Source organism: Cytobacillus oceanisediminis (genome assembly GCF_007830235.1).
Taxonomy (GTDB): Bacteria; Bacillota; Bacilli; order Bacillales; family Cytobacillaceae; genus Cytobacillus; species Cytobacillus oceanisediminis.
Genome location: NZ_VLKI01000001.1, coordinates 728,495 through 778,501, shown reverse-complemented (window position 1 = coordinate 778,501; position 50,007 = coordinate 728,495). Strand labels below are relative to the sequence as shown.

Annotated in this window: 54 protein-coding genes, 3 pseudogenes and 1 other annotated feature (1 of these 58 running past the window's edge); of the genes and pseudogenes, 43 read left to right on the top strand and 14 right to left on the bottom strand. The window is 40.8% G+C overall.

Features of this window, described 5'->3' with window-relative positions:
• Positions 1-164: 164 nt before the first annotated feature.
• The 3 genes from IQ19_RS03850 to IQ19_RS03840 all read right to left on the bottom strand — a co-directional run bounded on the left by IQ19_RS03850 (position 165) and on the right by IQ19_RS03840 (position 2,343).
• Positions 165-779, bottom strand: a complete 615-nt coding sequence (locus IQ19_RS03850) for a class I SAM-dependent methyltransferase (RefSeq protein WP_144539969.1) — start codon at positions 777-779, stop codon at positions 165-167.
• 103 nt (positions 780-882) lie between these two features.
• Complete coding sequence (locus tag IQ19_RS03845; RefSeq protein WP_144539967.1) at positions 883-1,680, bottom strand: DUF169 domain-containing protein; 798 nt, start codon at positions 1,678-1,680, stop codon at positions 883-885.
• Between the two features lie 81 nt (positions 1,681-1,761).
• The gene (locus tag IQ19_RS03840; protein WP_144539965.1) at positions 1,762-2,343 is read right to left on the bottom strand and encodes a biotin transporter BioY; all 582 of its coding nucleotides are present in this window, start codon (positions 2,341-2,343) and stop codon (positions 1,762-1,764) included.
• A gap of 51 nt (positions 2,344-2,394) precedes the next feature.
• On the opposite strand from IQ19_RS03840, the gene bioD reads away from it, so the two are divergent.
• From bioD to IQ19_RS03790, 10 genes are all read left to right on the top strand, one after another.
• Positions 2,395-3,192, top strand: coding sequence for a dethiobiotin synthase (gene bioD / locus IQ19_RS03835; protein ID WP_158638733.1), 798 nt, complete (start codon positions 2,395-2,397; stop codon positions 3,190-3,192).
• Positions 3,167-4,525 carry an adenosylmethionine--8-amino-7-oxononanoate transaminase gene (bioA, locus tag IQ19_RS03830; RefSeq protein WP_144540109.1) on the top strand — a complete coding sequence of 453 codons (1,359 nt, stop codon included), beginning with the start codon at positions 3,167-3,169 and terminating at the stop codon, positions 4,523-4,525. Before bioD ends, bioA begins: the two co-directional genes overlap by 26 nt.
• Positions 4,526-4,657: 132 nt before the next feature.
• Positions 4,658-5,074 carry an SRPBCC family protein gene (locus IQ19_RS03825; protein WP_144540107.1) on the top strand — a complete coding sequence of 139 codons (417 nt, stop codon included), beginning with the start codon at positions 4,658-4,660 and terminating at the stop codon, positions 5,072-5,074.
• A complete protein-coding gene (locus IQ19_RS03820; RefSeq protein WP_144539961.1) occupies positions 5,074-5,436 on the top strand; it encodes an ArsR/SmtB family transcription factor in 363 nt (120 codons plus the stop codon). The genes IQ19_RS03825 and IQ19_RS03820 overlap by 1 nt, the downstream gene beginning before the upstream one ends.
• Before the next feature lie 227 nt (positions 5,437-5,663).
• Entirely contained in the window at positions 5,664-7,034 is a 1,371-nt protein-coding gene (locus tag IQ19_RS03815) for an MATE family efflux transporter (RefSeq protein WP_144539959.1), read from the top strand.
• A gap of 143 nt (positions 7,035-7,177) precedes the next feature.
• Positions 7,178-8,236 carry a coiled-coil domain-containing protein gene (locus IQ19_RS03810; RefSeq protein ID WP_144539957.1) on the top strand — a complete coding sequence of 353 codons (1,059 nt, stop codon included), beginning with the start codon at positions 7,178-7,180 and terminating at the stop codon, positions 8,234-8,236.
• A gap of 68 nt (positions 8,237-8,304) precedes the next feature.
• On the top strand, positions 8,305-8,991 hold the full coding sequence (locus IQ19_RS03805) for a response regulator transcription factor (protein ID WP_144539955.1): 687 nt from the start codon (positions 8,305-8,307) through the stop codon (positions 8,989-8,991).
• Entirely contained in the window at positions 8,975-10,396 is a 1,422-nt protein-coding gene (locus IQ19_RS03800; RefSeq protein WP_144539953.1) for a sensor histidine kinase, read from the top strand. The genes IQ19_RS03805 and IQ19_RS03800 overlap by 17 nt, the downstream gene beginning before the upstream one ends.
• Positions 10,397-10,700: 304 nt before the next feature.
• Positions 10,701-11,363 carry a haloacid dehalogenase type II gene (locus IQ19_RS03795; protein WP_144539951.1) on the top strand — a complete coding sequence of 221 codons (663 nt, stop codon included), beginning with the start codon at positions 10,701-10,703 and terminating at the stop codon, positions 11,361-11,363.
• Positions 11,364-11,565: 202 nt separating this feature from the next.
• Positions 11,566-12,603 carry an STAS domain-containing protein gene (locus tag IQ19_RS03790; RefSeq protein WP_144539949.1) on the top strand — a complete coding sequence of 346 codons (1,038 nt, stop codon included), beginning with the start codon at positions 11,566-11,568 and terminating at the stop codon, positions 12,601-12,603.
• A gap of 16 nt (positions 12,604-12,619) precedes the next feature.
• Here the strand turns inward: IQ19_RS03790 and IQ19_RS03785 are convergent, their stop codons facing one another.
• On the bottom strand, positions 12,620-12,865 hold the full coding sequence (locus IQ19_RS03785) for a hypothetical protein (protein ID WP_144539947.1): 246 nt from the start codon (positions 12,863-12,865) through the stop codon (positions 12,620-12,622).
• Positions 12,866-13,027: 162 nt separating this feature from the next.
• Here IQ19_RS03785 and IQ19_RS03780 point away from each other — a divergent pair, with 162 nt between their 5' ends.
• From IQ19_RS03780 to IQ19_RS03755, 6 genes are all read left to right on the top strand, one after another.
• On the top strand, positions 13,028-13,414 hold the full coding sequence (locus IQ19_RS03780; RefSeq protein WP_144539945.1) for a VOC family protein: 387 nt from the start codon (positions 13,028-13,030) through the stop codon (positions 13,412-13,414).
• Between the two features lie 21 nt (positions 13,415-13,435).
• Positions 13,436-14,272, top strand: a complete 837-nt coding sequence (locus IQ19_RS03775; protein WP_144539943.1) for an alpha/beta fold hydrolase — start codon at positions 13,436-13,438, stop codon at positions 14,270-14,272.
• Between the two features lie 14 nt (positions 14,273-14,286).
• Positions 14,287-14,739, top strand: a complete 453-nt coding sequence (locus IQ19_RS03770) for a GNAT family N-acetyltransferase (RefSeq protein WP_144539941.1) — start codon at positions 14,287-14,289, stop codon at positions 14,737-14,739.
• Between the two features lie 14 nt (positions 14,740-14,753).
• Positions 14,754-15,272 (top strand): GNAT family N-acetyltransferase, encoded by a 519-nt coding sequence (locus tag IQ19_RS03765; protein WP_242020885.1) that lies wholly within the window; start codon positions 14,754-14,756, stop codon positions 15,270-15,272.
• Between the two features lie 254 nt (positions 15,273-15,526).
• On the top strand, positions 15,527-16,204 hold the full coding sequence (locus IQ19_RS03760) for an NAD(P)H-dependent oxidoreductase (RefSeq protein WP_144539939.1): 678 nt from the start codon (positions 15,527-15,529) through the stop codon (positions 16,202-16,204).
• Positions 16,205-16,634: 430 nt separating this feature from the next.
• Positions 16,635-18,002 carry a S8 family peptidase gene (locus tag IQ19_RS03755; protein ID WP_144539937.1) on the top strand — a complete coding sequence of 456 codons (1,368 nt, stop codon included), beginning with the start codon at positions 16,635-16,637 and terminating at the stop codon, positions 18,000-18,002.
• Between the two features lie 389 nt (positions 18,003-18,391).
• On the opposite strand, the gene brnQ is transcribed toward IQ19_RS03755, so the two are convergent.
• Both brnQ and IQ19_RS03740 read right to left on the bottom strand, forming a co-directional pair.
• On the bottom strand, positions 18,392-19,729 hold the full coding sequence (gene brnQ, locus IQ19_RS03745) for a branched-chain amino acid transport system II carrier protein (protein ID WP_144539935.1): 1,338 nt from the start codon (positions 19,727-19,729) through the stop codon (positions 18,392-18,394).
• Positions 19,730-19,969: 240 nt separating this feature from the next.
• Positions 19,970-20,214: a binding site (T-box leader), on the bottom strand.
• 190 nt (positions 20,215-20,404) lie between these two features.
• The gene (locus IQ19_RS03740) at positions 20,405-20,767 is read right to left on the bottom strand and encodes a cyclic-phosphate processing receiver domain-containing protein (protein WP_338422628.1); all 363 of its coding nucleotides are present in this window, start codon (positions 20,765-20,767) and stop codon (positions 20,405-20,407) included.
• A 195-nt stretch (positions 20,768-20,962) separates the two neighbouring features.
• On the opposite strand from IQ19_RS03740, the gene IQ19_RS03735 reads away from it, so the two are divergent.
• The 3 genes from IQ19_RS03735 to corA are packed head-to-tail and all read left to right on the top strand — an operon-like array spanning position 20,963 to position 22,696.
• Positions 20,963-21,382, top strand: coding sequence for a MarR family winged helix-turn-helix transcriptional regulator (locus IQ19_RS03735; RefSeq protein WP_144539931.1), 420 nt, complete (start codon positions 20,963-20,965; stop codon positions 21,380-21,382).
• On the top strand, positions 21,370-21,717 hold the full coding sequence (locus IQ19_RS03730; protein WP_144539929.1) for a DUF3147 family protein: 348 nt from the start codon (positions 21,370-21,372) through the stop codon (positions 21,715-21,717). Before IQ19_RS03735 ends, IQ19_RS03730 begins: the two co-directional genes overlap by 13 nt.
• 22 nt (positions 21,718-21,739) lie before the next feature.
• The gene (gene corA, locus IQ19_RS03725; RefSeq protein ID WP_144539926.1) at positions 21,740-22,696 is read left to right on the top strand and encodes a magnesium/cobalt transporter CorA; all 957 of its coding nucleotides are present in this window, start codon (positions 21,740-21,742) and stop codon (positions 22,694-22,696) included.
• A gap of 310 nt (positions 22,697-23,006) precedes the next feature.
• On the opposite strand, the gene IQ19_RS03720 is transcribed toward corA, so the two are convergent.
• Positions 23,007-23,945 carry a magnesium transporter CorA family protein gene (locus IQ19_RS03720; protein ID WP_144539924.1) on the bottom strand — a complete coding sequence of 313 codons (939 nt, stop codon included), beginning with the start codon at positions 23,943-23,945 and terminating at the stop codon, positions 23,007-23,009.
• A gap of 484 nt (positions 23,946-24,429) precedes the next feature.
• On the opposite strand from IQ19_RS03720, the gene IQ19_RS03715 reads away from it, so the two are divergent.
• From IQ19_RS03715 to IQ19_RS03710, 3 genes are read left to right on the top strand one after another with little or no spacing between them, the layout of a single operon-like run.
• On the top strand, positions 24,430-24,936 hold the full coding sequence (locus IQ19_RS03715; protein ID WP_199749374.1) for a GNAT family N-acetyltransferase: 507 nt from the start codon (positions 24,430-24,432) through the stop codon (positions 24,934-24,936).
• Between the two features lie 12 nt (positions 24,937-24,948).
• Positions 24,949-25,125: a hypothetical protein gene (locus IQ19_RS27670; protein WP_158638732.1), complete on the top strand. Its 177-nt coding sequence runs from the start codon at positions 24,949-24,951 to the stop codon at positions 25,123-25,125.
• A gap of 18 nt (positions 25,126-25,143) precedes the next feature.
• Positions 25,144-25,641, top strand: a complete 498-nt coding sequence (locus tag IQ19_RS03710; RefSeq protein WP_144539922.1) for a GNAT family N-acetyltransferase — start codon at positions 25,144-25,146, stop codon at positions 25,639-25,641.
• Positions 25,642-25,874: 233 nt separating this feature from the next.
• On the opposite strand, the gene modB is transcribed toward IQ19_RS03710, so the two are convergent.
• Together modB and modA are read right to left on the bottom strand one after the other, a co-directional pair.
• Positions 25,875-26,528, bottom strand: a complete 654-nt coding sequence (gene modB, locus IQ19_RS03705; RefSeq protein WP_144539920.1) for a molybdate ABC transporter permease subunit — start codon at positions 26,526-26,528, stop codon at positions 25,875-25,877.
• Positions 26,528-27,283 (bottom strand): molybdate ABC transporter substrate-binding protein, encoded by a 756-nt coding sequence (gene modA / locus IQ19_RS03700; RefSeq protein ID WP_158638731.1) that lies wholly within the window; start codon positions 27,281-27,283, stop codon positions 26,528-26,530. The genes modB and modA overlap by 1 nt, the downstream gene beginning before the upstream one ends.
• 305 nt (positions 27,284-27,588) lie before the next feature.
• On the opposite strand from modA, the gene IQ19_RS03695 reads away from it, so the two are divergent.
• Together IQ19_RS03695 and IQ19_RS03690 are read left to right on the top strand one after the other, a co-directional pair.
• The gene (locus IQ19_RS03695) at positions 27,589-28,008 is read left to right on the top strand and encodes a flavoprotein (protein WP_242020883.1); all 420 of its coding nucleotides are present in this window, start codon (positions 27,589-27,591) and stop codon (positions 28,006-28,008) included.
• Positions 28,009-28,088: 80 nt separating this feature from the next.
• Complete coding sequence (locus tag IQ19_RS03690; protein ID WP_199749365.1) at positions 28,089-28,709, top strand: HAD-IA family hydrolase; 621 nt, start codon at positions 28,089-28,091, stop codon at positions 28,707-28,709.
• Between the two features lie 330 nt (positions 28,710-29,039).
• On the opposite strand, the gene IQ19_RS03685 is transcribed toward IQ19_RS03690, so the two are convergent.
• On the bottom strand, positions 29,040-30,239 hold the full coding sequence (locus IQ19_RS03685; protein WP_144539916.1) for an iron-containing alcohol dehydrogenase: 1,200 nt from the start codon (positions 30,237-30,239) through the stop codon (positions 29,040-29,042).
• Positions 30,240-30,444: 205 nt separating this feature from the next.
• On the opposite strand from IQ19_RS03685, the gene IQ19_RS03680 reads away from it, so the two are divergent.
• The 10 genes and pseudogenes from IQ19_RS03680 (at position 30,445) to zupT (ending at position 38,194) form a co-directional block, all read left to right on the top strand.
• Positions 30,445-30,882 carry a MarR family winged helix-turn-helix transcriptional regulator gene (locus IQ19_RS03680; protein WP_144539914.1) on the top strand — a complete coding sequence of 146 codons (438 nt, stop codon included), beginning with the start codon at positions 30,445-30,447 and terminating at the stop codon, positions 30,880-30,882.
• Between the two features lie 107 nt (positions 30,883-30,989).
• Positions 30,990-31,117: pseudogene (locus tag IQ19_RS29250) on the top strand (VOC family protein); the annotation flags it as partial.
• Positions 31,118-31,131: 14 nt separating this feature from the next.
• Positions 31,132-31,293: pseudogene (locus IQ19_RS28385) on the top strand (ring-cleaving dioxygenase); the annotation flags it as partial.
• A 19-nt stretch (positions 31,294-31,312) separates the two neighbouring features.
• Positions 31,313-31,915, top strand: a complete 603-nt coding sequence (locus tag IQ19_RS03670) for an alpha/beta hydrolase (protein ID WP_144539912.1) — start codon at positions 31,313-31,315, stop codon at positions 31,913-31,915.
• 111 nt (positions 31,916-32,026) lie between these two features.
• Positions 32,027-32,638, top strand: a complete 612-nt coding sequence (gene wrbA / locus IQ19_RS03665; RefSeq protein ID WP_144539911.1) for an NAD(P)H:quinone oxidoreductase — start codon at positions 32,027-32,029, stop codon at positions 32,636-32,638.
• 71 nt (positions 32,639-32,709) lie between these two features.
• Positions 32,710-33,557: pseudogene (locus tag IQ19_RS03660) on the top strand (pirin family protein).
• 360 nt (positions 33,558-33,917) lie between these two features.
• Positions 33,918-34,340 carry a DUF1801 domain-containing protein gene (locus IQ19_RS03655; RefSeq protein ID WP_144539909.1) on the top strand — a complete coding sequence of 141 codons (423 nt, stop codon included), beginning with the start codon at positions 33,918-33,920 and terminating at the stop codon, positions 34,338-34,340.
• A 112-nt stretch (positions 34,341-34,452) separates the two neighbouring features.
• Positions 34,453-36,273: an oligoendopeptidase F gene (gene pepF / locus IQ19_RS03650; RefSeq protein ID WP_144539907.1), complete on the top strand. Its 1,821-nt coding sequence runs from the start codon at positions 34,453-34,455 to the stop codon at positions 36,271-36,273.
• Positions 36,274-36,610: 337 nt separating this feature from the next.
• Complete coding sequence (locus IQ19_RS03645) at positions 36,611-37,036, top strand: glycosyltransferase family protein (RefSeq protein WP_144539905.1); 426 nt, start codon at positions 36,611-36,613, stop codon at positions 37,034-37,036.
• Positions 37,037-37,384: 348 nt separating this feature from the next.
• The gene (gene zupT / locus IQ19_RS03640; protein ID WP_144539903.1) at positions 37,385-38,194 is read left to right on the top strand and encodes a zinc transporter ZupT; all 810 of its coding nucleotides are present in this window, start codon (positions 37,385-37,387) and stop codon (positions 38,192-38,194) included.
• Positions 38,195-38,253: 59 nt separating this feature from the next.
• Here the strand turns inward: zupT and IQ19_RS03635 are convergent, their stop codons facing one another.
• The gene (locus IQ19_RS03635; RefSeq protein WP_144540097.1) at positions 38,254-39,114 is read right to left on the bottom strand and encodes a YitT family protein; all 861 of its coding nucleotides are present in this window, start codon (positions 39,112-39,114) and stop codon (positions 38,254-38,256) included.
• A 170-nt stretch (positions 39,115-39,284) separates the two neighbouring features.
• Here IQ19_RS03635 and IQ19_RS03630 point away from each other — a divergent pair, with 170 nt between their 5' ends.
• Complete coding sequence (locus tag IQ19_RS03630; RefSeq protein WP_144539901.1) at positions 39,285-39,776, top strand: NUDIX domain-containing protein; 492 nt, start codon at positions 39,285-39,287, stop codon at positions 39,774-39,776.
• Between the two features lie 34 nt (positions 39,777-39,810).
• Positions 39,811-40,164, top strand: a complete 354-nt coding sequence (locus tag IQ19_RS03625) for a GNAT family N-acetyltransferase (RefSeq protein ID WP_144539899.1) — start codon at positions 39,811-39,813, stop codon at positions 40,162-40,164.
• A 107-nt stretch (positions 40,165-40,271) separates the two neighbouring features.
• Here the strand turns inward: IQ19_RS03625 and IQ19_RS03620 are convergent, their stop codons facing one another.
• A complete protein-coding gene (locus tag IQ19_RS03620) occupies positions 40,272-41,291 on the bottom strand; it encodes a DUF3231 family protein (RefSeq protein WP_144539897.1) in 1,020 nt (339 codons plus the stop codon).
• A gap of 409 nt (positions 41,292-41,700) precedes the next feature.
• Here IQ19_RS03620 and IQ19_RS03615 point away from each other — a divergent pair, with 409 nt between their 5' ends.
• On the top strand, positions 41,701-42,108 hold the full coding sequence (locus IQ19_RS03615) for an NUDIX hydrolase (RefSeq protein WP_144539895.1): 408 nt from the start codon (positions 41,701-41,703) through the stop codon (positions 42,106-42,108).
• A 145-nt stretch (positions 42,109-42,253) separates the two neighbouring features.
• Here IQ19_RS03615 and madM read toward each other — a convergent pair whose 3' ends face one another.
• Both madM and madL read right to left on the bottom strand, forming a co-directional pair.
• The gene (madM, locus tag IQ19_RS03610; protein ID WP_199749364.1) at positions 42,254-43,018 is read right to left on the bottom strand and encodes a malonate transporter subunit MadM; all 765 of its coding nucleotides are present in this window, start codon (positions 43,016-43,018) and stop codon (positions 42,254-42,256) included.
• Positions 42,999-43,412: a malonate transporter subunit MadL gene (gene madL / locus IQ19_RS03605; RefSeq protein WP_144539891.1), complete on the bottom strand. Its 414-nt coding sequence runs from the start codon at positions 43,410-43,412 to the stop codon at positions 42,999-43,001. Before madL ends, madM begins: the two co-directional genes overlap by 20 nt.
• A gap of 279 nt (positions 43,413-43,691) precedes the next feature.
• Here madL and IQ19_RS03600 point away from each other — a divergent pair, with 279 nt between their 5' ends.
• From IQ19_RS03600 to IQ19_RS03575, 6 genes are all read left to right on the top strand, one after another.
• Positions 43,692-44,342 carry a GntR family transcriptional regulator gene (locus IQ19_RS03600; protein WP_144539889.1) on the top strand — a complete coding sequence of 217 codons (651 nt, stop codon included), beginning with the start codon at positions 43,692-43,694 and terminating at the stop codon, positions 44,340-44,342.
• 12 nt (positions 44,343-44,354) lie between these two features.
• Positions 44,355-45,281, top strand: coding sequence for a malonate decarboxylase subunit epsilon (gene mdcH, locus IQ19_RS03595; RefSeq protein ID WP_144539887.1), 927 nt, complete (start codon positions 44,355-44,357; stop codon positions 45,279-45,281).
• Between the two features lie 34 nt (positions 45,282-45,315).
• A complete protein-coding gene (gene mdcA / locus IQ19_RS03590; protein WP_199749363.1) occupies positions 45,316-46,962 on the top strand; it encodes a malonate decarboxylase subunit alpha in 1,647 nt (548 codons plus the stop codon).
• Between the two features lie 20 nt (positions 46,963-46,982).
• Positions 46,983-47,852, top strand: a complete 870-nt coding sequence (locus IQ19_RS03585; RefSeq protein ID WP_144539883.1) for a triphosphoribosyl-dephospho-CoA synthase — start codon at positions 46,983-46,985, stop codon at positions 47,850-47,852.
• Positions 47,853-48,118: 266 nt separating this feature from the next.
• On the top strand, positions 48,119-48,430 hold the full coding sequence (locus IQ19_RS03580; RefSeq protein ID WP_144539881.1) for a malonate decarboxylase subunit delta: 312 nt from the start codon (positions 48,119-48,121) through the stop codon (positions 48,428-48,430).
• Positions 48,408-50,007, top strand: the 5' portion of a protein-coding gene (locus IQ19_RS03575; protein WP_144539879.1) for a biotin-independent malonate decarboxylase subunit beta. Its footprint extends 95 nt past the window's final position; only the first 1,600 of its 1,695 coding nucleotides appear in the window; the start codon lies at positions 48,408-48,410; its stop codon lies beyond the right edge, outside the window. Before IQ19_RS03580 ends, IQ19_RS03575 begins: the two co-directional genes overlap by 23 nt.

The window sequence follows — 50,007 nt, the reverse complement described above, 5'->3', positions numbered from 1 at the left end:
GAAGAAAGGTAGTTAATAAGCCAGATTACGACGAAAATGGCCTAACTAAGAGAAAAAAGGTAGTTAAATGGAAAAAATTAGTTAATAAGAAGGATTATCAAAGATAATAAGATAACAAATAAACAACGGTCGTTAACAAGCCAGATTAACGACCAAATTGCCTATCAAAGAGAAGGATGGTCGATTGCTTTGTTATTCTCACTCTCTATCACCAAAAACAATCCCTTATAATAAGAAGTCACGTTTGTAACCTGCAGTCCGGATTCCTGGATGGTGTGCAGTGTGTCACGGTTTAGATGGCATCCATCGCATACTCGTTTCCAAAGAGGATTTAAGGCTTCCTGGGCAAATGCGAGTGTGGGATGTTCCATTTTCACATGTTCAAAGAATAGTAATTTCGTCTGAGGTTTGCTTACCCTACTGAGTTCCTGCAGTGCTTTTACAGGGTCGGGAATCGTACAGAAAACAAGCGTGGAAACAACCGTGTCAAAGGTATCATCAGGAAAATCCAGGCTTTCAGCTGATTGCTGATGGACCTGAATCGGAACTGCAGCAGCTGCCTTGCGGGCATGGGACTGTTCAATCATTCCTTGATTTGGTTCAATGGCGTCCACATGTTCTGCGTTTTTATATAATGGGAAGTTGATGCCGGTGCCCGCACCAATTTCCAATACACGACCGGCAGCGTGGGAGAGTAACTCTTTTCGTATTTGCTGGAATTTCCGTTTTTCAAGCGGCCGCATGGCAAGGTCATATATGGATGGAAAGAAGTTGCTCATTATATTCATCTCTTTTCACAATTAGGTTCTTTCCTCTATTTTACCTTTTTGCAAAAATGAAACAAGCTGGTACCTCAGTTATAGAAGTTCCAGCTTCAAGGAATTATAGTTTGTTTTCGAACATGTCGTTCAGCTTTTCATAGGTATCCGGATACTTTGCCTCATACTGAAGGTAGGTTGGAACAGGGTAGCGGACGCCACCTTTGTGGGTTTGCTTTAACCCTTCAATGAACTCATCTGCCATGGAAAAAGGAATCGTGAAGGCCATTTCGTGATCATGAGTCTGGCCGAAAACACGATCACCGTAGCATGGCAGGATGACTTGCGGCTTATCGGTCTTAATTGTTTTAATGACGATATCCGCACAATCAGCCCGGGCTGTAAAGGTGGATGTGATTTCCCCGCCCGTATGAAAGAGGGCTCCGGCAACCATCCTCATTACCTGTGCAGAATTCCCATAGACAACGATCACTTCTGGTTTAAAGGCTGCCCTTCCCAGTGGAGCCATCAAAACTGTTCCTGCTTCTTCTCTCGTAAACTTTGGAACAGCCGCTTCCGTTAACGCTCCTATATCACATGTCTTTGTGTACATGCCATCTGTCAGGCTTCCCTTTGTATAATAGTCCAGTTCCTCTTCAAAACCGAATGCAATTTTGGCAATCGGGCAGGATAAATCCTCTCCTCCCATGGCAAGAGCCCAACCGTATCGCCTTGCCATCGTCACACCCTGGCAAATGCTGAACGTTTTGCCAAAATCTTTAGCAGGGCGCTTTACGCGGTCAGGCAGAATTTCCTCTTTTTTCATTACCCTAATAGCAAGTGGAAAGGTGTCAGGCCGTACATATGTATGAATCGCAGTTTCCAGCTCCGAGAGTTTTTGTGTATGGGCAGTTTGCTGCATCGTTAAACCTCCTTATAAACTTGTAAATATAATATTCTGTAAATTATATGGTTTAACCTGCCTATTTAGGAGTAAAATCTATCAGATATCTGCTCTCAGTGTAAAAGACTTTTTCAAGGATCTCTGTAATTTTGGCAATAAAGCAAACGATACAAATGTTACGGCTAAATCCAGAGGGAGATATGCAGCCATCCAGCCCCAAGCCATACTATAGCTGAATCCTTCAGGGGCATCTGCCCATAGCTTAAGAGAAAGGTACATCCAGTTCGTTCCGATAAAATAGTTGCATAGTATACTTAAAAAACCTGCAAATATGTAGTGATTTCTTGTTGCTTTCCTTTGCTCAGCAACTAATTTTCCTGTTACAAAAGCTACAAGAACAAAAGATAGAATGAATCCAAAAGTCGGGCTTAATATCTGGGCAGGGCCGCCTTTTAATTGTGCAAAAACAGGAGCCCCTATTAAACCAACAAACATGTAAACAAGCATGGCCATTGAGCCTATTCGGCTTCCGAGAATACCTCCAGCTAAAATGGCAAACAGAAGCTGCAGTGTAATTGGCACACTTCCTATTATTAAAAAAGGTGACAGATTTGCACCAATTCCCATTAGGGCGGCAAATAAACCGCAAAGCACCAAATCCTGTGTTTTTAATCCTTTCATATTTAACCTCCTTATTTTTGTTAACTTAATATTATTTTGGTTAACATTTATTTGAATTATATATTCTCATATGTTAACCTCTTTGTAAATAAAGTTTACATTAGGGGAGGTATTTTTATTAAAGGTTTATTTATAACCGGTACTGATACGGATGTTGGCAAGACTGTGGCTTCCACACTCTTGACGGGCTACCTAAAACAAAAAGGAGTAAAAATTGCATCCTACAAACCCGTTCAAAGCGGTGCAGATACTTTACATGGAAAACTTGCAGCGCCTGATGTTGAATTTTACAAGCTTGCAAATCCTGAGCTAAATGACAAAGAAGCTTATACATATCTATTTAAAAAGGCTTGTTCTCCGCATTTGGCAGCCCGGGAAGAAGGAATAAGGATTGAGCAGGAGAAGATCATTGACCATTATAAACAACTGGAAGCAAAATCCGATTTAGTCTTGATTGAAGGAGCTGGAGGAGTAATTGTCCCTTTAACGGATGCGGGTTACTCTATGCTTGACTTAATGAAGGAATTAGCAGTTCCGGCTGTTGTGGTTGCGCGGACTGGAGTCGGCACTATCAATCATACAGTCCTTACGGTTGATAAGTTAAAACAAGAGGGTGTACCGGTTGCCGGTGTTGTTATGAATCGATTACATATAGGAGATCCAGCTGTCGAGCTGGACAATCAATGGATGATTGAAAAGCTTACTAAAGTTCCTGTTATTGGCGTAATTCCTTATATGGATAACCCAGCTGAGGCAATCAAAAATCCTTCATTGCTGGAAAAAGTATTTTCTAAGTTTGATATATTGGAGGAGATCGCAATTGATAAACAATCAAGCTCTTTTAGATAGCAGCAAAAATCATTTATGGCTTCCTTTTACTCAAATGACTGATTATGAGCGCGACCCGTTAATTATTGAAAGCGGTGAGGGCATAATTCTAAAGGATATAAACGGGAAGGAATATTTGGATGGCTATTCCTCCCTTTGGTTGAATGTACATGGCCACCGGAAAAAAGAATTGGATGAAGCAATTAAAAAGCAACTAGAATTAATTGCCCACTCCACGCTTTTAGGAGCGGCCAATGTACCGGCTATTCAGCTTGCGGAAAAACTAATAGAAATTACGCCTGAAAAAATAAGGAGGGTGTTCTACTCTGATTCCGGGGCAACGTCTGTTGAAATTGCGGTTAAAATGGCGTATCAATATTGGCAAAATCTAGGGAAGGAGAGGAAAAAGAAGTTTGTGACCTTGTCCAACAATTACCATGGAGATACGATTGGCGCAATTAGCATTGGCAATGTGGATCTTTTTCACCGTGTATATGGCTCGCTAATGTTTGAATCTATAAAAGCGCCTTTTCCGCTTGTATATCGTAATCCATTGAAAGATGAACAAGAAATAAGGGATTGTGCACTGTCAGAATTAAGAACAATTTTTCATGACCATCATGATGAAATTGCAGCTATTACAGTAGAACCGCTTATGCAGGGAGCGGGCGGGATGAATGTGATGCCCAAAGGCTATCTCAAAGGAGTAGAAGAGCTTTGCCGGGAGTTCAATATTCTTTTAATTGTAGATGAAGTCGCTACAGGGTTTGGCCGGACAGGAAAAATGTTTGCGGTCGAGCATGAAGATGTCCAGCCGGATATAATGACTGCTGCTAAAGGGATAACCGGTGGCTATCTCCCAATTGCTGTAACGCTTACAACAGAAGAAATTTATGAAGCATTTTATGGAGAATATGAAGAAATGAAGACTTTCTTCCATGGACATTCCTATACAGGCAACCAGCTGGGCTGTGCCGTTGCTTTGGCAAATTTTAAAATTTATGATGAAGAGAAGATTTTGGAACAGGCAGCAAAAAAAGCAGAGTTTATCAAGTCTGAATTAGAAACATTAAAACATCTTGCACATGTTGGAGATATCCGCCAGGCCGGTTTGATGTGCGGGATTGAACTCGTTCAAAACAAAGATACAGGGGAAGCTTATCCATGGATAGAGAGAATAGGTTATAAGGCAACTCTCGAAATGCGGGAACGGGGAATGCTGACAAGGCCGCTTGGGGATGTTATGGTCTTTATGCCGCCGCTTGCGAGTACGGAGGAACAAATAAGGAAGATGGTTGAAATAATGGCAGACTCTATTAAAGCGGTAACGGAAAAAGAAAAGTCAGCAGTTTGAGAATTTATTTGGTGAATGCTTGGGAAAATTATGCCCAAGCGTTTTTGTTTTGTTGACATGAAACCAAATGGTTTTATATAATGAAAAGCGAAACCTAAAGGTTGTACTTTTTATTGTAGAGGAGAATTCATGATGGAAACACTGCAAGATATCAAACAAACCGTTATTTTTAATGCGCCAATCGAAAAAGTATGGAAGTCAGTCTCTACATCAGAGGGAATTGAATCCTGGTTTATGCCGAATGACTTTAAGCCTGAATTGGGTTATGAGTTTCATTTGCAATCACCGTTTGGTCCGTCTCCATGCAAGGTCATTGAATTGGATGAGCCAAATCGTCTTTCTTTTACTTGGGATAAAGATGGCTGGGTTGTTTCGTTTATTTTAAAAGATCTGGGCGGAAAAACAGAATTCACGCTTATTCATGGAGGATGGAAACAGCCTGATGCTGTTCTTCCGAAAGCTAATGAGGAAAGCGCGGTTATCCGTGAAAGAATGTCACATGGCTGGATTGGAATTCTGGAGAACCTTGGCAAGGTTGTAGAGAAATAATGAGTTCGTCTGCCCAGAAACATGATGTGTTTCAGGCAATCGCCGATCCGACCAGAAGAGAAGTTCTAAGGCTGCTTGCTGAAAAAGAGCGTCCAATTTCCGAGATTAGCGCTCATTTTCCGATTAGCCGTACGGCGATATCGAAACATCTTCACATTTTATCAGAGGCTGAATTGGTCAGCGGGAAAAAGGTTGGAAGGGAAAAAATTTATCATTTTCAGCCCGAACCGCTGGCAAAATTAAAGCAGTGGCTGTCGTTTTACGAGCAATTTTGGAATAATAAGCTGCTAAAGCTCAAACATATTGTTGAAGACGGCGATGATGGGCTGAATATAGTGGAGAAGGGTGAAAAAAGCAAATGATTTTTCAGAAAAAGAGCTTGTGAAAGGCTCTTTTTTCTTTTTAGGGAGAAGTTTTAGCCTATGGTAGGAACGGACATCGTCAACATTGCTATTTTTACGTCAACTTCCGGTTAAATTTCATCAACTGGCAAGGATGATAAAAATTTTCATCTGAAAGTTAGGTCTTTCTCTCAAAAGATATAATATAATGAAATTTGTGTTCATTATTTTTAAGGGAGTTCTTGGAGATGTATCAGACATTTACTTTACAAGAGAAGGTTAAGCAAATTTCGATTATGCTGATCCCGATTTTGATTACGCAGCTTGGCATGTTTGCGATGGTCTTTTTTAATACGATCATGTCAGGCAGATATAATGCTTCCGACCTTGCCGGAGTAGCGATTGGTTCTTCGATTTGGAATCCTGTTTTTACCGGGCTTAGCGGTATCTTGATGGCTGTATCACCGATTGCGGCACAGCGATTTGGCGAGAAAAAGAATAAAGAAGTTACATCGATTGTAAAAAATGGAATGTATCTCGCCTTTATCATTGCATTTGCTGTGATTGCCATCGGGTCAGTTTTGCTGGATCCTATACTGAACAGCATGAATTTGCCGCAAGCGGTAGAAGGAACCGCACGCGGCTATTTGATTGGACTTAGCTTCGGAATTATTCCGTTATTTGTTTTTAACGTACTTAGATCCTTTATCTATGCACTAGGCAAGACACGGGTAGTTATGGTCATTTTATTTTGTTCGCTCCCGATTAATTTCTTTTTAAATTACGTCCTTATTTTCGGCCATTGGGGTTTTCCGGAATTGGGAGGAGCTGGCGGCGGCTATGCAACTTCGTTCACGTATTGGTTTATTCTCGCCATGACTGCCTTTATTATCAAAACAAAAGAGCCATTTTCAGGGTACCATATTTTTAGTAACCTTCAAGACTTTTCATGGGAAAGATGCAAGGAGATCTTAAAAATTGGCGTGCCAATGGGGCTGTCCATCTTTTTCGAAACAAGTATGTTTGCAGTTGTGACCATTTTAATAAGTAAATTTAACGTAACAACGATTGCTGCTTACCAGTCGGCATTGAATATCGTTTCTTTCTTGTATATGATTCCAATTAGCATTTCTATGGCACAGACCGTATTAGTAGGTTTTGAAATTGGAGCAGGAAGATATAAGGATGCTAAGGCATACAGCTGGCTCGGCATTTATTTATCGATTTTGATTGCTTCGTTAACAGGCCTGCTGGTGGTTCTGTTCCGTTATGAGGTTGCAGGTTTTTATTCGAATGAAAGTGCAGTTATTGCCCTTACTGCCCATTTCCTAATATATGCTCTGTTCTTCCAGATTTCCGATGCCATCCAGGCTACAGCTCAAGCAGCTTTAAGAGGATATAAGGATGTAAACATATCTTTTATTATTACACTGATCGCTTATTGGCTGGTCTGTCTTCCCGTTGGTTTCCTTCTGGCTAACTATACAAGTATGGGAGCAACTGGTTATTGGATTGGCTTAACAATCGGATTGCTTGCTGCTGGAATTTGCCTGTCGATGAGGCTAATCTACATACAGAAGAGAAAGTTTGCGAGAGCAGAGGTTCGAGAAGCAGGATAAAAAAATCGCCTGGCCGATCATGGCACAGGCGATTTTTATTTTTGCCAATAGGATCCTTGACATCTTCCTGACATATTGGGCCGGTATAGTAAAAGCGAGGGTAAGCGATGCTTGGCCTTATAAAAAGTTCAGGAGGTATACGTATGAAAAAGGCATTAGCAGGTTTAACGATTGCAGGTGTGTTACTGGCAGGAGGGTATGCAACAACTTCTTATGCGATAGATGCGGAAACATCGACCGAAACAGGAAAGGCCCTAACTTGGAACTTTAAAGGCAAGGGATTTGGACATCATGGATTCCCAGGTGATTCTGAATCGATCCTGGAAAAAGCTGAGGAGCTTGGCATTAAGACAGATGGAAAAGATGCTCAAACACTGTTGCAGGAAATCCGCGCTGCAGAAATTAAAAAGGAAGCAAAGGAACTGGGGATAAAAACAGATGGCAAGGAAACGGCTGAGCTTATGGAAGAGGTATTGCTTGCAAAGGTAAAAGAGGAAGCGGAGAATTTGGGCATTAAAACAGATGGGAAAGATGTACAAGCCCTTCATGAGGAAATACGCTTGGCAAAACTAAAAGTACAGGCTAAAGAACTAGGGGTATCGACGGACGGGAAAGATGCGGTTGCCCTCATGCAGGATATTCAGACAGCATCTTTAAACAAGGAAGCCAAAGAACTTGGAATTTCAACAGAAGGCAAGGATTTGCAGTCTTTATCTCAGGAAATTTTCACGGCTTCAGTGAGAAAGGAATCTGAAAAGCTCGGCATTACTGTTGAAGGCAGAGACATACGCGATGTCGCCCAGGAGGTTGCTTCCGAAAAGGTGAAAAAAGAAGCAAAAGAACTTGGAATCACTATAGACGGCAAATACGTTCAGCAAATTGCTCAGGAAGTACGGGAGAAAAAAGTCGTTAATCTTGCCAAGGAGCTTGGGATTTCCACTAAAGATAAAACAACAGCTGAGCTTGTTGCTGAAATAGAAGAAAAAGATAGCGAAAAATTACAAGAGGTTCTCGGCGAAGGCCTTTTTGGAACTAAAGGGATTGGAATGAGGGGAATGGGCATGAAAGGCGGATATGGAATGGATTTTAATTGTCCAGGTAAAGGCCATGGCGGAAAATTCCACGGAGGCGGCATGGGACAGCAAGGAGTCATGGGCGGCCAAAATAAAGCTGATCAAACTACAACTGACGCCTTTAATTGATTTGTAAAATCCCCGTATACAAATTCGGGGATTTTTCTGTATAGTAAAGTTATTGGAGGACGGTAAAAATGAAAAAAATCCTTGTCGCAGAAGATGAACCGGCAATTTCGAAGGTTTTAAGTGCATACTTGCAGCGTGAAGGGTTTGAAGTTTTGCCGGCTAGTAACGGGAAGGATGCACTGGATTTATTTTTCAAGCATTCACCTCATCTGGTGCTTCTGGATATCATGATGCCGGTGATGGATGGCTGGAGTGTGCTGGAAAAAATCCGTGAAAAAAGCGCCTGTCCTGTCATTATGCTTACGGCCCTTGGTGATATTGATTACAAATTAAAAGGATTGAATACGGGTGCAGATGATTATATTTCCAAGCCCTTTATAGGGGATGAAGTAGTTGCACGCGTGAATGCTGTTTTAAGGCGTTCTCCGAATGTTTACCTTGATGAACATATAAAGCAATTTGGCAGTCTGGCCATTAATTTTGATTCCCACACAATATTCTTAAATGGAAAAGAAGTAAATTTGACGCCTCGTGATTTGTCATTACTGTTATTTCTGGCAGAAAGGCCGAACAGAACTTTTACAAGGGAACAGCTGATTGAGCATGTTTGGGGAATGGATTATGATGGAAGCGACCGTGCAGTCGATTTGGCTATAAAAAGAATCCGGCAGGCTTTGTCGGATTGGCCGGCTTCGGAAGGTGAAATCCGTACACTAAGAGGAATGGGGTACCAATTCCATGTTTATGAAAAATAGAAAACGGACCACGTTGCTTCGCTATTGGACGACCCGCTATCTTTTTACCCTTTTAGTTGGACTCTTTATTTTAGCGGCGGGTTCGATGTGGTGGATCAGGCAAACAACCCTTGAAAACCGGCTGAATTTAATGCAGTATTTAGCCGTCGAAACAGCGGATCGGGTGGTTCAGCAGGACGGCAATATAGAATTTGATCCTTTTTTTAACCGAATGCTGGAGGAAAGGGCAAAATTGCTGGAATTTAAATTTGAGCCGCAAGTCTTTATAAGTGATTTAAATGGTCAGGTTCTTTATAAAAAAGCTGGCCGCATGCCAAGAAACAGTCAAGCTGGTCCGGGGCTCGGAACACTGCCCGCTGAATTGCTGGGGAACGAAAAAAATGTTAAAAGGATGAAAACGCAGGATGGCCAGTCTTTTTACGCAGTCAAGACACCAATAACAGTTGATGAAAACCAAGTGGGCTGGGTTGTCGTCGTACAGAGCGCTGATGATTTGACGAATGTGAATCAGGAATACCGCCTGTTATTTATTATGCTGGTCGGATTGGGGCTGCTCGGCTGGAGCGTGATTTATTTCCTTTCGCGTAAAATTTCACGGCCGATCCAGGAAGTAGCGTTTGCCGCTGCCAAAGTCAGTGAAGGGGATTATGAAATTGACTTAAAAGCTTCAGCTAATGAGGAAGAAATTCATAATCTAATAACTTCATTTAAAGAAATGACAGAACGCCTAATGCATCTTGAAAAACTCCGGGCAGAATTGCTGGCAGGTGTCACACATGATCTGAAAACACCCGTTACGTCCATCAGCGGGCTTGTCCAGGCTGTCCGGGATGGGGTTGTCCACGGTGAAGAAAAGCAGGAGTTTCTTGATATAACGTTAAAAGAAGTCAATCGATTGCAGAAGATGATAGAAGATTTACTGGATTTCAACTCCCTTTCGGCTGGTGCTTTTTCAATACGGCCTGAAACCTGTGATATGAATAAACTTGTTCAGGATATTGTCCGCCAATGGGCATTAACCCAAAAAAGCGATTTTCAATATAGCGTCGAAGTACCAAATGAAACGATTTATCGGTCAACGGATCCCTACCGCCTGCAGCAAGTGTTAATTAATCTGCTAAATAATGCTTATCAGGCAATCGATACAAATGGCCATATCATGGTAACTTTAAAGGAAGAATATATTGATGTTCAAGACACTGGAACGGGTATACCTGTTGAGGAGCAGCCGTATATTTTTGAGCGCTTTTACAGAGGCGAACAAAAAAAGCTGAAAGTAAGAGGGCTAGGATTAGGTTTGCCGTTCAGTAAGCTGCTCGCCAAAGCATTAAACGCCAATTTAATTTTAAAGGATAGTTCAAATACTGGCAGTACATTTTCAATTGTATGGGTAGAAAAAGGATAGATTAAGCAAGGTTCTCTTGGTTAATTTATCCTTTCTGTTTATTTTGATTACCTAGTGCACTTTCAGCCAACAGGGTGCTAATGGTTTTGAATGGTTAAAAGTAGACATTTCAGAGAGAATAGGAGCCTAGGCAGGTGATAAGTGAGAGTTTGTAGTATATAGACTTAAATGGTTAACTTTTCATGAATCAAGATTTTAGTGTTCCCTTCTATAGCTGGGACTGTGCCCGCGAATATATACCCTTATCTTTAATGGACGAATACAGTTAAGAAAAAATATTTTTATTTTAAAGGAGGGAATCAATATGTCCGTAAAAGCCATTTTTTTCGATGCTTATGGAACACTTTTTGATGTGCATTCTGTTTCTGAGAAATGCGAACAATTTTTTCCGGAGAAAGGGATGCAGATAAGCGAGATATGGAGGATGAAGCAGCTGGAGTATACATGGCTTCGTTCATTAATGGACCGATATGAAGATTTTTGGAAGGTGACCGAGGATTCACTATTATTTGCATTAAAAGCTTTGGATTTGCAAGCCAGCCAGGAAATTCGCAGTGCTTTATTGAATGAATATCTGCGCTTGAAGGCATTTCCGGAAGTTCCGAAAGCTTTAGAAATGTTAAGTAACAGGAAGATGGCAATTCTTTCAAATGGAACGCAGGAAATGCTGAATCCACTTGTAAGGAATGCGAATCTAACAGAAGCCTTTAATGAGGTCATTAGTGTTGATGAACTGAAAATCTATAAGCCTTATATGGGTGTGTATGAATTGGGAACAGCTAAATTATCAATTAATAAAACAGATGCGCTGTTTGTCACCTCCAATCCATGGGATGCCTCAGGTGCGAAAACATTTGGCTTTCAGGTCTGCTGGATAAACCGGAATAACAAACCATTTGACGAACTGGGTGTGCAGCCTGATCTTGTTGTGAAGAACTTGGAAGAATTGGCAAATACATTACCTTAATGAAAGATAACTTAAATTTTTTGTAGGAATGTAAAATGCTGCTCCTCGCAGCAAATGCTTTTTTTGCAAATTTAATTAATTTTTACCAGATGGCATATCTATTTTTGACTCCAAAATAAGCTAGAGGGTAGAATAGTAATGTTCTTAAAAAGATGACTGTATAAATAGATTGATTCTATTTAAAATGCAAGGAGGACATTCGATGGAGTCTAAATCTTCCACTTACGAAATAGATGTCAACGGTTCTCTATTTGATTGGGATCTCGATGAGGGAACGTTTAATTTTGAAAATGACGAAGTAGTGCTTTTCTGGGTGAATACAGCCTTTAAAACTCTGCTTGACTCAATTGAGGAAATCGCCGGGGAAAAGCAGGCAAAGCTTGTTCTGGAAACTGCCGGCTACCATACGGGCAAAATTGTAAGCAAATTTTATCTGGAATCCGATAAGGAAAGAGAAATAATCATAAACCACCTTCCAAATATCTACTTAACTGCGGGCTGGGGCAAAACCGACATTGTATCGTTTTGCTTTGAGGAAAAGAAAGCTATTGTGCGTGTCAAAAATGGCTGGGAATATAAAATCAATGTTGCACAAAAGAAAGAGACGGAAGGCACTTTTCTGCCTGGGCATTGGGCTGGAGTATTAGGCGGCTTATTTGAAACCAATGTGTGGTATAAAGTGGTGAAAAGCCAAGTCCAAGGAGACGATTATTCCGAATACGAGTTCTTCGAATCTGAAATAACGCCATCACTGAATGTTAATGCCATGATCCAAGAACAGGCTCAGGCTGCCCAAAAAGAAATGGAACAAAAAATCTCTGAACAGACCAGGGTATTATCTGAAATTATTAAAGAGATATCATCACCGATCATTCCGGTCACTGATTCCATTTTGGTTATTCCTTTGGTTGGGAAATATGAAGAACTTAGAGCAGAGGAACTTTTAAACAGAACACTGTTGAATTTGCCTAGATATAAGGCTGAGTATCTGATATTAGATTTAACGGCTTTAAAGGGTGTCGATCAATACACACTCGATTTCCTGCAAAAATTTGTAAAAGCAGCTTCATTGTTGGGCACTCAATGCATATTCGTCGGCATATCACCAGAATTAAGTGTACAAATAATCGAAAGAGGCTTTACCGAAACCAAAATTCCGTGCTTTTCCATCCTGCAGCAAGGAATCTCTCATGCTTTGGACCGATTGGGGCTTGCGATTGCAGAAAAGAAACAGCATTGAGCCCAATGCTGTTTTTTTACTGTTCTTTTATAAACTCTTCTATTTCGTCTGGTAAAATGGCTGTTTCCCATGGGTGCCAGTAAAAGGCAGTGCCGTCAAACTGCATATTGAATTTATAGGCGACTGGTTCACCTGTATAAAAAATCATATTATAGAAAATAGGGTCTCCTTTTGATGTATTAGGATTAAATCCTGGCTGGTTTTTGCTGTCTATTAGCAGCTGCAGGAAATGGCTAAGATCGCATATAAAAAATTTGATCAATATGAAAGTGACAATAAGACAAATGATTATGATATAGCAGGCCGCCCGGAATATTCATCCAGGCGGCTTAAATTTTGAGTTATTTAGCGATAAAGCTGCAAAAGCAGGAAACAGAAAAGGTTTATCGAAATACATAAATTGGAATAGAACAGGAGGGTTTGAGTGATCTATGAGATGACGGTTCAAATTCGTGTACCGGATATGGAAGAAGGACAGAGATGGTATGAGACATTGTTTAATAAAAAACCGCATTTTATCCCCCATGCCGGATTTGCAGAGTGGGAGCTCATTCCGGGATGCTGGCTCCAGGTGGCTGAGGGCCTGCCGAGTAACGGGTGCGGTCCGATTCGGCTGGGCGTAGTCGATTTGGAGGGTGAACGCGAAAGAGTTATGAATGAACTGAAAGTTGGAGATTTTAAGATTTTTTCAAGAAAAGAAGTTCCCGTTAAATGGGCAACCTTTACCGATCCATGGGGAAATAAAATAGGTTTCTTTGAATATATGGAAGGTCAAGAGAAACAGGCGCAGATTAATCGCATTTTAGGCTAATAGATAAGGAGGATAACCGAAATGGATCATCACTATATAAAAAGAAAAGAAGGATTTAACCTTCATTACCTGGAATGGGAGCCGACTTTCAAAAATGACAGGCTTCCGGTAATCTGCATTCATGGCAATCTTTCCAATGCGAGGATGTTCAAATGGATCGGGGAAAAACTTTCCCAGGGGATATGGGGAGAACCAAGACGGGTTATTTCGATCGATATCAGAGGGTGCGGAGATAGCGGCTTGCCAGAGGAAGGCTTTACCATTCGCCATCTGGCCAGTGATATCGAGGCAGTCATGCAGAATACTGGGATTGAAAAAGCTCATTTCATTTCATTTTCCAGAGGCGTTCCAAATACAGTGCAATTTGCCTTGGATTATCCAGATAAAATACAGGGCTTTGTTGCCGGAGACTTTCCAGCAAAGAGCTTTAAGATGAAAAAGGAGTGGGTGGAAAACCTTCTTGCCAGATATAAAGTTCACCAGACATGGGAGGAGCTTTATCAGGATATTGCCCCTAATCAGGAGATAAGACAGGAGGAATTTGCAGAACGCAAGGAAGAGTTTTATGTGGAAAAAAAGGATGGAATCCATGCAAGAGTGCATAAAGATTTGCTTATGAAATTGCAGAAAGATTCAGAGGATCTCGACTTGTCCGAAGGCCTTAGCCATATAGAGGGACCTGTTTTGATTTTACGGGGAGAAGAAGGTTCACTTCTAAAAGAGGAGGAAATTGAAGTCTTTACAAAATATCATCCTTCTTTAAAGGTTGAAATCATAGCCGGGTCTGGGCATTCTGTTTTTGATCCAAAGGAACAGACAGAAGAAATTTTTTATAAATATTTTAAAAGTTTGGCATAAAAAAGGAGAAGAAAGTGGAGATCAGGAAACTGGATAAAATGGAGTCACCTCCAAATGAGCTGCTCTTATTGGCCGACCCTTCCATTGAAATGATAGAGGATTATCTGAATAGAGGCGAAACTTATATTTGTGAGGAAGGCGGAGAACGAATCGCCGTCTGTGTAATGCTGGCTACGAGGCCAGGCACATTTGAGATTGTGAATATTGCTGTTGACGAATGCCGGCAGGGGATGGGGATTGGGAAAAAGCTAATCGAGCATTCCATTCAAACGGCCAGGCTGCAGGGTTTTAAGACTCTCGAAATTGGAACGGGAAACTCAAGTATTGGGCAGCTGGCTCTTTACCAAAAATGCGGATTTAGAATCACTGGTGTCGATCGGGATTATTTTGTGCGCCATTATAAAGAAGATATTTTTGAAAGTGGGATACAATGCAAAGACATGATTAGGCTGTCGATGGATTTATAGATTAGGAGGTATGTATGATGCAGGCGAGTATTCTTAATGATTATCAAATTAAAATTGCAAGTGAAGCCGAAAGCGGAAAAATCATGGATATGCTGAAAGAAGTGGCGATATGGATTCAATCGCAAGGAATTGACCAATGGCAATATCTATTGGGAGGCGGCGATGATGATGAAATAAAGCAGGCCGTCTCTAAGGGAAACACATATCTTGTTACAAAGGGTGATAAATTAGCGGCAACCTTTACCTTGTCCTCCGAGCAAAACGACTGGGACAAGCATATTTTTGGTGAGGAAGCGAATCATGACTCTCTTTATCTGTATAGGCTTGCGGTAAAGCCCAAATTTATGAAAAAAGGTCTGGGTGCAGCCATATTAAATTGGATTGATGAAGAAATAACTATTGATAAACAATACATTAAGCTCGATTGTGTTGAAAACAACCCAAAATTGAACGCTTTTTATAAGAATAACGGCTTTGAACTCATAGGGGTAACAGACGGGCACAGCAAATACCGGAAAAGCCTAAAAAACTAACCCAATAGGTCAGTTTGTTTAAGATAAAACAGTTTATCTGCCGTTTAAGTAGATTTTAAAAACATGTATCACAACTTTTAAAAATTTCTCTAAATTGTAGAGAGTTCTTTCAGCCTCATTGGAGATTTCTGTTGAAGCGATCTAGGTCCTATCATAATTACATTTATTAGGGTAAACTAAAATGCTTATTTCATGAATGCATTCTTACAATGTGTTACTTTAAAGAAAGACATAAATGAAAGGGATGTTTTGGTTTGCGAGATAATGAAGTTTTAAAAGAAGAAATATTGAGTGCTTATCATTTCAGGCATGCGACAAAAGAGTTTAATCCGAATAAAAAGATTCCAGAAGGTGATTTTCGTTTAATTTTGGAAACAGGGCGTTTGTCACCAAGTTCATTCGGATTTGAACCTTGGCGTTTTGTGGTCGTCCAGAATGAAGAGCTTCGCGATAAGATTAAAAATACTTCCTGGGGGGCATTTGGGAAACTCCCCGAGGCAAGTCATTTTGTATTAATTCTGGCAAGAACCAAAAAAGATACCAGGTATGATTCCGAATATTTGCAGGATCATTTTAAAAATAAATTAGGCATGCCAGAAGAATTTATGTCTAATTATTTAAAGCGGATTGAAGAATTCCAAAAGTCTGATTTTAACCTTTTGGATGGGGACCGCCCGTTGTTTGATTGGGCGTGCAAACAAAGCTATATAGCACTTGGGAATATGATGACAGCTGCGGCCCAGATTGGTATCGATTCTTGTCCAATTGAAGGCTTTGATATTGAAAAAATGAATAACCTATTGAATGATGAGGGATTGCTGGAGGAAGGCAGTTTTGGCCTTTCAGTTATGGTTGCTTTTGGGTACCGTGTAAAAGAGCCAAGAGCAAAAACCCGCAGGCCGTTTGATGATGTTGTTAAGTGGATCGACTAGGAAAAGAGCTTATACTCTTTTCCTTTTTTATTGCCTAAAAAAAGGAAATGCAAGGCATTATTGCAGGTAAGCGCTATAAAATTCTTCATGCCTTTGGCCGCTTGAAAAAAGATGAAGATTGAGGCGGCAAGAGATTGATGCAGGAAGTGGAAAAGCTTGCTAAGGATTTGGGACCGGGATCGTATTAAATAGCGGCAACCGGGGCGAACGGGATTTAGCCCACCGATTCTATAAGGAAATGGGCTATCAGGATAAAAGTACAGGTTTTGTCAAAAAACTCTTATACAATAGTTTAATAGAATATTAAATAGAGGGAAGGCCAATCAGCCTTCCCTTTATTTTGTCATTCTTTTAGCGTATTGGACAAACACCGTTCCCTTTTCTCTTCCTTTTCATAGCTTGTTACTAGCTTATGGAAAGGAGGATAAACATGTTTGGATTTTCAATGATACAAATGGTTCGCGCACATGCAGATAAACTGGATTTGCAGCTGCGCCAGGATTTGATTCAACTTTATACCCCTTTTAAATGGACACCTTGTTTTTTGCATTCCCCTTTGGAAAAAGTGCTGAAAAGGACAAAAAACTTCCCTGTAGTCGTTGAATTTAAAAATAACTGCAGTTTTTCTGATGCAGTTAAAGAATGCCATGTTATTTCCGAAAGGCATTTTAGAGCAAAAGTAAAAAGAAGCTTTTCTAGTGTTTCCTGCTGCAGTATGGAAATGACACCAGCTGCTCTGGATGATCTATTAACTTCTAGCTCCTATATACACAAAATCTATTACGATCGAAAAGTACAAGCTCTTCTAGACGTTGCCACCCCCTCAGTAGAAGCAGGAGAAGCGCTGGGAGCTAGCAGTTCCTTAACAGGACAAGATGTTACGATAGCTGTCATCGATACGGGTATTTACCCACACCAGGATTTGCAGAACCCTGATACTCAGCGGACTCGAATTATTGAATTCAAGGATTTTATTAATGACCGACCAGACGCTTATGATGATAATGGCCATGGTACCCATTGTACCGGGGATGCTGCTGGAAATGGGATCGCATCTGGAGGAGTTTATCGGGGACCTGCTCCGAATGCAAACCTCATAGGGGTAAAAGTACTTGATAAGCTAGGATCAGGATCCTTATCTACCGTCATGGCAGGTGTCCAGTGGTGCATCGATTATAACAGGGGCATAAATAATAAACCCAAAATTGACATTATCAGCATGTCCCTTGGAAGCTCACCTGTAGGCCATCCAGAAGAAGATATGATGGTAAAAGCGGTAGAGGCAGCATGGGATGCAGGAATTGTTGTTTGCGTTGCAGCAGGGAATTCGGGTCCGAATTTTGGAACAATTGCCAGTCCGGGCATCAGTAAAAAAGTAATAACAGTCGGTGCAATGGACGATCGAGACACACCAGACCGTGAAGGTGATACTATAGCAAACTTTTCAAGCCGGGGAACGCTGGCAAGTGAGTTGGTTAAGCCCGATGTAGTAGCACCTGGTGTAAATATCATATCATTGCGGTCACCAAACTCCTATTTGGATAAGTTTCAAAAATCAGCTCGCGTAGGCACTGAATACTTCTCATTATCCGGAACATCAATGGCTACACCGATTTGCGCAGGAGTTGCTGCCTTAATCCTTGAAAGCAACCGCCAGCTGTCACCTGATCTGGTAAAAATGAAGCTTAAGGATGGGGCAGATGCATGGGGGGATTTTCCAAAAGATCAAAATCCGTACGTATATGGGGCCGGTTATATAAGTGCCAGAAATTCAATTCTTGGAAAGGAAGATCAGTAAAAAATTCAAGGCGATTCTCCTAATAGGAATCGCTTTATTTTATTATTAGATACATACTAGAAGAAAAGAAACCTTCCAAGGGAGTAAAAAATGACAAAACAACGGAAAACAAATTTTATTCATTGCTACAAGTTTGGATGGGCATATCGCCACAAAGGATGAATCTCTGGACTGGCTTAATGTTGATTTTGGCACGCGGAAGGCATAAGATCCTCGAAAATGCATTCGTATTTCCTTCGTGCGGTGTTTATTCGAGGAAGCTTATTATAAAGAGTGCGTATCAAAGGGAGTCCCCGCAGGCTTAATGCTTAAGGAGACTCCCGGACCTCCCGCGGTTCGCTGAGCTTATTGATCGGAAATCAACAGGCAAGTTTAGCAGAGCTTTCGTATTAAGAAGCTTTTGCATCAAGCTGGTCTGCTGCAGCGGGCTCCTGTTTGCCGGTATTGCTTAATAGCATTCCGATTGCCGTACCTGCAAGGGCAGGAACAACCCATTCCATACCGACTGAAGCAAAAGGAAGAATGTTTCTCAAGCTTTGAAGAGCACCAAGTTCAAGGCCGAATGCACTTAAACCGCCCAATGCAGCAAATACTCCGGTGAATAGCATCGCACTTCCATAAATCTTTCGAGGATTTTTAAAATAGCGATTAAAAAAGCTAAGTGTAATAAGTACGATGGTTAACGGGTAAGCAGTAACAAGGAAAGGCACCGAAACTTTCAAAATTTGACTTAATCCGAGATTTGATAGTGTAAATCCAACAAGTGTAACAGCAATGACAACAGTTTTATAGCTTGCTTTTGGCAATAGATTTGAAAAATATTGGCCGCATGCTGTTGTTAAGCCGACAACAGTCGTAAAACAGGCAAGCGTAAAGATAAAGCCGATAAAAGCCGTGCCAGCTTTACCGAATAATAAAGAGGAGGCAGATGAAAGAATAGCTGTACCGTTTTCATAAGTGCCATTAGCAGCCATTTTTCCGCCCATCAAGCCTAGAGAGACATATACTAATGTCAATAAAGTACCTGCAACTAGAGCAGCTTTTAAAGTATGGCGGGATAATTGTTTTTCGTCACGTACACCTTTTTTCTGAATGGCAGTAAGGATAACAATGCCAAAAGCTAGTGCAGCAAGGGCATCCATGGTGTTATAGCCTTCAAGGAATCCTTTGAAGAATGCTCCACTCTCATAGCCGCCTGCAGGTGCAAGCTGTGCTGCGTCCAGATTAACTAAGGCTACGGTACAAAGGGCAACCACTGATAGAAGCAAAACAGGTGTGATCCAGCGGCCCATGAATTTCTCCATTCTGGCCGGGTTTAAACTGACGATATACACAAGCAAGAAGAAAACCGCTGTATACAAGAACAATACCAGGGTTGAATTCCAGGACTCATTCGAGAAAGGCATCACTCCCATTTCAAAGGCAACACTTGCATTTCGCGGAATGGCAAGGAATGGCCCAATTGAAAGGTAAATGACAACCATAAAAACTGTGCTGAAAAGAGGATGAACACGGCTGGCAATCGCATCAACACCACCTTTAGCAAGGGAAATAGCAAGAAGGACAATGAAAGGCAATCCAACTGCTGTTAAAATAAAGCCGGCCATGGCCATCCAAAAGGCAGCGCCGGAAAGGGCACCAAGAAATGGAGGGAAAATCAGATTTCCTGCTCCGAAAAACATTGAAAATAACATGAGTCCGATAAATAAGCTGTCAAAATTCTTCATAGTTAGTAAACTCTCCTTTGTTTTTAAAAATAAGCTCTTTTAAAGCTCATTGTTGATATTGGCACCCTGTTGATTGGAACGGAAGGCGCGTGACTCGAGCGGGAGAAGCGAGTCAAATGGAGACCCCACAGGCGCAAGTAGCCGAGGAGCGTCGGACCGCCCGCGGTTCGCTGAGCTTCTTGAGTGGAAATCAACAGGCAAATTTAACAGAGCCTAAAAATAAAAAAGACCCGTCCCTATGAAAGGGACGAGTCTGTGCTCGCGATACCACCCTAATTCTGCAGTTGCAAAAAACTGCAGCACTCAGCAACGTACAATCATACGCGTTCCATTGTAACGGCGGAAAAACCCGTCAAAGCTTACTCAGTTTCAGCTCTGCATCTCGGAGATGATCTTCGGACAGGCACTGGACGCCCGCTTTCACCAAGGTGCCGGCTCTCTTTGGAACAGTGATCCTGACGTACTCTTCTCGTCAGCGATTTATTATTTAAAAATAATTTATCAGACAAAAATAGAGAAGTCAATATTTTTTGGCAATTTAAATTCCTTTTTATATAAAAACAGTAAAGCATTTAATCAGTGAAGGAGGTGGGGGGGTTTTCCAGCAAAAAAAGAGCCCCATTTTCTTGGCTCTTTTTTAAATTTATTTATCATGAATATTTAATTTTTTTTTATCTAAATAGTTTCCAAATAATGCTTCATAAATCCGGGAGGGTAAAAATCTAAAGGCAGAGGCCTCAAAGCAATAATAATTGATGGGCAAAGAATAGTATCTTCCTGTGCTTGTTTCAAATGCTTGTACATAGCTTTTCCGCCGACCGAATTGGCAGAATGGATGGTGATGCGATTAGCAAATAACTTTTCCTTCACCATTAATTGTACGAGCAAAAAGCCATTTCTGTCTGGGTGCACTAAATCATGATCTAATGAGAGATGTTCTATTGAAAAATTTTGCAGCAAATCCATGCACTCATCGACGGTTTCTGCTAAAACATATCCCTCTGGCGCTGATCGATAATCATCAAGGAAAACGCTAATTTTCTCGATAAGTTATTGCTCCTTTAATAGGGCAGACAGCGAAAGTCTAATAGTCCCTATAGTATTTTCATGCAGTTTAATTATATCACATCTGACATAGATTGGCGAACATTCCCGAAAAAACAGAATTTGTAACGCCACCTTTCTTTTGTTGTATCGTATAATACGATATAATTGGTTCAAAAGGTGGTTCATATGAAAAACAAAGCAGATTTACTAAATCAATATTGGACAGATATTTACTTTCATTTGCATTACATTCACACTGATAAAATTACCCACCAGGCGATACGTATCATGCAGCTGATTGATAAACAGGGGAATATTGGTGTTAGTGAAATTGCCTCATTTCTTAACGTTTCGCATAACACAGCATCAGAACATGTGAAAAGATTGGAGAATAAGCAATTTATAATAAAGAAAAGGGATCCTGCTGATGAAAGAAAGGCATTCATTTGTTTAACAGGGAGAGGAAAAGAGGTATTAGACAGAAATACCAGCCTTGACCAAGAGAAGTTGAAGCAGGTTTTGAATGAACTGGATGAAAAAGAACAGTGTGCCATTGAACAAGCACTAAAGATCTTGAGTGAGCGTGCAAAGCAATGCAAATTCTAATGAAGATTATCGCATCTGCACTTGTCATTGGGCTGGTTACGGAAATAGCCAGACGATATCCTGCTTATGGAGGAATCATTGCCGCACTTCCCTTAGTCAGCTTGTTAAGCATCATTTGGCTCCATTTACAAGGTGAAAATGCAGTAATCTTAAGTAAGTTTGCTTTGGGCGTTTTGGCTGGATTTCCTGCAACAGCTTTCCTTTTAGGCATTGTGTACATTTCATTGCAGAAATCTCTAAATCTTTTCGCTGCAATCGGACTTGGGATTAGCGGGTGGCTACTATTTCTATTTGTTCAGGAAATAGTCATCAAAAATGTCAAAAATATTTTATAACCATAGATTTTAGGAGAATAACATGATTAGAATTCAAGCGGTGAATAAGAAGAATGAATTAAGCAAAGACATTTCTCTAGAGGTTTTGAAAGCAGATTCTGCTAATTTCAAATGGTTTTGGGTAGATTTTGATCAGCCAACTGAAGAAGAAACAGCAGAACTGGATAAGACTTTTCAATTTCATCCTTTAGCGATAGAAGATTGTATTGTAAAACTGCAGCGCCCAAAAATGGATTACTATGAAGATTATAGCTTTTTTGTAACGCATAGCTTAAATCATATTGATGAAAGCAAGCAGGAAATTAACTTTTTCATTGGTTCCAATTACATAATTTCTTACCATCATGAAGCATCGAAAGAGATAAATGAAGTATGGGATCGGTTAAATTTAAGCAAAAAAATAAATAAATGGGATCCCTATTTGGTCATGTACCATATCTTCGATAAAATCGTCGATAATTATTTTCCAATCGTTTATCAGCTTGAAGATCGGTTAAGCCTAATTGAAGATAATCCAAACGACGAGTCCATGGAAGAGTTGCTGGAAAAGTTATTTGATATCCGCCATCACTTATTGCAAATCAGATATACCGTTATCCCGATGAGAGATCTTATTTATCGCGTAATCAATTCTCACCGGCTGACAGGCGTAAAGGAAAGATATGAGTACTTTGCTGATATACATGACCATTTATTGAAGCTGACGGAAATGATTGATGGAAACAGGGAACTGACGAATGATATCAGGGATAGCTATTTATCCATCAACTCGCATCAGACGAACCGGGTTATGAAAGTGCTTACCGTCATTACAACCATTTTCATGCCGCTGACGTTTATAGCAGGAATTTATGGAATGAACTTCGAAAACATGCCTGAGCTGACCTGGAAGTATGGCTATTATGAAACTCTATTCTTAATGTTTGTCATTGGAGCCGGGATGTTTTGGTGGTTCAAAAAGAAGGGCTGGTTTAGATAGTGGAACGAGATGGATTTATAAAAAAGCTGTGTAAAAGAGCGTTGTTGATTTTGATACCCTATTGATTGGAGCGGCAGGAGTGAGATCCTCGAAAATGCATTCGCATTTTCTTCGTGAGGTGTTTATTCGAGGGTGCTTATTCAAAGTCCAGCGGGAGAAACGAGTCAAAGGGAGACCCCCAGTCGCAAGCGCCGAGGATGCTCCCGGACCGCGCGCTGTTCGCTGAGCTACTTGAGCGGAAATCAAAAGGCAAGTTTAACAGAGACATAAAAAAAGCTGTGTCGGATTGATGACCGGCACAGCTCTTTGGTTAAAAGAATTTCTTCTTCCAAAAAATGAGTGCAGTGAAACTCGATAATAGGAAAACGACGATAAGAATCATAACAAAAGCATAAGGGTGGTTCTGGTAAGGCAAGTTCACATTCATTCCAAAGAAGCTTGCAACCATGGTAGGCAAAGCCAAGATAATGGTTACGGATGTGAGGAATTTCATGACCATATTTAAGTTATTTGAAATGACAGAGGCAAAAGCGTCCATCATGCCGCTTAAAATCGAACTATAGGTTTCTGCCATTTCGATTGCCTGCTGATTTTCTATCATAACATCCTCGAGCAGGTCCTTATCCTCTTCATACATTTTTACATAATTCATCCGCAGTATTTTCTGCAGAACAACTTTGTTAGATTTAAGTGAGGTTGTAAAATAAACAAGGCTCTTTTCTAAAGCTAGAAAAGCATATAATTCTTTATTTTTTAAGGACTGGTGAAGTTCCCGCTCTATTTCATTCGTTTTTCGATTAATTTGCTTAAGATAACGCAGGTAGTAAGTAGAAATAAAATATAAGATTTGCAGGGCGAAACGGGTTTTCTTATTCGTATAAAAGCCCTTAACTTTATTTTTCTTAAATACTTCCAAAATTGGCGTTTCTTTTGATGAAACGGTTACGAAGCAATTATCCGTCATAATAATGCCAATTGGAATCGTTTCATAAATGGGAAAACCAGCATCGTCATGTGTCATATAGGGAAAGTCAATGATGATAAATACATCCTGATCTTCTTTTTCAATACGGGACCATTCATCGTCATCCAATGCATTTTTAATAAAATCAACTGGAACATTCAATTTACTGGATACCAGCTCAACCTCTTCATGCGAAGGCTTGACCATGTTAACCCAGCATCCCTTGGTAATCTCTTCAGCAGAAATTACTTTGCAATCCTGATCTGTTTTAAAAATTTCAATCATAAAAAAACCTCCTCGTTATAATGAGGAAGCAAAGATACCTCTAACGTTGTTGATATTTAAGCAATAGTACTTCCCGCTCAACAAACAGATATGTCCCGCTTCCTCCTGCAGATTATCAGGGTCGGGTTCTAAGGAACCGTAGCTACTCAAAAATATCAACTCCTTTAAATGGTATACCTTTATCATATATTCGGAAGATTGAGGCTGCAACCTAATTTTTTTACCTCTTTTTTATGTGGAAAATTTCTAATTAACTGTTATATCCATAAAGGAAATCAATTTGAAAGAATGGAATGTATATAGAGAAGAGTGTTTAAAGGGGGAATCCAATAATGGCTTGGTTAGTGATTGTCATGATCGCGTACCTGCCAATTTTCTAAAGAATTCATAAGCGGCTTGATTACTTGGAGGAAGAAGTAAAAAGGCTAAAACAAGAAGAAATGAATGACCAGGAGAAGATTTAGAAGGGGAGCGGGTGGCAAGTTTGAATAATATAGAGATACTAGAGGTTAAATCGATTGAAGGATATGAAGCCGATTTATCAGAGCTTTTAATAAATGTGGTAGAGGAAGGAGCTTCTATAGGTTTCTTGCCGTCATTAGGAAGATCGGTGGCGGACGAATATTGGGCAGGAATCTTAAAATCGGATGATGTAATCTTATTTTTAGCACGTATGGATGGTAAAGTTGTTGGCTCAGTACAGCTGCATTTATGCACGAAACAGAATGGCAGCCATCGCGCAGAGATCGCAAAATTAATGATAGATGCTTCTATACGCCGGAAGGGCCTTGGACGTTTACTCATGCAAACGACTGAGGAGAAAGCAAAGCGGGATGGCAGAACGCTGCTTGTTCTTGATACAAGAGAAGGGGATCCATCCAATGATCTTTATCAATCATTGGGCTTTATAAAAGCCGGTAAAATTCCTGGTTATGCGAAATCAGCTAACGGTGAACTGGCTGCAACCGTTCTTTACTATAAAAATGTATAAGGAGAGGATAGCTTGCCGGATAAAAACCCAATTAACGATGGGATGGACCATTTAAATAAGATTGAAGGTTATCCAACGGATGTGGAGTTAAAGAAGCTTCCGAGACCATTAAGATATTTTGGATACTTCTTTATAAGCTTCTTTGCTGTATCGATCCTGTTTATCATCATTATGAAATTTTTGGATTGACCGATGGGGAGGATGTATATGAATAAAAAGAACATCGATCTGCAAAAACTTCGCCCAGAACATATAGAGGCTTTGAGATCATTCACGCTGCCAGAGGAGCAGGAACAGTTTACTGCATTGCCGAAAGATGTTTTAGAAGCGGGAGAGGGACAATTCCCCATTGTTATAACCAAGGAAGATCATCCTGTCGGCTTTTTTATCCTGCATACTACTGAAAGAGTTAAAGAGTTTACTGAAAATCCCAAAGCTATGCTTCTGACTGCGTTGTCCATCAATTTTTCACAACAGGGAAAAGGTTATGCAGGGAAGGGCATGGCTCTCCTGCAGCCACTTTTGAAAAAGGAATTTCCCCACTGCAGCGAGGTTGTTTTGGCAGTGAACAGACGAAATATTGCTGCCCAGAAACTATATGGAAAAGCAGGATTCCAGGATACCGGCCGTAAAAAAATGGGGAAAATCGGCGAGCAGTATATTTATAGTTATTTAATAGAAGACTGTGTTAAAGCTAAATGTTGATTTTGCACAGTGTCGATTGGAGTGGAAGGCACGAGACTCCAGCGGGAGGAGTGTGTCAAAGGGAGACCCGCAGGCGCGATGTACCGTGGAGGCTCCCGGACCGCCCGCGGTTCGCTGAGTGCCTCGTGCTGAAATCATCAGTCGAGTTTATCAGAGCCCATAGAAAAATAAAAAGCAGCATCCCTTTTATGTCTAACTTTATTGGGTCAGAGCAAATGATGGGGGTGCTGCTTTTATTTAAACCACTTGTGAATAATATACAAAAAGAAAATAGTGGCACTTGTTAAGATGATAACCATTAGATGTGCGTCTGACATTCTGTCTGCCTGTACAGCATCATAAATAGCGATAGAGAGTGTCTGCGTTTTACCAGGGATATTGCCTGCAACCATTAATGTGGCACCGAACTCTCCCATCGCCCTTGCAAATCCGAGCACCAGCCCGGCCAGAATCCCTTTATATGCAAGCGGGAAAATGATATAAATGAGCAATTTAAACGGATTGGCCCCATCCAGCTCGGCTGCACCGATTGTGTCTTTATTGATTGATTCAAATGCTGCCTGAATCGGACTAATCAATAAGGGCAGTGAAGCAATCATTGCTGCAATCACAGCCGCTTTCCAAGTAAAGATGATCGGACTTCCAGTTACCGTCTCAAACCACTGTCCAAGAAGCGTATTTCTGCCAAGCAGCAAAATTAAATAGTAGCCTAAAACCGTTGGCGGTATAACAAGAGGAATCGTGACAATAATTGATAAAAATTTTGTCAATCTATTTTTCTTAAAAGCAAACCACCAGGATAAAAAAATACCGATGATGAATGCTAAGATGGTAGCAAAAATAGCAATCCTTAACGATAATGTTAAAGGTACGATAATCATTTCCATTACGGCAAATCAAACCCATACTTTTCTAATATTTCTTGCCCCTGCTTACTCAAAATAAACTCAGTAAATTTTTTGCTTTCTTCTTTTTTCTCCGATTGCATAGGAATTCCGAGTGTCTGCTTAATGGGTGAATGGGCTTTTTCATCAATCAGTTCATATGGCAAATCGGTTTCCTGCAGCAAGGCCAATGCTATAATCCCGGCATCTGCATTCTCTGATTCCACATATTGAAAGGCTTGCCTGATATTTTCCGCATATACGATCTTAGGCTCTATTTCATTCCAAATACCTGAGGCTTCCAATGCTTCTTTTGCTGCTTTTCCATATGGGGCATGTTCCGGATTGGCAATCGTTATGGATTTCACTTCAGGGCTTAAGAGATCATCCAGTTTTATCTCTTCTCTGCCAGAATCCGAACTTAAAATGGCGATCCTTCCCAATGCGTAATATTCTTTTGAGTCTTTTTCGACTGCCTTTTTATCAATTAGCTTATCAATATATGACTCCTGTGCTGCTGCAAATAAATCGAACGGAGCACCTTCCTGGATTTGCTGTGTAAGCAGGCCTGTAGAGCCAAAGGTGAATTCCACCTCAATACCCGTTTCTTTCGTAAACTCATCTCCTATTTCTGTTAATGCATGATATAAATCAGAAGCAGCTGCAACATAGATTATTTCTTCACTAGTCTTAGCTTGGCTGCAGCCGCCTAGCACCATTAGAAAAGCGAAAAGCATCATTAGTACATTTCTATTCATCCAACTCGACCTTCCATATGTAAGAATTCCAATCAATAAAGACATTATAACACCATCAATCGGCATTTCGGGAATGATATCGTTGAAAAGAGTGACATTCTGGCTCCAAATAAAAAACTATCTATTGCAGTTAGCCTCGTTGACCTTCGATCGTTGATATGTGGTCCATTTTCGTTGATATATTGAAAATTTTGTTGATATATAGGATTTTGAGGCTCGCCCTTGCTTAATTTTTTTTAAATCTTAAAAGGGATTTCCCAAACAACCTCGAATTAAATTGTAATATTCACACGTATTGGAGGAATATGGTGGAAAAAACATTTCATGTGTTTTTGGACAGGTATTTGGACATTTGGAGGAATTGTTCCCTAGCTGAGATGAAACGAGTTATAGCAAGGGATTATCAGGCAAGGGAAGTAACGGATGGTTTGGTGTCCGATTTTGGTTATGAGGAATCTATCACAGGCTGGGAAAAGGGCTTTGAGTTTATTAAAGAGAATGAAGCCCAATGGGGTGTGAGCAAAGTCTCGGTCCTTCAGATTAGAGAAGGAGAAATGCTCGCTATTCTTTCAGCCACGATAATTATAAATGGGATAAGCCTGGATACAGCCAATTTGTTCTTCCAAACCTTCAAGGAAGATACCCTTGGAGAATGGAAGCTGGCAAGAAGCTATATTGAAGCTGGTATACCTTCAGAGAATATTAAAAGCCTGGCACTTAAATAAGGAGCATTACCTGGAAGCGATTCTGTCAGAAGGATCGTTTTTTTTGAGGATTAGAATGCAGGGCATAAGGAGCAAACAATATGATCAAACATGTAATTTTTGATTTCGATGGAACAATCGCTGATTCGAAAGAAGTCTTTGTCTCGGCGTGGAATAGTATGGCGATGAAGCATAAATTTAAGATGATAAAAATAGAAGAACTAGATGAAATGAGAAGAATGTCAATCAGGGAAAGGAGCGAGAAGCTGAATTTTCCAATGTATAAGATGCCTATAATCATGCCCCAGTTTTATAAAAGGTACCGGCAAGCCATTCAGGACATTCATTTGTTTCCGCAAATGAACAATGTGCTGAATGAACTAGATGGAAGAGGTGTACAGACAGCCATTATTTCATCAAACTCTGAAGAAAATATTAGAGCCTTCCTTCTTCGCAATGAGATTAAAAGTGTCACAAAAATCCTTTGTTCCAGCCGCATATTTGGGAAGGATACTTTAATAAAAAGGTTTCTAAAACAACAAAATTTGAAACCGGAGGAAGTTATCTATGTGGGCGATGAATATCGGGATATTGTTGCCTGCAAAAAAGCTGGCATAAAGGTGATTTGGGTGGGATGGGGCTTTGATGCAGAAGAAGTGGTGAAAGCCGCAGAGCCGGATTTCATGGTTTATGAGCCAGTTGATATTTTAAGAATAGTTTAAGTGGAGTAAAGAGAAGTGCATAAAGGAAAAATACTTTTGTTAAATGATTAAGCGCGGGTGGATTAAAGCTCCTCCGTATTACTATCCTCCGGGATCTCCACCACAGTAAAACCAATTTTATCTAAAAAATTGGTTTATTTGGTTGGGAAAATTATTTTCCCATTAAAATCGCTCCTGGTCCTAAAATATTCCATCCACCCGTGTTCAATCAAGAAGTCCTTATCTCCATACGTTCTTCAGCTTATTTTATTATATTATGGTAGAAGGGCCGCTAAAATATGTATACATAACGGAAGAAAAACGGTGCCCCATCAAACACCGTTTCGATCATTATTCTTTTATGAGCCGATAGAGCTTTAACATGTCATCTCTGTTAAAGATTTTCGGAACTGGATAAAGAGGATTGGCTTCTTTCAAAGCACGTTCAGCCATTATTGGGATATCACTGTCTTTAATACCACTGACTTTTGGCGGTATATCCATTTTGCAGTTTAGGGATTTAATGCTGTTGATAAACTTTACTGCTTTTTCCTCAATAGTATCTGAATCCTCAACAATCCCGGCTGCATCAGCCAATTCGGCTAAAGGCTTATACACAGCCTTTCCATAGTGCTCAAGAACATAAGGGAGAATCACTGCATTTGCCAGCCCGTGAGGAACTGAATAAAATCCTCCGAGCGTATGGGCGATGGCATGTACATTCCCAACATATGCTCTAGTGAAAGCGGCTCCAGCCAAATAGGCAGCTTTTTGCATATTGGCTCTTGCATGCAAATTCATTCCGTTGCTGAAAGCCTCGTAAAGATTTTCGTAAATTAGCCTAACTGCATCCGTGCTGTATTTCCTTGTTTCCTGCGTGTTGCTTCTGCCAATGTAGGCTTCAACTGCATGGGTTAAGGCATCAAGACCTGTTGCTGCTGTAATATGGGGAGGCAGTTGTACTGTAAGCAGAGGATCGAGCACTGCATAATGAGGCATAAGGTTGAGATCAATAATTGCATACTTTTCGTGGGTGCGGCTATCCGTTATCACCGCAGCTACAGTTGCTTCACTGCCTGTACCTGCAGTTGTTGGAACTGCGAATAGAGGAGGAATTTCCTTTCTAATTTTAAATTGCCCTTTTATTTGTGAAATGCTCTTATCTGGCCTGGCGACACGGGCACCTACACCTTTTGCGCAGTCCATTGGCGAACCTCCGCCAAAAGCGATAATCCCCTGGCAATGATTGTTCTTATATAATTCAAGTGCTTCCTCGATATTCTCTATGGTTGGATTCGGAACAGTTTTATCATAAATGAAAAACTCAATACCTCTGTTATGCAACCCTTGAAGAAAGCCATCCATTAACCCAAGCGAACGGATTCCGCTGTCTGTTACGATTAATATCCTGCTGATTGCTATCGTTTTAATAAAATCAGGCAGTCTGTCCAGGCTATTTATTCCCTCTATTAATTTGGGTTCGCGCCATGGAAGGATAGGGGAGACCAGTTTAAATGTTCTCTGATAGACCCTGCAATAAGCTTTATACATTCCCTCACTCCAATCATTTATATTTTTGAAAATTCCAACATTATAATTTATATATACCTTTATGTTTAAAGGGGTGTCAATATGTGGAATGAGAAAAATATAGTTTTAAACAGAGACAGTCCCTTGACATGATCATTAATGTATTTTATGATTATCTTGAAATCGAGATAAGTTAATTCGAGATATCGAGAGAGAGGGTGATAACATGGAAAGACCTTGTCCCAACCAAACATTCCTCCTGCTGATGCAAACGTCCAAGTCCATTCAGGAACGTGTTAGGACAAATATCGCCAGCTACAGCCTAAGCATGACGGAATTTTCGGTTTTAGAGGTTCTTTATCATAAAGACATGCAAACAATCCACGAGATTGGGAAAAGGATTTTAATTACGAGCGGTTCCATGACTTATGTGATTGATAAGCTCGTGGAAAAAGGCTTTACGAAACGGGTAGCATGTCCAAAAGATCGCCGGGCAATTCATATTTCACTTACAGAAAAAGGAAAACGAATACTTGATGATATTATGCCGGAGCATGAAAAATGGGTGGATTCTTTTTTTGAAGAGTTAAATCCAGTTGAGATGGAAAATCTGAACAACCTTCTTGAAAAAATAAAAAAAAGAACTGAAAACAAAATTTTTTAAACTTATATCTCGGATTGATAATACTTGAATTAGAATGAGGTTTATTGGATACAGTTAGGACAAATTAATAGGATAGAACGAAAGAGGTGTTATGATATGGGCAGACAATGGGTATCCATCATATTACTGCGATCGTAGGCTATCCTCAAGAGAATGCTGACTTTATGCGGGTGTATTGGGCCTGCGACTGGTCAAGCAAACAGTCAACTTTGATGACCCAGGCACTTACCACCTTTCAGGGAGCATTGAGAAATCCTTTTTGAAATAGCTACTGATCCGCCGGGATTTGCGCACGATGAATCGCCGGGGACTATGGGCGAAAAATGAATGCTGCCTGAACAATATGAAAAAATCAGGGACTACATCGAGCGGGGATTGATTCCATTTGAAGTAAGAGAACTTGATAAATGAAAATAAAGGAGACGAGTGGATGAAACATATTTTTCAAAAAGGAAAAGATCCTTCTAAACCAACATTATTATTGCTGCACGGAACTGGCGGTACGGAATCCGACCTGCTTCCGCTAGCCAGTCATATTGACACGGAAGCTTCAGTATTGAGTGTTCGCGGTAATGTGCTTGAAAATGGCATGCCGCGATTTTTCCGCAGGTTGGCTGAAGGCATTTTTGATGAAGAGGATTTGATTTTCCGCACAAAGGAATTAAATGAGTTTCTTGATGAAGCGGCTGAAAAGTATGGGTTTGACCGTAAAAATATGGTGGCGGTTGGATACTCGAATGGAGCCAATATCGCAGGCAGTTTATTATTCCACTATCAAAATGCTTTAAAAGCGGCCATTCTTCACCATCCGATGGTGCCAAGAAGAGGTGTGGATCTTCCGGATTTGCAAGGTATTCCAGTATTTATTGCTGCTGGGACAAATGACCCGATCTGTCCTGCGGAGGAATCAACAGATTTACAGTCATTATTGGAAAATGCCGGAGCAAAAGTAGAACTTCATTGGGAAAATCATGGACACCAATTAACCATTGGGGAAGTACAAGCAGCAGCCCGCTGGTATAAACAAATATAAAAATAGTTAATTGGATTAGTAAAAAGGGAAGAGAATGAAAGAATAGGCGGTGCAGACATGGGTTTTCTATCAAGGTTATTTGGAAATTCAACTAAAAAGGAGACGGTAAATATGGCAAACGTAAAATTAGCAGTTATCTATTACAGCATGGGCGGCACTAATTATCAATTATCAAAATGGGCAGAAGAAGGTGCAAAGGAAGCGGGTGCAGAAGTTAAGGTATTAAAGGTGCCTGAATTGGCACCACAATCTGCAATCGAAGGCAATCCGGCATGGAAAGCCACTGTTGAGGCAACGAAAGACGTTCCTGAAGTAACAGGTGATGACCTCGAATGGGCTGATGCCATTATCTTCAGCGTTCCAACACGATTCGGCAACATGCCTTCCCAAATGAAGCAATTCCTTGATACAACTGGAGGTCTCTGGGCTCAAGGAAAGCTTGCCAATAAGGTGGTAAGTGCGATGACATCTGCTCAAAATCCGCATGGCGGTCAGGAAGCAACCATCCTTTCACTTTACACAACGATGTACCACTGGGGTGCTATTGTTGCGACACCAGGATATACAGATCCTGTTATTTTCGGAGCTGGCGGAAATCCTTACGGAACGAGCGTAACCGTTGACCAGGATGGAAAAATGATTGAAGATGTAGAGGCAGCAGTAAAGCACCAGGCAAAGCGTACAATAACTGTTGCGGAATGGGTTAAAAAAGGGAATCAGTAATGGATTTTAATTGGAGGAGCAATCGGTTGAAGCCGATTGCTCTTTTCACCATTTGAAGGGGAGAATTGAGGATGGAAAACAAGAACATTTTTAAACGCGAGATTACTGCAGTAAGGGATGTACATTTGCGTGAAATTACTCCCATCCATGCGGCTGGACCAGTCATTGAGCCGGGAAATTGGGAAAAGTATGATCCATTTTTGCTTCTTATGGAAGATAAGTTTCAAAAAGGTGCCTTTGATATCCACCCTCATCGTGGAATCGAAACCGTTACATATGTCATTGATGGAGCAATCGAGCATTTTGACAGCCATTCAGGTGAAGGGGGCGTTCTGGGGCCTGGTGATGTACAATGGATGACTGCTGGCAGCGGAGTGGTCCATAATGAAGTGCCATCAGAAGGTATAACAGCGCACTCCCTGCAGCTATGGATCAACCTTCCCCGAGAAAAGAAAATGACTGAGCCAAGGTATCAAAATCTTAAAGGCAATGAAGTTCCAGTCAGAGAAGAAGAGGGTGCTGCTATCCGTATTTTTTCCGGTTCATCAAAAGATGTTGTTTCCCCTACTTTAATCATGTGCCTGTAACGATGGTTGAGGCAAGGATGGAAGCAGGTACTTCAGTTTCACAGGACTTGCCCGACAGCTATAAGGGAATCATTTATATAATAGAAGGCAGCGGGTTTTTTGGGGAAAATGAAGTTCGCGCTTCCAAGGGACAGGTCCTGGAACTAGGTCATGGAGGGGATAATGAAGCAGGCGAAATTAATATTACAGCTGAAGAGCCATTGCGCTTTTTGCTGTATGCAGGCAAGCCTATAAAAGAGCCGGTTGTAGCACGCGGTCCGTTTGTCATGAATACAGAAGAAGAAATCCGAGTAGCTTATCAGGAATACATGCAGGGGACTTTCTTAAAATAGAGGAATCTAGAGAAGAGCAATCGAATTGGATTGCTCTTTTTGATGTTTTCGAATGGAATTTCTTTTAAAGTGGAAGAATTGTTGAGGAAACTACAGATTTTTATAAGTGGAACCGAATCTTTTTGAGTGAAATTCTTTGCTTATGTGCAACTTTTTAATTATATGAACCACTTTCGCCTATTTGCGAGTAACTTTTTATTTTTATGAACCAAATCTTAAGATTTATGTGCCACTTTTCCGATTTATCGTGCAACTCGTTGCTGCTGGGGCTTCTTAAAAAAGGCAGCCAAATAGAAAAAAGAAGGAATAAAAACTGATTTAGAGAAGTCTATATCATTTCAATATAAGGAGGACCTGAGAATGTACGAATTAAAAACAAAAGAGAATGATAACAGTGTCATTGAGTTTATAGAAAAGGTCGAAAGTCTGAAAAAGCGTGAGGATGCTTATAAACTGCTGGATATTTTTACGGAAACAACCGGGTATCAGGCTAAAATGTGGGGGCCAAGCATTATTGGGTTTGGATCCTACCATTACAAATATGGGACAGGCCATGAAGGCGATGCGCCGCTTGTAGGCTTCTCGCCGAGAAAAGCAAAAATCAGTTTATATTTTGCAACAGGTGATACGAAGCGTGAAGAACTGCTTAAGAAATTTGGAAAGCATACTTCTGGAAAGGCTTGTGTGTACATAAACAAAGTGGCGGATATCGATGTGGATGTTTTAAAGGAACTAATCCATCAATCGATTAAATTTTTGCGGGAGACATACCCGGAGAAATAGAGGCGGAGAGGCCTGGGAAAAAGGTTACTGCATTCATGTTGTGGTATAGCTAGTAATGGGAGCAATAAATGAAGACCAAATATAATAATGTATTTGAAATGGAGGTTCAGAGATGAAAAATAAAACAGCAGACAGAATGAAGCGGGAGGATGTCCCCAAAAATCAAAAGTGGGACCTGACCGCTCTTTTTGAAACCAAGGGTGAGTGGGAAAAAGAATTACAGGCCGTAAAAGAAGATCTTTCAAACGTAACAATGTACAAAGGCAGACTTCAGGAGAGCGCAAAAGTACTGCTGGATTGCCTGGAAGCAAAAGAAAAGCTGCTTGAGCGATTTAATTTAGTATCCATGTATGCGGATTTGCGTTTGTCCGTAGACAATACAGAGACTGAGAGACAGAAAGACTCAGCAAAAGCGTCGGAGGCACGGTCTGAACTGAATGCAGTACTATCGTTTGTGGAAAATGAAATTATAGCCCTGCCTGAAGAGAAGGTTAAAAAGTTTAAAGAGGAAGAACAGGGGCTGCAGCTTTTTGAAAAGTATTTCGCTGATTTGCATGAAAGGAAGCCCCATGCACTAGGCGAGGAAACAGAAGAGGTTTTGGCAGCCCTAGGCTCACTATTCAGTGCACCGTACAACATTTACAACCGTGGAAAGCTGTCTGATATGCAGTTTGATTCATTTACAGATGAAGAAGGAAACGAATGGCCGCTTTCTTTTGCTCTGTATGCAGGAAAGTACAGCTCATCTCCTTCCACCGAGGTTCGCAGAAATGCCTATGATTCTTTCAATAAAACATTAAACCAGTATAAGCATACTTTTGCGGCAGCTTATGCAGCGAATGTAAATCATGAAGTGACAACGGCGCGTTTGCGAAGCTATGATTCTGTTACGGACATGCTGCTTCAGCCCCAGCAGGTCACGAAGGAAATGTACCATAACCAGCTGGATGTCATTCAGGAAGAATTGGCGCCGCACATGCGAAAATATGCGAATCTGAAGAAACGTGTTCTGGGATTGGACAAGATGGCTTTTGCTGATATTAAAGCACCGCTTGATCCAGACTTTAAGATTGAAACAAGCTACGAGGAAGCTTCAGAAACAGTGAAGGAAGCCTTGGAAATTATGGGTCCAGAATATATGGATATGATTAATACAGCTTTAACGGAAAGATGGGTTGATTATGCAGATAATATCGGGAAATCAACAGGCGCATTCTGTTCCAGCCCATACGGAGCCCACCCATATGTACTGATGACTTGGCCGGATACAATGCGCGGGGCCTATACGCTTGCACATGAACTGGGTCATGCGGGACATTTTTACCTTGCAGGAAAAAATCAGAGAATGGTGAATACAAGGCCATCAAGATATTTTATTGAGGCACCATCCACCATGAACGAGATGCTGCTCAGCAACCATCTCCTCTCCAAAACGAATGATAATCGGACAAAGCGCTGGGTCATTCTCCAGCAGCTGGGTACGTATTATCATAACTTTGTCACTCATTTGCTGGAAGGAGAGCTGCAGAGGAGAGTTTACAAATTAGCCGAGGACGGTGAACCATTAACAGCAAGTGTGCTGTCTGAGCAAAAAGTAGATGTTCTCAAGAAGTTCTGGGGTGACACGGTTGAAATCGATGAAGGAGCCAGCCTAACTTGGATGCATCAGCCTCATTATTATATGGGACTGTATCCGTATACCTATTCAGCTGGTCTAACCGTGTCTACGATCGTATCCAAACAAATGATAGAGGAAGGCAAGCCCGCAGTCGAAAGCTGGCTGAATGTATTAAGAGCCGGCGGAACTCTCAAGCCTCTTGAATTGATTAAAAAAGCAGGCGTTGATATGTCCAAACCTGATCCTATCCGGGAGGCAGTTGATCATGTCGGCAGCCTGATTGATGAGCTTGAGGGTAGCTATAGTGGACAATAAAAGGGATGTTAAAGAAAAAGTTAGAAAGAGAGAACATTACCAATTTCTAATATTAAGGCTGTGTTAAATGTAAAATTTCTATATTGATTTTCCCCTGTAGCAGACAGACTAAAGGAACAAGTTATGATGTTTCTGCAAGTCAATCTGACAGGGGATTTTTTGTTCCAGATCATATGAGATAGCATTAATTTACAGTTACTCCCCCTCAAAAATAATATATTTTGTATTTATATATTAGTATTTAAAGGTGATTATATGCAGCCAAGCATGACTTATGTATAACCAAAAATAATACGCAGGAAAAATAAACTTTAATATATCAATTAATAAGAAATTTGTGTTCAGCCATCTTATTTCGTTGGTTTGGCTTGCTTTTTCCATTTATCTTTCATTGCACTTGCTGGAGGATTTTATTTCTCTGCCCTTAGCGATAATCATGATCGGAGGTATCGCTTATGCACCGGGTTATATGAATGCTTTTCTCGTTATGAGCCTTCTTTTGGACAGGCAGCCTTCTTTAAAAAACCAGCAGCCTAATGATGATGTAACCTTGCTTGTGGCAGCATTTAATGGAGAAGAATCCATTTTTCAAACCTTGAGTTATGTGGCAGACCAGGATTATGGGGGTAAGATAAACGTTATAGGTATAGATAATAATTCATCAGATCGTACATATGAACAGCTGATAAAAGCGCAAACAGAATTGCCCCTGGACATTAATTTTTTTAAAGAGCTCTTCAAATTAAAGCGTGGTTGGAAATAAGCTTTTAAAATGAAACCAGCTGTTTGCCTCAGCGGAGTTTTTTTTGTGAAATTGCTTTTGTGAAATTTGTTTTTACTTTATTTTTAAAGGTAATTTATCTTTTAAAATAATGCACACTTACTAAAGATATTCTTATAATGTTTAAGGGAAATGATAAAAAATTTATTTGCAGACTTCTATACAAAAAATCTTTTCATTGCATTTAGTTTGCCTTGGAGATAAAATGTTTACCAAAGGAAACTTTTTAAGGTAATCGCATATACTTTATAAAAATGGATATATATTTTTTTAACACAAAAGTTGCCCTAGAGAAACTTTTTTGGCAACAGTGAAAAAGGAGAGAAGAAAATGTCGCAGGAAGTCTTATTTGCGTTTAGTTTAACGTTGTTCGCCGGTTTAGCGACAGGGATTGGCAGTTTAATGGCGTTTTTTACTTCTAGAACAAATACAAAGTTTTTATCTTTAGCACTCGGCTTTTCTGCAGGAGTCATGATTTATGTATCCATGATTGAAATTTTTGTTAAAGCGAAGGATGCACTGGTAGGGGCAATGGGTGTAGTAAGCGGGAACTGGGCAACAGTGGGCGGCTTCTTTGGCGGAATGATCCTAATCGCATTAATAGATAGATTTATTCCAAAACAAGATAATCCGCATGAAGTGAGAACAGTAGAGGAGATGAATGACCCTAGCAAGGTTGCTGAGCATCAAGGGCTGTTAAAAATGGGTACCTTTGCAGCATTGGCCATTGGCATCCATAACTTCCCGGAAGGTATTGCGACTTTTACATCAGCACTTCAGGATCCGGGTCTGGGGATTGCCATTGCAGCAGCAATTGCCATTCACAACATTCCAGAGGGGATTGCTGTGTCGGTACCAGTTTATTATGCAACAGGAAGCAAAAAGAAAGCTTTTAAGCTATCATTCTTATCCGGGCTCTCTGAGCCGATTGGGGCGTTGGTGGCTTATCTGATTCTTATGCCTTACTTAAACGATATTATGTTTGGCGTCATTTTTGCCGCGGTAGCAGGCATCATGGTGTTTATCTCTCTTGATGAATTATTGCCGGCTGCGAAGAAATATGATGAAGCCCATACGTCCATTTACGGTCTCGTCGCCGGGATGGCGGTTATGGCACTAAGTTTGCTGCTGTTTATTTAACAAAAAAGGCAGTCCCTCATTCTAGTGAGAGACTGCCTTTTTTTTTACTTATGATCGGATTAATGTGAGGGCCCTTTATCAAAATTGCTTCCGCTAACATCTGCAATATTCTCAATAGCCACTAAGGCATTTGGATCGATGTCTTCCACAATCGAGCGCAATGTAGATAATTCAATTCGGGTCACAATCGTATAAATTATTTTCTTTGGCTCGCCTGTAAAAACACCCTGGCCTTGAATATAGGTCATTCCGCGGCCTAATTGTTTAATAAGTGCATCAGATATCTCTTCGGGAACATCGGAAATAATTGTAACCGACTTTAACTCTTCCAAACCTTCGACGACAATATCAATCATCTTATAAGCGATATAATAAGTGATAATCGAGTACATAGCTGTTTCCCAGCTGAAAACCAGGAATGCAGCCAGTATGAAGATGAATACATTGATAATCATGATAAATTGGCCTACTGATACAGGACGCTTCTTGCTGACGAGGATAGCGATAATCTCTGTTCCATCCAATGAACCGCCAGTTCTAATTACGAGGCCTACACCTGTTCCGAGGATAACTGCTCCAATAATCGTCGCTAAAAATAAGTCATCTGTTACCGGTTCAAAATGATGCAAATAAGCTGTACTTGCAGATAGAACGATAACCCCATATAAAGTATGTATGGTAAACTTGGTCCCGATTTTTCTATAGCCAATATAAAGGAATGGCAAATTCAATATAATCAGGAATAAACTCATGGTCATCCCGGTTAACTCGGCAGCAATGATTGAAAGGCCGATCACACCGCCATCCAGAATATTATTGGGAACCAGGAAAAACTCAAGCCCCGCTGCTGCGATTATGGCTCCAATCGTAATCATGACTATCTGTCTTACTTCTTTTAAAACACGCTTTTTCTTCGTCATTGCCAATAGGATCAAGCCTTTCTTTTTGCAAAATACTTTAGTATTATATCATTTTTCCAGAAAAATCTTTAAGACAAAGCATTGCGGACAAAATTTTGCACCTGGAGAGGTATTAAGAACATATCAGAATGTGATTAAGTGGAAAATTATTCAGAAATGGGGAGAAACAAATGACTTCAACCTATGTAAATTGGGGTCAAGCAAAAGTCAAACTAACTTGGCGGGAGGCAATACAGCTACCAGAGTATGATTTAATTACTAGCGTACATGGGCTTTGTTTTTATAAAGGCAAACTTTTGTTAGTAAATTTAAATCACCGCGGCTGGGATATTCCCGGTGGACATATTGAACAGGATGAAACCCCGGAACAATGCTTTAAACGTGAAGCAATGGAAGAAGGCTATGTGGAAGGGGAATGTGTGCTTTTGGGACATGTTATCGTTGATCATAGTGAGAACTCACAATGGGATGAAAGCAGTCCTTATCCCAAGTTAGGGTATCAGGTATATTACCGAATGAATATTAAGAATATGCATGACTTTGAAGGAAAGTTTGAATCTGCGGAAAGAATATTGATTGATCCAATAAGAGTATCAGATTATTTCAAGGGATGGCATGAGGTGCTGGCGCTGGTGGTGAAATGTGCTTTGAAAGAAGGATAGTAGAATACTTTTTTTAAAAAAGGATGGTCGATAGATGAAATCAGTGAACTTTAATGTGCCCAAATTAGAAACAGATCGCCTTATGCTCAGAAAGCTCAATTTGGGGGACATTGAGGATATGCATACATACACATCATCCATTGAAGTAACTAAATATGTTCCATTCCCAAATCATAAAAGCTTAGCAGACACCGAAGCTTTTATCCATTATGTAATGGAGCAATACGAAAATAATAAAACAGTGCCATGGGAGATAGAGCTCAAAGAGAGCGGTAAACTTATTGGCACAATCGAGTATGTCTCCTGGGAACCGGCACATCATATTGAAGGAAGAATATTAAAAAGGGTTGCGGAAAAACAAAAAAGAGCCTTTATGCTCTTTTGTTAATTCTTTTCTGTGTTAAAGCTTTGTTGTTGATTGGTTCGCTGAGTCCCTGGAGCGGAAACCGCATGTAAGTTTTACAGAGCCTAATTCTTAGAACCGAACTGTTACCTTCAGGAGCCTTTTTTACTGCTGGCCAGTTTTTTGCGGTCTTTCGTGCCAGGAGGCTTCTCCATCCAATGGTGTTTGATCATGATATCAGCCCCGGTTTTGGCGTACTTGGCAATTTCAATGGATAAACGCTCATAATTCATGGCTAAATCACTTCGCTGGCTCGCTGCAGCTGCTGTTGCATAATTCCCGGTTCCTGCCGCGCTAATTAAACTAATATGAAACATTACCAATTTATCTGAGAAGGTCTTTGTTACCGAATTGCTTACACTGACATCAGGCAAACGAGGGGTAGGAATATCATTTTGCAGCAAAATATCTGTAAAAATTTTAATATGCTTATTTGCTATTTCAGCTCCCCTAAGCATAAAATCTGAAACCTCTTTAGAAGGGGAGGTCTGGGCAAAACTGAGGCTTAAATTCACACCCATCGCGTTGGTCATAACATTCATGTATAAATGGGAAATCTCAATTGCATTTAAGGGCCTTTTATTCACCAGCGGATTCAATCCGCTTAAATAATTCTTGCTATCTATATACTCAGTTACATTAGGTGTTTCAATAGATGGATGTCTCGCAAGGAGTCCTTTTTTAAGTGCAATCCTATTGGATTTATTATAGAGAACGGAGGTATCATACAACCCTTTTGTATAGTAATCGCAGATGTCTTCCCTGGAACTCATGGATAGAAAGCCCCCATACGAAATCAACCCTGTCCTTGCCATATGATTTACATAGGTTAAACAGAAGATATCAGAGAAAAGCCAGGGTGCTCCCATATTGACGTCATTGTCTGAAAAACCATCAGGAAGGGCAAGCTCGTCCTGTTTATAAAACTTCACCAGCTTCTTCAAATGGCCGGATGCCAAATCATACGCATATTGGACCACTCCTTTTATTTCCTTATCTTCCAGATGCTTAAGCATAAATCCTAAAACGCACTTTGCCATGCTGTCATTCATATATGATGTCCAAAGGGAAGCAATTTCAGCAGCCGTTAAACGTGTCTTGTTCTGATGCATTCCTAAGCCTCCTGAAAAGCGGTTTGGTATGTATAAATTATATCTTTTTCCTTTTGTTGGGTTATTATTCCTAAAAGGTCATTGTGTTGAAGGGTCAAGAGGATATGGGATTATATGTAAAATACTTGGAAGAAAGGTAAATGGGTATTGTTAGTTAAAAGCTTGAAAATCTGTTCAATACAGTAAGAGATGCATAAATTTGAAAAGTGGTGCAAAGAAGTCAAAAGTGGTTCATAAATGAAAAAAGTTGCACGTAAAAATCCCAAAGTGGCTCATAAAATAAAAAAGTGTACACAAAAGTCCCAAAGTGGTTCTTAAAATCCGAAAGTGACGCATATATGCAAAATATCGGTAAAATTCATCCATTAAAGCGATCAAAATAAAATTTTTATGAAAGCAGGTTGATAAAATGAACCCGCCAAAACATATTGTTTCAGCAGCTGCCATTGTCTTAAATGAAAATAATGAAATTTTGCTGATCAAAGGTCCGCGAAGAGGATGGGAAATGCCAGGCGGACAGGTTGAAGAGGGAGAGTCTCTAAAAAATGCAGCAATCAGAGAGACGAAGGAAGAGTCAGGCATCGAGATAGAAATTACCAAATTCTGCGGTGTTTTCCAAAATGTCAGTGACTGCATATGCAATACTTTATTTCTGGGGAAACCGGTTGGGGGAAAATTGACAACCAGTTTAGAGAGTCTGGAAGTTGGTTTTTTTCCTATTGAGGATGCCATGGAAATGGTTACTTGGAAGAATTTCAGGCAGAGGATTGACTATTGTTTGAATGAGGAGTTTCAGCCTTTTTATGTTGATTTTTGATACGTTTAGAACAACAAAAGAATAATCATATAATTTGTGAAGTTTTAGTCCAGTTCCTGATTAATATCTTATAAATAATATGTAAATAGTATAAAAAAAGCGGCAAAAGCCGCTTTTTTTATAATCAAATTAATAGACAAATAGTTTATCCGAAAACAGCTTTTGTCATTAAAAAAAGAACAGAAGGTGCTAGAAGGCAACCTAGTCCAGTGTAAAAAGTTGCAGTAACAGCTCCATATGGAACTAGTTTTGGATCAGTTGCAGCCAATCCGCCGGCTACTCCGCTAGTTGTTCCCATTAGTCCTCCATATACCATGGCAGTACGAGGGTTATTTAATCCAATGTATTTTGCAATAAAAGGAGTTCCGATCATTGTAAGAATGGACTTCACTAAACCAGCAGCAATACTTAGGGTTATGACCTCTGAACTAGCACCTAAAGCTGTTCCTGTTACAGGGCCAACTATGTATGTGGCTGTCCCAGCACCAATGGTTGTTAGGCTAACCGCGTCTGTATAGCCAAAGGCCAAAGCAATTACAACACCTACAACAAAGGAGAGTATTACTCCCAAGAAGAGGGAAACTACACCGTTAACTCCAGCTTTTTTTATTTCACTGAAATTGGCTCCAAAGGCGGTAGCCACAATGGCAAAGTCACGGAGCATTCCTCCACCCATCAAACCGATACCTGCAAAGATGCCGATGTCTGATAAGCCTTTTTCCCCTCCTGTTACCACTCCGCCAATATATGCAAGCACCAGTCCAAGAGCAATTGCTATTGCGGATCCATGGATTCGGCCCTTTGTTAATTTGTCAGAGAGAAAATAAGAGAGAAACATTGTAATTCCTACAACTGTAAAGGCGACAATAAGACCGTTGTCTATAAGTGCATTACCTAATATTTCTAACACGCTGGTCACCTCCAGGGATTTCACTTTCAAGTGTTTCATTAACATTGCCGCCCCTGCTTAAAAGAGGAACAAATGCCCAGCTTATAAAGACTGCTGCGACCCCGGCAGTAAGGGCTAGAGGCCCTCCATCCAAAGCAGCTACAACATTTTGCTGAGCTGACATTGCTATAACAATAGGAATATACATGGCACTCCAAAAGGATAATCCTTCCTGGGTTTGATTATTCAATTTATCCTTTTTCTTAAGGTATTCCACGAGCAGAATTAGCATCAGCATAGCAATACCTACACCGCCAACATTTGCGTCGATCCCCAGAATAGTACCAAGGAAATCTCCCAAAAAAACACCCGATAACAAGCAGAAGGATAGTAAAGCAACACCATAAATGACCATTTAATCTCTCCTTTAAATTTTTTGCTAAGGGCAAAGGGACAGAACTATAACTTTTGTTAAACTGTCTGGACAAAGGTGTAGGATAAAACAATTAAAAGAAAGCGTTTGCAATTTTAGAATCTACAGTCGACTGTATTCCTAGAACTCATAATAAAACGGAAGAAAAGGAAAAGTCAATAAATTTTTATAATTTTCTTAAAATATTGAATTATTGAAAATAAGGCGTTATAATAGAATCGACAGTCGACCAAACTATTTTCTGCTGAAGGGGACAGTGTCATGAAATCGGATAAAATTAATCAGAATGCCTTATCAAATCATATAGCTGAACACATCACTGAACAAATTATCAAAGGGGAGTTAGTACCTGGAGAAAAATTAATAGAACATATTTATGCTGAGGAGTATGGAACAAGCCGTGCACCAGTGAGAGAGGCAATTTACTTACTCTCGATTGAAGGACTTGTTGAAAGGATTCCCCGAAAAGGAGCAATAGTCAAAGATTATACAGAAAATGAAATTTACGATCTTCTTGAGATTCGAATGATGCTAGAGTCTATGGCAATGGATAGAATCAACAGGAATGGGATTGATGAACAGGGACTGCAAAACATGTCAGTACTTTTAGACAATATGAAGAATGTTTCTGATATTCATCAATACACACAATTGAATCATTCATTTCATACGACCCTTATAGAAATGAGCAAAAGTGAAACAATTAAGACCATGTATTCCCGTCTGGGGTGGCCGCTCCTAAGGATTCAAAGTCTTTCCTTCGCACACCAGGGGAACATTGAAAAATCTGTTCATGAACATGAAATGTTAATCAATCTTTTCAAAGAAGAAAAAATAGCAGAGGCTACAGTGCTTCTGACAAGACATAATCAGGACGTAATAGCCAGCATGAAACGAAAGCTGGGTAAGTAGGAGGGGGAGCAGATGAAACTTGCATTCTTATTTCCCGGCCAAGGTTCACAAAAAGTAAGCATGCTTCACAGCTTACCTGACCATTCTGCTGTTGGTGAAGTTTTACAAGAAGCAAGTGATGTAATTGGTGAAAATATTTATAATCTCGATACTGCTGAGGCATTGACTTCCACTGTATCAGTTCAATTGTCTTTGCTTATTGCGTCAGTGGCTGTATCAAAAGCATTCGAAGCAGAAGGGGTGCGGCCGGATTTTGTGGCAGGCCATTCAGTCGGTGCCTTTGGCGCTGCAGTTACTTGCGGGGCGATGGATTTTGCCGATGCTTTGAAGATTGTAAAACTTAGAGGTGTACTGATGGAACAGGCTTTTCCATCGGGTTATGGGATGGGGGTGATTTCAGGTTTAGATGCAAAGTCGGTATGTGATATGGTTGAAGCAATATTTTCAGAAGAGAACCCGGTATATTCCTCCAATATTAATGCAGCCGATCAAATCACAATTTCTGGTTCCATTCCAGGTATCAATAAGGTTCTCGATCAAGCGAGTCAAGGTGGTGCAAGGACAGCTGAGCTTCTTAACGTAAGTGTGCCATCACATTGTCCATTGCTAAATTCTGTTGGTGATTCCTTATATGACAAGCTTGCACATATCAATATTCGTTCTCCGGTTGTTCTCTATGCCTCAAATAGAAAAGCCAGGTTAATAAGGAATTCGGAGCAAATTAGGGAGGATCTCGCTTTTAATGTTTCCCATCCAGTCCGTTGGTATGAAATCAGCTCTTTGCTTTGTGAGTATGGCACAAGACTTCTAATAGAAATGCCTTCAGGGAATGTTCTAACCAATTTAAATAAAAAAACGCTGCCTGGTGCCCGCTCTGTCTCAGTGGATGAAAACGGTTTTGAAAATTGCTTCTTCTTGGCAAAGAGATTTTGTTCTTAAATAAAAATTTGATATTAGAGAGGGGATCTATATAATGCAGGCTGCTAAACAACGTTCTTGGAATAGACGTCTTGAAGCCAAGCAAAAAAGAATAGAGAAAATGAAGGGAATCACCAGCAACAGAATTATACCCACACACCAAATCGTCGAGGCTTTAGAAACGCTGATTATGCCAGGGGATCGGGTGGTTCTGGAAGGCAACAATCAAAAGCAGGCCTCTTTCCTTTCAGCCGCTCTTGCCCAGGCCGACCCTAAAAAATTATTCAATTTGCACATGATCATGTCCAGCATTTCCCGTCCTGAACACTTGGATTTATTTGAGAACGGTATCGCTGACAAAGTGGACTTTTCTTATGCTGGCCCCCAAAGTCTGCGAATGGCGCAAATGCTTGAAGATGGCAAGCTGGCAATGGGTGAGATTCATACATATGTGGAGTTATATGGCAGGCTATTTATTGACTTGATTCCTTCAGTGGCTTTAGTGGCTGCAGATAAAGCCGATTCAGCAGGCAACTTATATACAGGGCCAAACACGGAAGAAACTCCGACCCTTGTTGAAGCAGCAGGTTTTAGCAGCGGCATTGTTATTGCCCAGGTCAATGAATTGGTTGATGAATTGCCCCGTGTTGATATACCAGGTTCTTGGATTGATTTTGTAGTTGTTGCCGATCAGCCTTATCAGCTGGAGCCGCTTTTCACCCGTGATCCGCGGCATATTACAGATATTCAGATTCTGCAGGCAATGATGGTCATACGTGGAATATATGGAAAACACGGAGTTAAATCTCTGAACCATGGTATAGGCTATAATACTGCGGCGATTGAACTTCTTCTCCCAACTTACGGTGAATCCTTAGGGCTGAAAGGGAAAATATGCAAGCATTGGGCTTTGAATCCCCATCCGACCCTTATCCCAGCTATTGAAAGCGGTTGGGTAGAGAGTGTCCATTGTTTTGGCGGAGAAGTAGGAATGGAAAAATACGTCGCTGCCCGGCGTGATATATTTTTTACAGGCCATGATGGCAGTTTGCGTTCAAACCGGACACTTTGCCAGCTTGCTGGCCAATATGCTGTCGATTTATTTGTGGGGTCAAGTCTGCAAATTGACGAAGCTGGGAATTCTTCAACCGTAACGAGGGGACGCCTTGCGGGCTTTGGAGGAGCACCGAACATGGGACATGATCCAGGAGGAAGGCGCCATTCCTCTCAAGCATGGTTAGACATGATGACAGACACAAACCCGCTTGCACGCGGAAGAAAATTGGTTGTTCAGGTAGTTGAAACATTCCAAAACGGAAATAAACCAGTTTTTGTTGAATCGCTGGATGCTGTGGGTGCCAAAAAGGATATAGGGCTTGAAACAGCACCTGTTATGATTTATGGAAATGATGTGACACATATAGTCACTGAGGAGGGCATTGCCTATCTATATAAAACGGACAGCATGGAAGAACGGAGGCAGGCAATCGCAGCAATTGCCGGTGTAACACCAATAGGCCTGAAACATGATGTTAAGAAGACTGAAAAATTGAGAAGAGAAGGGTTAATTGCTCTTCCGGAAGATCTCGAAATTAGAAGAACGGATGCAAAAAGGTCACTGCTGGCTGCCAAAAATGTTGAAGAGCTCGTGGAATGGTCGGAAGGTTTGTATGAACCGCCGGCTAAATTCAGAAGCTGGTAAAAGAGACGGAAGTGATAAAAATGAAAGACTTGCAAGCTTATAGCTTTAAACTTGGAAAACTAGCAGTACAATCCCTTATAGAAGAGGCCGAGCTAGCGCCAAAACCAGGTCTAGTTGATAAGAATAGCTCTGGGTCACATACAGATATGTCCCTAAAAACGATGATTAAGTCTGCTAAAGCACTTGAAACTACATTTAGAGAAATAGCAGAAATCAGCTTTAACCAGATCCCTTCACAAGAGCTCCGGGAAGAGATAGCAGTCATTGGGCGGCGGGGGGAACAGGCTATGTTTAAGGCCACAGGCGGCGTAAATACTCATAAAGGAGCTATTTGGGCTTTAGGCCTGCTTGTTTCCAGTGCTGCGATGGACTTAGGGAAAAGCGCAATTGAAGAGGTAGCAGTTCATGCAGGAAGGCTGGCTCTTTTTACTGATCGTAATCTGCCTGCTGTTAAAACAAATGGCAGCTGTGTTAAAGCAAGATTTGGAGTAGATGGAGCCAAGGGTGAGGCGGAGCAAGGTTTTCCTCACGTAAGGCATTATGGGCTGCCAATTCTTTACGAATCAAGAAAAAGATGTATGAATGAGAATCTATGCAGGCTAAACGTACTCATTGCTCTTATGGCAGAACTAAATGACACATGTATCTTGCATAGAGGTGGGGCAGAAGCTTTGGAAAGTACAAAGGAGCATGCAAAGGTAATTTTAAAAGCTGGAGGAGTTTCTACGTCCAGAGGCTGGCAGTTATTAGAACAATTGGATCAATCATTATGCCGCCAAAAGGTATCACCTGGAGGAAGTGCGGATTTGCTTGCTGCCACTATTTTTATGGACTATTTAGACCAGAATGCTAAAAGCGAGTTTAAGAGACATGAAGCTTTATTAATTTAAGGGCTGTGTTAAAGCTAAATGTTAATTTAGCATCGTGTTGATTGGAGCGGAAGGAGCGATATCATCGAAAATGCATTTGCATTTTCTTCGTGGGGTGTTTATTCGTGGATGCCTATTCAATGTCCTGCGGGAGAAGCGTACCCTGAGGAGATCCTGCAGGCGTGGAACGCCGAGGAGCGTCGGAAGCCTGCGGTTCGCTGAGTGCCTGCAGCAGAAATCAACACTCAAATTTAACAGAGCCAATTTAATAGAAGGGGAACTGCCATATGGAAAAATTAAGCTTTCGGTTCCCTGCAACTCAAACGCTGGAGTCAAATGCTCATGTTGGAGTTGTAGGGTCAGGTGACCTGGAGATTTTAATGGAACCGTCCGAGCAAGGATATGCAGATGTGACTGTCCGGACAGGCACAACAGGATTTAATCAAATATGGAAAACAGTATTAGAACGGTTCTTTAGTAATAATGATGTCTCAGCAATTATTAAAATCAATGATTTTGGGGCAACTCCCGGTGTTGTATCATTAAGGCTTTCACAAGCATTGGAGGTGGGCAGAAATGCTGGATACGCTAAAAAATAGCTTTGTTGAATGCACAGGAAGGGAGCGTGCCCGTGTTTTGCTTGACAAGGGTACTTTCAGGGAACTTTTAGGACCATTTGAGGGACTTGAGTCTCCGCATTTGGAGCCGCAAGGCATTGTCCCTCAAAGTGATGATGGAGTCGTGATTGGCAAGGGAGAGTTAAATGGCAATCCAGCCGTAGTCATTTCCATTGAAGGCAGTTTTCAGGGAGGCGGAATAGGAGAAGTCTCCGGTGCGAAGATTGCAGGGGCTTTAGAGATGGCATTTGAAAAAAATAAATCTGGCAATATAATATATCCCATTTTTATTTTTGATACTGGGGGAGTCAGACTGCAGGAAGCCAATTATGGCCTCTTATCAATTGCTGAAATGAGTGCAGCCATCGTGGCGTTAAGGGAGTATGTTCCTGTTATTGGGGTAATCCCAGGGAAAATTGGAGCTTTTGGCGGGATGTCAATTAACGCAGGTTTGTGCAGTACTCTAATCATCACGAGGGAAGGCCGGCTTGGATTAAATGGACCGGAAGTAATCGAGCAGGAAGCCGGGATAATGGAATTTGATTCAACGGATCGCAAGCGTATTTGGAATACTATAGGAGGCAGACAGAGAGTGGCTGCTGGTTTCGCCGATATAGAGGTTGAGGATGATATCAGCTCTTTTAGAGAGGCCATTTTGTCTGCAATCCAGCAGGGAGCGGTGGAAAGACCGAGAAGCTCACAGGTTGAGAGGTACCTATCTTTTATAGGCTCTGTAAATACATCAGAAGTGCTGACCCCTCAGAAAGTTCAGGATTTATGGGCAGAATCAAATCGATATAATTCAGATGAATCCAGCAAAGTTACTGATAGTAGTGTTATTAAAATAAAAAGCAGGGGACATAGATGGTTTAACCTTTTGACAGCCGGCAGCAAAAATATCGGAGTTGCTCCTTCGGTCTTATGTTCTGATGCAATAATCGGCGGCAAGCCTGTTCGTTTCCTTGCTGTTGTCCCTGATGAATCAAGCCGGTTTCCAAGAGCACGTTCAGGGGAATTTGGTCTTGAGCAGGGTTGGATGATTGCCAAGCATATCCGTGACGCTATTGAAGATGACAGAATCAATGAAGAAAAACGTGCAATTATAGCCATTGTTGATGTTCCTAGCCAGGCTTATGGGTACCGTGAAGAGCTTTTAGGAATCCATCAGGCATGTGCGGCAGCGGTTGATGCTTATGCATCAGCAAGATTAGCTGGACATCCGGTAATTGCATTTATTCCTGGAAAGGCAATTTCGGGTGCGTTTTTATCACATGGAATGCAGGCTAGCCGATTAATCGCCTTGGATGATGACGGTGTCAATGTACATGTAATGTCCAAGCAATCTGCAGCAAGAATAACTCAAAGAACCATTGAGGAACTAGAAGAAGCCACGAAAAAAGTACCGTCTATGGCCTATGATGTCCGTTCCTTTGAAAAATTGGGTGCACTTCATGAACTTATTTCGGGTATTAAGGCCGATGAGCCTGCTGGTGCTGACCGGGATGTCATTTATAAGAGTTTAATAACAGCGGTAGAAGATATTCAAAATAGTCCACGTG

Bases quoted from the DNA above. Each gene is read 5' to 3' on its own strand.
- IQ19_RS03850 (WP_144539969.1), bottom strand. From the start codon at position 779: ATGAGCAACTTCTTTCCATCCATATATGACCTTGCCATGCGGCCGCTT.
- IQ19_RS03845 (WP_144539967.1), bottom strand. From the start codon at position 1,680: ATGCAGCAAACTGCCCATACACAAAAACTCTCGGAGCTGGAAACTGCG.
- IQ19_RS03840 (WP_144539965.1), bottom strand. From the start codon at position 2,343: ATGAAAGGATTAAAAACACAGGATTTGGTGCTTTGCGGTTTATTTGCC.
- IQ19_RS03825 (WP_144540107.1), top strand. From the start codon at position 4,658: ATGGAAACACTGCAAGATATCAAACAAACCGTTATTTTTAATGCGCCA.
- IQ19_RS03820 (WP_144539961.1), top strand. From the start codon at position 5,074: ATGAGTTCGTCTGCCCAGAAACATGATGTGTTTCAGGCAATCGCCGAT.
- IQ19_RS03815 (WP_144539959.1), top strand. From the start codon at position 5,664: ATGTATCAGACATTTACTTTACAAGAGAAGGTTAAGCAAATTTCGATT.
- IQ19_RS03810 (WP_144539957.1), top strand. From the start codon at position 7,178: ATGAAAAAGGCATTAGCAGGTTTAACGATTGCAGGTGTGTTACTGGCA.
- IQ19_RS03805 (WP_144539955.1), top strand. From the start codon at position 8,305: ATGAAAAAAATCCTTGTCGCAGAAGATGAACCGGCAATTTCGAAGGTT.
- IQ19_RS03800 (WP_144539953.1), top strand. From the start codon at position 8,975: ATGTTTATGAAAAATAGAAAACGGACCACGTTGCTTCGCTATTGGACG.
- IQ19_RS03795 (WP_144539951.1), top strand. From the start codon at position 10,701: ATGTCCGTAAAAGCCATTTTTTTCGATGCTTATGGAACACTTTTTGAT.
- IQ19_RS03790 (WP_144539949.1), top strand. From the start codon at position 11,566: ATGGAGTCTAAATCTTCCACTTACGAAATAGATGTCAACGGTTCTCTA.
- IQ19_RS03775 (WP_144539943.1), top strand. From the start codon at position 13,436: ATGGATCATCACTATATAAAAAGAAAAGAAGGATTTAACCTTCATTAC.
- IQ19_RS03765 (WP_242020885.1), top strand. From the start codon at position 14,754: ATGATGCAGGCGAGTATTCTTAATGATTATCAAATTAAAATTGCAAGT.
- IQ19_RS03755 (WP_144539937.1), top strand. From the start codon at position 16,635: ATGTTTGGATTTTCAATGATACAAATGGTTCGCGCACATGCAGATAAA.
- brnQ (WP_144539935.1), bottom strand. From the start codon at position 19,729: ATGAAGAATTTTGACAGCTTATTTATCGGACTCATGTTATTTTCAATG.
- IQ19_RS03735 (WP_144539931.1), top strand. From the start codon at position 20,963: ATGAAAAACAAAGCAGATTTACTAAATCAATATTGGACAGATATTTAC.
- IQ19_RS03730 (WP_144539929.1), top strand. From the start codon at position 21,370: ATGCAAATTCTAATGAAGATTATCGCATCTGCACTTGTCATTGGGCTG.
- corA (WP_144539926.1), top strand. From the start codon at position 21,740: ATGATTAGAATTCAAGCGGTGAATAAGAAGAATGAATTAAGCAAAGAC.
- IQ19_RS03720 (WP_144539924.1), bottom strand. From the start codon at position 23,945: ATGATTGAAATTTTTAAAACAGATCAGGATTGCAAAGTAATTTCTGCT.
- IQ19_RS03710 (WP_144539922.1), top strand. From the start codon at position 25,144: ATGAATAAAAAGAACATCGATCTGCAAAAACTTCGCCCAGAACATATA.
- modB (WP_144539920.1), bottom strand. From the start codon at position 26,528: ATGGAAATGATTATCGTACCTTTAACATTATCGTTAAGGATTGCTATT.
- modA (WP_158638731.1), bottom strand. From the start codon at position 27,283: ATGAATAGAAATGTACTAATGATGCTTTTCGCTTTTCTAATGGTGCTA.
- IQ19_RS03695 (WP_242020883.1), top strand. From the start codon at position 27,589: ATGGTGGAAAAAACATTTCATGTGTTTTTGGACAGGTATTTGGACATT.
- IQ19_RS03690 (WP_199749365.1), top strand. From the start codon at position 28,089: ATGATCAAACATGTAATTTTTGATTTCGATGGAACAATCGCTGATTCG.
- IQ19_RS03685 (WP_144539916.1), bottom strand. From the start codon at position 30,239: ATGTATAAAGCTTATTGCAGGGTCTATCAGAGAACATTTAAACTGGTC.
- IQ19_RS03680 (WP_144539914.1), top strand. From the start codon at position 30,445: ATGGAAAGACCTTGTCCCAACCAAACATTCCTCCTGCTGATGCAAACG.
- IQ19_RS03670 (WP_144539912.1), top strand. From the start codon at position 31,313: ATGAAACATATTTTTCAAAAAGGAAAAGATCCTTCTAAACCAACATTA.
- wrbA (WP_144539911.1), top strand. From the start codon at position 32,027: ATGGCAAACGTAAAATTAGCAGTTATCTATTACAGCATGGGCGGCACT.
- IQ19_RS03655 (WP_144539909.1), top strand. From the start codon at position 33,918: ATGTACGAATTAAAAACAAAAGAGAATGATAACAGTGTCATTGAGTTT.
- pepF (WP_144539907.1), top strand. From the start codon at position 34,453: ATGAAAAATAAAACAGCAGACAGAATGAAGCGGGAGGATGTCCCCAAA.
- zupT (WP_144539903.1), top strand. From the start codon at position 37,385: ATGTCGCAGGAAGTCTTATTTGCGTTTAGTTTAACGTTGTTCGCCGGT.
- IQ19_RS03635 (WP_144540097.1), bottom strand. From the start codon at position 39,114: ATGACGAAGAAAAAGCGTGTTTTAAAAGAAGTAAGACAGATAGTCATG.
- IQ19_RS03630 (WP_144539901.1), top strand. From the start codon at position 39,285: ATGACTTCAACCTATGTAAATTGGGGTCAAGCAAAAGTCAAACTAACT.
- IQ19_RS03625 (WP_144539899.1), top strand. From the start codon at position 39,811: ATGAAATCAGTGAACTTTAATGTGCCCAAATTAGAAACAGATCGCCTT.
- IQ19_RS03620 (WP_144539897.1), bottom strand. From the start codon at position 41,291: ATGCATCAGAACAAGACACGTTTAACGGCTGCTGAAATTGCTTCCCTT.
- IQ19_RS03615 (WP_144539895.1), top strand. From the start codon at position 41,701: ATGAACCCGCCAAAACATATTGTTTCAGCAGCTGCCATTGTCTTAAAT.
- madL (WP_144539891.1), bottom strand. From the start codon at position 43,412: ATGGTCATTTATGGTGTTGCTTTACTATCCTTCTGCTTGTTATCGGGT.
- IQ19_RS03600 (WP_144539889.1), top strand. From the start codon at position 43,692: ATGAAATCGGATAAAATTAATCAGAATGCCTTATCAAATCATATAGCT.
- mdcH (WP_144539887.1), top strand. From the start codon at position 44,355: ATGAAACTTGCATTCTTATTTCCCGGCCAAGGTTCACAAAAAGTAAGC.
- mdcA (WP_199749363.1), top strand. From the start codon at position 45,316: ATGCAGGCTGCTAAACAACGTTCTTGGAATAGACGTCTTGAAGCCAAG.
- IQ19_RS03585 (WP_144539883.1), top strand. From the start codon at position 46,983: ATGAAAGACTTGCAAGCTTATAGCTTTAAACTTGGAAAACTAGCAGTA.
- IQ19_RS03580 (WP_144539881.1), top strand. From the start codon at position 48,119: ATGGAAAAATTAAGCTTTCGGTTCCCTGCAACTCAAACGCTGGAGTCA.